The organism is Bradyrhizobium sp. CCBAU 45384 (assembly GCF_028128665.1).
Taxonomy (GTDB): Bacteria; Pseudomonadota; Alphaproteobacteria; order Rhizobiales; family Xanthobacteraceae; genus Bradyrhizobium; species Bradyrhizobium manausense.
In genome coordinates this window covers 57672-115342 of the sequence record NZ_LBIZ01000097.1, presented here as the reverse complement: position 1 = coordinate 115342, position 57671 = coordinate 57672, and the positions used below count along the sequence as shown (strand labels likewise).

40 protein-coding genes, 6 pseudogenes and 2 riboswitches (1 of these 48 only partly in view) are annotated in these 57671 nt (G+C 58.2%); of the genes and pseudogenes, 30 read left to right on the top strand and 16 right to left on the bottom strand.

Going from position 1 to position 57671, the window contains the following annotated elements; translation table 11 throughout:
- Positions 1 to 139 carry the end of a DUF2285 domain-containing protein gene (locus XH80_RS10400; RefSeq protein WP_271598509.1) on the top strand. Its footprint begins 401 nt before the window's first position, so only the last 139 of its 540 coding nucleotides appear in the window; its start codon lies off the left edge, out of view; the stop codon is at positions 137 to 139.
- Positions 140 to 1446: 1307 nt separating this feature from the next.
- Here XH80_RS10400 and XH80_RS10395 read toward each other — a convergent pair.
- Positions 1447 to 1728, bottom strand: a complete 282-nt coding sequence (locus XH80_RS10395) for a helix-turn-helix domain-containing protein (protein WP_271598508.1) — start codon at positions 1726 to 1728, stop codon at positions 1447 to 1449.
- Positions 1729 to 3051: 1323 nt separating this feature from the next.
- Here XH80_RS10395 and XH80_RS10390 point away from each other — a divergent pair.
- The 3 genes from XH80_RS10390 to XH80_RS10380 all read left to right on the top strand — a co-directional run bounded on the left by XH80_RS10390 (position 3052) and on the right by XH80_RS10380 (position 4662).
- Entirely contained in the window at positions 3052 to 3255 is a 204-nt protein-coding gene (locus tag XH80_RS10390) for a hypothetical protein (protein WP_271598507.1), read from the top strand.
- Positions 3256 to 3684: 429 nt separating this feature from the next.
- Entirely contained in the window at positions 3685 to 4044 is a 360-nt protein-coding gene (locus XH80_RS10385; RefSeq protein ID WP_271598506.1) for a hypothetical protein, read from the top strand.
- Between the two features lie 297 nt (positions 4045 to 4341).
- Positions 4342 to 4662 (top strand): hypothetical protein, encoded by a 321-nt coding sequence (locus XH80_RS10380; protein WP_271598505.1) that lies wholly within the window; start codon positions 4342 to 4344, stop codon positions 4660 to 4662.
- Between the two features lie 421 nt (positions 4663 to 5083).
- Here the strand turns inward: XH80_RS10380 and XH80_RS10375 are convergent.
- Positions 5084 to 5287: pseudogene (locus XH80_RS10375) on the bottom strand (IS481 family transposase); the annotation flags it as partial.
- A 391-nt stretch (positions 5288 to 5678) separates the two neighbouring features.
- A pseudogene (locus XH80_RS10370) lies at positions 5679 to 6003 on the bottom strand (DUF736 domain-containing protein).
- 558 nt (positions 6004 to 6561) lie between these two features.
- Between XH80_RS10370 and XH80_RS43965 the strand changes: the two are divergent.
- From XH80_RS43965 to XH80_RS10350, 4 genes and pseudogenes are all read left to right on the top strand, one after another.
- Positions 6562 to 7082: pseudogene (locus XH80_RS43965) on the top strand (integrase core domain-containing protein); the annotation flags it as partial.
- Positions 7083 to 7564: 482 nt separating this feature from the next.
- Positions 7565 to 8706 (top strand): annotated as a pseudogene (locus tag XH80_RS10360) (TlpA disulfide reductase family protein).
- A gap of 540 nt (positions 8707 to 9246) precedes the next feature.
- A complete protein-coding gene (locus XH80_RS10355) occupies positions 9247 to 11079 on the top strand; it encodes an ABC transporter ATP-binding protein (RefSeq protein WP_271598504.1) in 1833 nt (610 codons plus the stop codon).
- A gap of 233 nt (positions 11080 to 11312) precedes the next feature.
- Positions 11313 to 11888, top strand: coding sequence for an MATE family efflux transporter (locus XH80_RS10350; RefSeq protein ID WP_271598503.1), 576 nt, complete (start codon positions 11313 to 11315; stop codon positions 11886 to 11888).
- A 509-nt stretch (positions 11889 to 12397) separates the two neighbouring features.
- Here XH80_RS10350 and XH80_RS10345 read toward each other — a convergent pair.
- The 9 genes from XH80_RS10345 to XH80_RS10305 form a co-directional block, all read right to left on the bottom strand.
- Positions 12398 to 13627 (bottom strand): diaminopropionate ammonia-lyase, encoded by a 1230-nt coding sequence (locus XH80_RS10345; RefSeq protein ID WP_271598502.1) that lies wholly within the window; start codon positions 13625 to 13627, stop codon positions 12398 to 12400.
- A 210-nt stretch (positions 13628 to 13837) separates the two neighbouring features.
- Positions 13838 to 14161 carry a plasmid pRiA4b ORF-3 family protein gene (locus XH80_RS10340; protein ID WP_442869139.1) on the bottom strand — a complete coding sequence of 108 codons (324 nt, stop codon included), beginning with the start codon at positions 14159 to 14161 and terminating at the stop codon, positions 13838 to 13840.
- Positions 14119 to 14478, bottom strand: a complete 360-nt coding sequence (locus XH80_RS10335; RefSeq protein WP_271598516.1) for an IS1096 element passenger TnpR family protein — start codon at positions 14476 to 14478, stop codon at positions 14119 to 14121. The genes XH80_RS10340 and XH80_RS10335 overlap by 43 nt, the downstream gene beginning before the upstream one ends.
- A 59-nt stretch (positions 14479 to 14537) precedes the next feature.
- The gene (gene tnpC / locus XH80_RS10330; protein WP_271598500.1) at positions 14538 to 16103 is read right to left on the bottom strand and encodes an IS66 family transposase; all 1566 of its coding nucleotides are present in this window, start codon (positions 16101 to 16103) and stop codon (positions 14538 to 14540) included.
- A gap of 51 nt (positions 16104 to 16154) precedes the next feature.
- The gene (gene tnpB, locus XH80_RS10325; protein WP_271598499.1) at positions 16155 to 16508 is read right to left on the bottom strand and encodes an IS66 family insertion sequence element accessory protein TnpB; all 354 of its coding nucleotides are present in this window, start codon (positions 16506 to 16508) and stop codon (positions 16155 to 16157) included.
- Positions 16502 to 16924 carry an IS66-like element accessory protein TnpA gene (tnpA, locus tag XH80_RS10320; RefSeq protein WP_271598498.1) on the bottom strand — a complete coding sequence of 141 codons (423 nt, stop codon included), beginning with the start codon at positions 16922 to 16924 and terminating at the stop codon, positions 16502 to 16504. Before tnpA ends, tnpB (XH80_RS10325) begins: the two co-directional genes overlap by 7 nt.
- Before the next feature lie 796 nt (positions 16925 to 17720).
- The gene (locus XH80_RS10315) at positions 17721 to 19400 is read right to left on the bottom strand and encodes an MFS transporter (protein ID WP_271598497.1); all 1680 of its coding nucleotides are present in this window, start codon (positions 19398 to 19400) and stop codon (positions 17721 to 17723) included.
- A 794-nt stretch (positions 19401 to 20194) separates the two neighbouring features.
- A complete protein-coding gene (locus XH80_RS10310) occupies positions 20195 to 20671 on the bottom strand; it encodes an Lrp/AsnC family transcriptional regulator (protein WP_194389602.1) in 477 nt (158 codons plus the stop codon).
- A 698-nt stretch (positions 20672 to 21369) separates the two neighbouring features.
- Positions 21370 to 22617, bottom strand: coding sequence for a D-amino acid dehydrogenase (locus tag XH80_RS10305; RefSeq protein ID WP_271598496.1), 1248 nt, complete (start codon positions 22615 to 22617; stop codon positions 21370 to 21372).
- Positions 22618 to 22678: 61 nt separating this feature from the next.
- A riboswitch (glycine riboswitch) is annotated at positions 22679 to 22766 on the bottom strand.
- Positions 22767 to 22769: 3 nt separating this feature from the next.
- Positions 22770 to 22869: riboswitch (glycine riboswitch) on the bottom strand.
- Between the two features lie 751 nt (positions 22870 to 23620).
- On the opposite strand from XH80_RS10305, the gene XH80_RS10300 reads away from it, so the two are divergent.
- The 3 genes from XH80_RS10300 (at position 23621) to XH80_RS10290 (ending at position 27416) form a co-directional block, all read left to right on the top strand.
- The gene (locus XH80_RS10300) at positions 23621 to 24559 is read left to right on the top strand and encodes a D-aminoacyl-tRNA deacylase (RefSeq protein WP_271598495.1); all 939 of its coding nucleotides are present in this window, start codon (positions 23621 to 23623) and stop codon (positions 24557 to 24559) included.
- A gap of 85 nt (positions 24560 to 24644) precedes the next feature.
- Positions 24645 to 25868, top strand: a complete 1224-nt coding sequence (locus XH80_RS10295; protein ID WP_271598494.1) for a M24 family metallopeptidase — start codon at positions 24645 to 24647, stop codon at positions 25866 to 25868.
- Between the two features lie 378 nt (positions 25869 to 26246).
- On the top strand, positions 26247 to 27416 hold the full coding sequence (locus XH80_RS10290) for a M20 aminoacylase family protein (RefSeq protein WP_271598493.1): 1170 nt from the start codon (positions 26247 to 26249) through the stop codon (positions 27414 to 27416).
- A gap of 266 nt (positions 27417 to 27682) precedes the next feature.
- On the opposite strand, the gene XH80_RS10285 is transcribed toward XH80_RS10290, so the two are convergent.
- Together XH80_RS10285 and XH80_RS10280 are read right to left on the bottom strand one after the other, a co-directional pair.
- Complete coding sequence (locus XH80_RS10285; protein ID WP_271598492.1) at positions 27683 to 28894, bottom strand: glycine C-acetyltransferase; 1212 nt, start codon at positions 28892 to 28894, stop codon at positions 27683 to 27685.
- 13 nt (positions 28895 to 28907) lie between these two features.
- Positions 28908 to 29774 carry an aminotransferase class IV gene (locus XH80_RS10280; protein WP_442869135.1) on the bottom strand — a complete coding sequence of 289 codons (867 nt, stop codon included), beginning with the start codon at positions 29772 to 29774 and terminating at the stop codon, positions 28908 to 28910.
- 1557 nt (positions 29775 to 31331) lie between these two features.
- On the opposite strand from XH80_RS10280, the gene XH80_RS10275 reads away from it, so the two are divergent.
- From XH80_RS10275 to XH80_RS10265, 4 genes are all read left to right on the top strand, one after another.
- The gene (locus XH80_RS10275; protein ID WP_333968706.1) at positions 31332 to 32348 is read left to right on the top strand and encodes a 3-hydroxyacyl-CoA dehydrogenase NAD-binding domain-containing protein; all 1017 of its coding nucleotides are present in this window, start codon (positions 31332 to 31334) and stop codon (positions 32346 to 32348) included.
- A 364-nt stretch (positions 32349 to 32712) separates the two neighbouring features.
- A complete protein-coding gene (locus tag XH80_RS10270; protein WP_271598490.1) occupies positions 32713 to 33438 on the top strand; it encodes a hypothetical protein in 726 nt (241 codons plus the stop codon).
- A gap of 145 nt (positions 33439 to 33583) precedes the next feature.
- Positions 33584 to 33961, top strand: coding sequence for a thioesterase family protein (locus XH80_RS43960; protein ID WP_442869138.1), 378 nt, complete (start codon positions 33584 to 33586; stop codon positions 33959 to 33961).
- A 14-nt stretch (positions 33962 to 33975) separates the two neighbouring features.
- On the top strand, positions 33976 to 34857 hold the full coding sequence (locus XH80_RS10265; RefSeq protein ID WP_271598489.1) for a 3-keto-5-aminohexanoate cleavage protein: 882 nt from the start codon (positions 33976 to 33978) through the stop codon (positions 34855 to 34857).
- A 1492-nt stretch (positions 34858 to 36349) separates the two neighbouring features.
- Here the strand turns inward: XH80_RS10265 and tnpB (XH80_RS43955) are convergent.
- Complete coding sequence (gene tnpB / locus XH80_RS43955; protein WP_442869134.1) at positions 36350 to 36508, bottom strand: IS66 family insertion sequence element accessory protein TnpB; 159 nt, start codon at positions 36506 to 36508, stop codon at positions 36350 to 36352.
- A gap of 246 nt (positions 36509 to 36754) precedes the next feature.
- Here tnpB (XH80_RS43955) and XH80_RS10260 point away from each other — a divergent pair, with 246 nt between their 5' ends.
- From XH80_RS10260 to XH80_RS10235, 6 genes are all read left to right on the top strand, one after another.
- Positions 36755 to 37135: a hypothetical protein gene (locus tag XH80_RS10260; RefSeq protein ID WP_271598517.1), complete on the top strand. Its 381-nt coding sequence runs from the start codon at positions 36755 to 36757 to the stop codon at positions 37133 to 37135.
- On the top strand, positions 37080 to 37430 hold the full coding sequence (locus XH80_RS10255) for a tyrosine-type recombinase/integrase (RefSeq protein ID WP_271598488.1): 351 nt from the start codon (positions 37080 to 37082) through the stop codon (positions 37428 to 37430). Before XH80_RS10260 ends, XH80_RS10255 begins: the two co-directional genes overlap by 56 nt.
- Positions 37427 to 38359, top strand: coding sequence for a tyrosine-type recombinase/integrase (locus tag XH80_RS10250; protein ID WP_128935422.1), 933 nt, complete (start codon positions 37427 to 37429; stop codon positions 38357 to 38359). Before XH80_RS10255 ends, XH80_RS10250 begins: the two co-directional genes overlap by 4 nt.
- Positions 38356 to 39363: a tyrosine-type recombinase/integrase gene (locus XH80_RS10245; protein WP_271598487.1), complete on the top strand. Its 1008-nt coding sequence runs from the start codon at positions 38356 to 38358 to the stop codon at positions 39361 to 39363. Before XH80_RS10250 ends, XH80_RS10245 begins: the two co-directional genes overlap by 4 nt.
- Before the next feature lie 305 nt (positions 39364 to 39668).
- On the top strand, positions 39669 to 39827 hold the full coding sequence (locus XH80_RS10240; RefSeq protein WP_271598486.1) for a hypothetical protein: 159 nt from the start codon (positions 39669 to 39671) through the stop codon (positions 39825 to 39827).
- A 906-nt stretch (positions 39828 to 40733) separates the two neighbouring features.
- On the top strand, positions 40734 to 41516 hold the full coding sequence (locus XH80_RS10235) for a carnitinyl-CoA dehydratase (RefSeq protein ID WP_271598485.1): 783 nt from the start codon (positions 40734 to 40736) through the stop codon (positions 41514 to 41516).
- Positions 41517 to 42674: 1158 nt separating this feature from the next.
- Here XH80_RS10235 and XH80_RS10230 read toward each other — a convergent pair.
- Positions 42675 to 43130, bottom strand: coding sequence for an acyl-CoA thioesterase (locus tag XH80_RS10230; RefSeq protein WP_271598484.1), 456 nt, complete (start codon positions 43128 to 43130; stop codon positions 42675 to 42677).
- 996 nt (positions 43131 to 44126) lie between these two features.
- Here XH80_RS10230 and XH80_RS10225 point away from each other — a divergent pair.
- From XH80_RS10225 to XH80_RS10185, 9 genes and pseudogenes are all read left to right on the top strand, one after another.
- A complete protein-coding gene (locus XH80_RS10225; RefSeq protein ID WP_271598514.1) occupies positions 44127 to 44957 on the top strand; it encodes an amino acid ABC transporter permease in 831 nt (276 codons plus the stop codon).
- A gap of 14 nt (positions 44958 to 44971) precedes the next feature.
- Positions 44972 to 45736 (top strand): amino acid ABC transporter ATP-binding protein, encoded by a 765-nt coding sequence (locus XH80_RS10220; protein ID WP_271598483.1) that lies wholly within the window; start codon positions 44972 to 44974, stop codon positions 45734 to 45736.
- Positions 45737 to 46643: 907 nt separating this feature from the next.
- Positions 46644 to 47089 (top strand): annotated as a pseudogene (locus tag XH80_RS10215) (CoA transferase subunit A); the annotation flags it as partial.
- Between the two features lie 165 nt (positions 47090 to 47254).
- Positions 47255 to 47464: pseudogene (locus XH80_RS10210) on the top strand (CoA-transferase); the annotation flags it as partial.
- Between the two features lie 24 nt (positions 47465 to 47488).
- Positions 47489 to 48133, top strand: a complete 645-nt coding sequence (locus tag XH80_RS10205) for a 3-oxoacid CoA-transferase subunit B (protein WP_271598482.1) — start codon at positions 47489 to 47491, stop codon at positions 48131 to 48133.
- A gap of 1225 nt (positions 48134 to 49358) precedes the next feature.
- Positions 49359 to 50198 carry a transporter substrate-binding domain-containing protein gene (locus XH80_RS10200; protein WP_271598481.1) on the top strand — a complete coding sequence of 280 codons (840 nt, stop codon included), beginning with the start codon at positions 49359 to 49361 and terminating at the stop codon, positions 50196 to 50198.
- A 2717-nt stretch (positions 50199 to 52915) separates the two neighbouring features.
- Complete coding sequence (locus XH80_RS10195) at positions 52916 to 53782, top strand: Crp/Fnr family transcriptional regulator (protein ID WP_271598480.1); 867 nt, start codon at positions 52916 to 52918, stop codon at positions 53780 to 53782.
- 833 nt (positions 53783 to 54615) lie between these two features.
- Positions 54616 to 54795: a hypothetical protein gene (locus XH80_RS10190; protein WP_271598479.1), complete on the top strand. Its 180-nt coding sequence runs from the start codon at positions 54616 to 54618 to the stop codon at positions 54793 to 54795.
- A 937-nt stretch (positions 54796 to 55732) separates the two neighbouring features.
- Complete coding sequence (locus XH80_RS10185) at positions 55733 to 57244, top strand: porin (protein WP_271598478.1); 1512 nt, start codon at positions 55733 to 55735, stop codon at positions 57242 to 57244.
- Positions 57245 to 57671 lie beyond the last annotated feature (427 nt).

Sequence of the window (57671 nt, the reverse complement as noted above, 5' to 3'; positions counted from 1 at the left end):
TCGTATCGCCGAGCGCGGCTGGAAGACCGACGATCTGCGCAGCCGAACCATTCGACTTGTTAAGCTCGGGCGGCGACTCATGCGCCTTCGCTGCCGAGCATGGTTCGACAAAGGCATCAGCAGGAATGACAGTTCATGAGCTGAGGCGTGAGAAAAGGCATTGTCGCTGTTCTGTGCAGGAATTCTTCTTCTGGCCTCGCTCGATCGGCTGTAGAATAAGGTATCTGCGTTTCGATCTATCACTCCGTCCTCTGTCGTCGGGCTCCCTGCACCAGAGACATTATCTTCGCTGGAAGAATCTGACCGGTTTGTCGGATCACCCCTCAGGTTGTTGAGTGCTCGTGACTTGAATTGAGGCGGCACAAGGAAGTCTGGTAAGACCGATTGAGACCTCCGGAAAGCCATTTCAGGCAGGCTGCGCTAGCACCGCTTTCTCGCAAACGCGGGCGACCCACCAGCAAAGAGAACGAGCGATTGGGCATGCTCGCTGCGATGCATCGCGTAGGCCTGATACTGCATGCCACTTTGAGCGCGCCAGCGGGTACGATCTGCAAAGCGCACCCTCGCACCAGATCGTGACGATGATTTCCGGTGCGACAAAGAAGGCATTTCCCTGCCAGGAGTGCCGGCAGAGCGAGATAGTTGTGATCGTACAGCGGGCGCGCTCGTAGGTCACTTGTGGACAGATTGATGGCCCTCAGCTGCGCAGGATGTCGGGGCGAGATGTGATGTTCAGCATCGGCGTTGGCCGAACAACCGAGAGCTCTCTGCCTGCGACAAGATGACGGGCCCACGCACACCAGCTCTCCATTCTAGATCTCCCAACTGTCGGCGGGCTCGATGACGGAAAGATCGCTGGTAATCACAATATCAAACCATCCGAACATGTCGGCGCCGAAAGCGAGCTCACGACGTCCATGATCACGTCGCCCACTTCAGAGGAGAACGCCTGCAGATTTGGAATCGGAGATGAGGAAGCAAAGGTCGATCGTGACGTTCGGGAGACAATCCGCTTGGTTCCTGCACCCGCACGTCGTCGCATTGAAGGCGACCGTTTCGAGCGGATCAGACACTTCACTTGCGAATAGCCTCCCGAACTCGGTTAAATCGCTGTGCCGTCCACGCCGCTTGATCAGTTCAGCACCCAGGTCGTCCCGCAGTACCGACAAATAGCGGCTGAACCGAGCTTCCTGCTGCTCCCGAAGTAGCGGCCGCGCGTGACGCTGCCTTCGCGTGCGACGGTCACAAAAGGCCGGATGGCAAGGAACTTCAACATCTTAAGTCCCCACTGTGTGCTTCGGCGCCAGAATGAATATCCATCACATTTTTCGACGTCCGTAGGCGGATTGCCGCGTATAAGGGGCGGCTGCGCACAAGGAGAGCCACTGATATTGGTCTGGTACCGCACAACGATCTGCGTCAACAACTCGGTGCCGTAACGGGAGGCTATGTCTTCTTGCGGGATGCCGGCTTCGGCTTGCGACCTTTAGGTAAGGTCGCAGGTGGCGGCGCACCCTTGGATGGCCGAACAAACAGCTCGGAGACAGCAACCCCAAGCGTCTCGGCGAGCCGATCGAGAAGATCGATTGTCGGGTTCGCCTGTTGGCGCTCCAGTCCGCTCAGATAGGATCGATCAACACCTGCATCGTAGGCCAATTGCTCTTGCGGAATGCCGCGCTCGACGCGGATCCGGCGCACATTGTAAGCCACAAGCGCACGAGCTCTCATGCGCGAAGGCAGCCATTTCGCTGGTCATCAAACCACTGGCTATAACCGACATAAAAGCATCACAAAAATTGGAAGTTGTTCGTCGGACTATTCGCTACGTGTCATCAAATCGCTGTTCGCCGGACGGGACTAGGGCTGAGAGACTTCCATCGTTACCCACCTATGCGCCGCGAAACGCGGCGAGGGCGTCAGGAAAGAGTTGTTGCAGAAGAGGGGCCGCAGCCCGGACGCGATTGCCGCCATGGGATGCAATCCGATGCTGATCCTGCTAGCCCGCAACAAGGGTAGTAGCTCGGCGCGCCCGCGCAGTGAACCCGCTGAAAGCGCAGCTACTGGCAAATGCCGAAAGCATTTGTTGTCAACGAAACCTGCCCCCGTTTGCTCTCGTGAGAGGCAAGCCCCACATGGTGCTACCAACTGGTATCGTTGAGAGGTACGCAAGGCACTTACCTGGACTGGGGGCAAACCTTCAAAGACGAGGCGGTCCTTACCGGGCCAGCGACGTCAAAGGTTAGCGGCGCCGTGTCTCGGCGCTCAGTCTCTGGAAAGCGCTGTCTCCGCGACGTCGCTAACTTTAGTGTTAGCCTTTCCCATCGGGTATCAACACTGACACGTCACCTCCTTCTAGAGCGCTGCCAATTTCCAGGCCCAGAACGAGCGCCAATCACCTAGCTGAATTGGTCGGATCGTTTGCTACTTTCTAAGTGGGGCCGCTGCCTTGTGAAGAAAATGGAGATGCGCGGCTTCCTAAACCGCTCCGCTACATGAAAAAAGCTCATACGCTGCCGCTCATGAGAGAGCTGAAAATATTGGCGGGGTAAGACCGGAGGCATGGAAGCGATCGCTTGAAGGACCACCCGCACCGCAAACCTTAATATCGTCGGCCCCCTCGGCACAAGCCGACCGGGTGTCCATGCCGGAAAGAGCGTGACAGTGCTGACAGCAGCAATCGCGTCTCCGCCACTGGAAGCAGCGCGGGAGCGACCAGGCGCCAGTCGATTGGGACTGGATCGGCGCTGTCCCTGCTGCGCCTGCGCTGCAGATTGAGGTTAGCAGGAACGTGACTCGGTGCTGTTCCATTCTGGTAAGGCGCGGTCTGTCAATGCGTCGCTAACCCTAGTGGGTTTGTACTCAGCTAGCTTTCCACAAGCTGACGAAGCCGGTACGGCAATGCACAAACGAAAGTAGCTCTTGCGCCGCTTGCTGACGATGCTTACTGACGCCGCTGAACCGCCTCATCAGCGACTATCCCCGCAAATCAAAAATGGAACGATCGCTCCAGAGCCTGGCACAAGGACTTTCTCTGCAGCATAGGCGCGGCAATTGAAGATGTCGCTGAACGAGATCATGGCGAACAAAACAATCGTAGACCATGAATATGCGCGCAACACGCTAATCTGTTCCGCTGAAGGCATCGATTTCGGAAAGTGGGTGGTGCGCAACGGATCGGTATTCATTGTCATCAATCTTCGTGACGGCCACACCAGGCTGCGTAACGCGCTGCCGGCCGTCCCGGACCAGTGTTAGGCGCGGACAGCTTTGCCGTACCTTGCCCGATCGCGTGTACATCCGGTTCGGTGGTGGGCTACTTAGGTTGTTCGGGTGAGGCATGCACGTCGTTGAGGCGCTTGCCACCGCGGTGAATTGTCGCGGAGCATCAATGCGTGCTCACAATAGGCCCGTCACGAAGAGCGAGACTGACCACGGAGCGAACGAAGCTCAGGATGTCGACCACCTGCGATCCGTGCGTCGAAGCCGACATAGCGTGGCTCTGGGCTCGCATCGTCAGAGCCCAAGCCGTTTTCCGATGGCAGCCAACGCCATGGGGCCGGCCTTTTCATTGGCGCAGCATGGGCCGGCCAGCTGTCGCATGTCGATGCGTACTTGTCGGGCAAGTTGTCGCGCCCAGATCTGGCAGTTGCGAAACGGTACATCGTAAGGTTACGGACAGGTCGGATGCACATAAACGTGCTCTCATGGCAGCTTCTCCAGCTTCGAAACGCGCAAAAAAATGCTATTGCAAACATGAATCCAGCTCCCAATCTGTTGTCTTTTGCCGATGCGCGCGTGCGACAGCGGGCCGTCACCGACCGAAAATTCTCCAAATGGAGAGCGCTGGCTCCAAGGCGTCCATGTTTTCAGATAAGACGTGGCATGAAGCCGATAGCGCGGGCGGCTGCAGCAATGAAGCGAGCGCGCGCACTGTCCGATCTCGACCGGTGCTGCGCAATCTGGTGGCTCTATCGCCTCCATTTCGGAATCACGGGCAGCGTGATGCTGGGCCTTACCGCGGTCAAGCTGTCCAGCTCCCGCTGAAGCAATAAGGCGTCGTGACAACGACCGCCTTCCATACGACCGGAGCGCAGTCCCATCGAGGCCACCACAGGTCGCCGGTTTGGCTGGCGAGCAAAAGTGTTGGCTCAACGCCAATGGTCTCAAGTTTCCACCAGCCCACAAAGGTCGAATCCCATCCAGCCCCGATGACCTGTCGAGGGGCCGGACTCCGGCAAAGTCAGCGAGCAAACCGCAAGGCGTGCTCCCGTTCCGGTATCAGAAACCTGAAATTGACGGCGCGGATGATGCTCTATGGAGGTCGGCTAGCAGTGTTAAACGATGGGTAGGCCAGCTGAGAGCGGCGAGCGCCAAATTCGGACCGCTTGGGCGGTAAAATCTGGCGATCGGGACAAGGGCGCCGACGCTCAAGTTGCACTGGAGATGTTTGCGGCAAATGAAAAAGGGATATGCCGCGCCCGACGCGAAGCGATGGAAACGCAACTCAAGCAGCTCATAACGCGTCGTGAACTCGGTGACATCTTTGTCCTGTATCCCAGTCAGCTCGCGCTGACCACGACACCGAAATATGTTGGCCTGCCTGCCGACGTTCACGCGGACGTTCTGACACGCAGCAGCTACCCAGATTGGGAATCCACCTGAGCACGATGATCCAACCCGGGTATCGAGGCTGCTTCCCTATCGAGCGGTTTAACGAGAGCAACAACCCTGTTGAGCTGATCGTCGGTAGCTTTGCTTTTCAGGCGTGGCGGTTCAAAGTCCTCCCTTTCAAAGAAGATTATCTCGCGGTCTCTAGAAATTATTTCGGCAACGTGCAACCCATGCATCACGTGCCGCGGGACGAGATTTGGAGCGGCTAGTCCTTATCCGGGAAAAGCACGCTCCTTATGATGTCGGACTGCGGTCACGCTCCGAAGGGCCTGTGTTCGGCGAAGGCGCTGAGGCAGGCCTTACCCCCAGCAGCTACCGGTCCTACTAGTCCGAGAATCCGCATTGCACGACTTTTTGGTCCCGATATTTGCTGCAGCGGATTGAGTTTGAATCGTTCTGGCCCTGAAGTTCAGCATTTGCAGACATACTCGTAAGGCGTGAGACCCTTCGGGGTCTTGGGCCGCCGAGCGAATTTAGCGTTGATTAAGTCAGCAACGTGTGCTTCGAGCTCATCGTTCCGGTCATGATGATAGCGTTGGACGGTCGCTTCCTTGATCGTGCGGTTCATGCGTTCGACCTGGCCATTGGTCGAGGGATGCTTGATCTTGGTGAGCCGACGGAGACTGAACCCGCCGCTGAGCATTGGCGTCCACTTCAACAATGAACCGGCATAGTGACGGCAATCTTGGAACACTTTCAACCTGACAGTTCGTTGGTCGAATGTTTGGGGTTGATGAGCATTAGCTTCAACGACCGATGGCGCGGTCAGGCGCTCGGGCAGATCGCGCGATCCCACCGTGCTGATTCAGTTGGTCGCAATTTGCCCCGACTGGGAGGACATTGTCGAAACCGTATTGGAGACCAATCAAAGACGGCCGATCAAGGCCGGTCAGGTTCGCCGTCGCTGATCGGAATCGATCCGCACCGACTCACCGAGCTCTGCGGGCCAGCTCTTGTGCTTAGCGATGCCCCGCCCCGGGCCCGCCGGGCGAGGCTTGCGGTTTGGCTCAGTCGTCGTTCCGACGGTTAGGACGAGACCAGATCAAGCTGAAGCCCTCGCCCTCTTCATCGGCGAAGAGGCTCGCGAAGATCGGTGCGGTGAAGCTTGGGTCGTCGGGCTTGAGGCCGAGATAGTCGCGGCCTCGTTGGAGCGCTCGGACTAGGCGGTCCCGATCTTAACTCGGCCGACATAGATCCGGTGGCTCGGGGCGTTGTCGCCCGAGGGGCTGGTTTCGGGGACGATGCGGACGTTCCTCGCCTGCAGCGAGAGGGTGACAATTTCGCCGTTGAAATCGTTGTTGCCGGTCCTCTTGAGGTGCTGATGGTCGCCATGGTGGTTCTCCTTGATCTGAAGTTTTCCGAGCCCGCACCTTGCAGCCTCCATGGTGATCGACAGACCGGAGGCGATCGACGGCGCACCCCGAAGGGGCCGAAGCGTCGGCGGAGGTTGGCAGCCAGGCGAATTTCTTGTTTCGCGAGGAATGACGGCATAGCCGGCAGGGGAAGAAAGCCGATCGGCGCCGTTGCGCCATAGGCGGTCGAGGCGTTAGCCGTCCTTCGGTCAGATCAATCCATCGAAGAGGCCGTTTGGCGCGCTCGGTCCGAACGGAGCTGACATCATGGAGAACGTGGCGATCTGCGAGTCCACTGAAAGAGTTGGCGCAACCGAATCCAATGGTGATGAGCTCTCCTATTGCAGTAAACGGATCTCCACCTCCGCGATCGCTGACCGGCTGGACGCCTCCGTTGACGAGAGTTGCTGGCCGTATCTCTGATCCGTCGCTATTTGATCGACGCCGCCCAAGGACTGGCACGAAACTGCCGCTCTGCGATAATCGGTCGAGCCTCGACGCTTGGGCCGCTCTGAGTGTAGCTCAAAGACAAGAATCGCGAGCACTGAAGTTCGCCTACACAGAGTTGCACGAGAAAGCCATCAGGCGCGTCGCCGTCGAGTCTTGCAGAATCTCATCAAGGTCGTGCCTTACAAGGTTCACACCGTCCTCACGGGGGCACTCACTTCACCGATCCGGCCGACGACAGTTGGACCGCGGCTAACATCAAGGAGAAAATCGAGCGGAAGGAGCTCTTCTGGGCGCTTGCCTTTGTCGCGGCCTGCGCCGTAACGATATCGAACATCGCCTCACCTAGCCCAAACATCTCCGGACCAACGGTTAGGTCGAGCGCATGAACCGAACGATCAAGGATCGCCACGGTCAAGCGTTTCCACTATGAGGCTCGCGCCGAGCTCCGCAGCCACCTCTCAGACTTCGTTAACGCCTACAACTTCGCCAAGCGACTCAAAACTCACAAAGGCCTCACACCGTTCGAGTTCATCTGCAGTGCGTAGATAAAAAAGCCAGAACGATTCACCCTCAATTCCGCTCCAGGAGATGCCGGGACTAAACATTTAGGGGACAGGGATTACCAAGTTTCCCTTCGGCGGCTCAAAACTTCAAATCAGTTTTCTGGCGACGCGAAGGGCGCAATTCTTGTTCAAATTCCGACAGCGGTACAAAGCCCGTCGGGTTCGAAACACTGGTCGCGTGAAGTGCCATGGAGCTATTTATGCGCAATTAGGCACTTAATGCGCGCAGACGGTGCTGGCACGGACGTTGCTACTAAGGTGAAGTACTGAAAGTGCTTAGCGCACCCAGACGCGAGTCGAGCGATGCTCTCTTTCCTTGAAACGATGTGGCGCGCTTGTCAGAGGACGAGCTTGTTCCTTGTGACTTTGTGTGTCGTCGCGCTTAGCGCGGCGACACAGACATTGGCTACGGATCTCGCTAGGCAGCCCGTCTACACCAAGGCACAACCCCTCTCGGTCGCGGTCGCGATCGGAGATCAGCTAGCACAAAACGTCGCGCGGCCTCTGACAATAACTTCGGAGAGTAACATGGCGCTGGGTTTAGAATCTCCGGCTCCCCCGATCAAAGTGGAGAACTGGCTCCGTGGTCAGCCCCTCACGAGCTTCCAGCCCGGGAAAGTGTACATCGTCGAATTTTGGGCAACTTGGTGCGCACCGTGTGTGGCGGCGCTGTCCGATCTGGTACAGCTGCAAGAGAAATACAGGGATAGCGGAGTTGAGGTCCTCGGAATAGCAGCTCGTGAGCGTGCTGAAACCGCGGAAGAGGCCGAAGCAAGTTGGACGCATGGTTGACCGGAAAGTTGTCGAATCTAAACTATCGGGTCGGGATCGACTACACACGCGAAATGGACAAGCTTTGGATGGATTCTAGCTTTTCCGTCGGGATTCCCACCTCGTTCGTCGTCGACCGTGACGGCCACATCGCCTTTATCGGTTCCCCGACGCAACTCGAAGAGGTTTTGCCGAAGATTCTGACCGGCAGCTGGCGCATCAGCGATGAAGCGAAAGCCGCCGATGCAGAGCGGATCGCCAAGGGCGAACGCACAATGCCGATCTTTGCCAAACTGACGCCGGCGCTGAAGGGGCAGGATTGGGCGAAGGCGCTTTCGGTGGTCGAAGAAGCCGTCGCTGTTCTGCCGGATGACGTGAACTTCCGCGTACTCCAGGCGGATCTGTTGCTTCACAGATTGCGCGACTTGCAGGCCGGCCTGCCGGTGATGCGCCAATTGGTTCGTGACGCGACCAACAAAAAATCCGCGCTGTGGATGGCTGAGGCGATGCGCCAACTCTTTGATCCGGCCAATGACAACTCTCATTTGCCGCAGGCCGAGCGCTTTGCGATGGGCAATGAGTTATCCGAACACATTCTGGCAATAAATCCCCCTCAACCCGGCGAGGCCCCTAAGTTCGTGTCCTATCCGACGGTCGCTCAGTACTATTACGAGAGCGGCAACAAGGATCGTGCGATCGAGTTGATCGAGGTGACGCTGAAGTCGCTGGATGGCGCCGCACATATTCCGGACAATCTGAAACAGCAGGTTGTGTCGGAATTGGTCCAAACGCTGGCAAACTATAAGGGTCAGAAGGCTTGCTATGGGTCTGTTTGTGCGACTCCGCAACCCGGAGTCTCGCAAAGTACCAAAGCGCAAGCGCCGGAGGAGAGAAGGTGAAAAAGGGTTATGATCTGAGCACCTCGCTGGTCAATTCGGCCATTTGTCGGATGGGCCTTTGGCAGTTAACGATCAGCGGGCACGGCGGTGGATCGTTTGTGGCACTTGGAAGTTCGGATTGCTATGACCTCCATCCGCATCGATGTGGAGGTGATCTTCCAGGTGAAGTCGCGCCGAGATTCCATAACGCAAAGTCTCCGGCGGTCATATGCTGAACACTTCCTTCATCAAATGCACCTTTGCGTACAGCCATGGCCGAGGCCGGAGCTACGTATCCGCCTACTTGGCTCACACAAGCTCGGATCGGGCAAGGCCGGCGGATGTCTAAGATCGATGCTCTCAGCCCGAGGAGCTCGCAAAGCGTGAGGCGCTTCAGCTAAGCGCTTACGCGAAGAGAGAGCGTAATGGGTAGAAGAGTTCGGCCGCAGCCCCCAGACCCCGTGCATTTATCGCATTCCTCGGACGGCGCGCCAAGCATTGGGCACGTCGGATCTGAATCGAACGTGTTTTAGACCGCGTGTGCCACAAACCCATAGCGCCATGACCAGTCGAGATGACAAACGACCCGCCGCAATCGGCTTGGTTCTGCCGTTTGCGTTGGAGCATTGGCTGAAGCAGCCAGTCCGTGCTACGATTATCCTCGTCGGATTTTTAGGGGCGACGGTTACCGACCTGTTCATGCCGGTTTATTCCGGCCGTCTGGTGGATGCATTGACGTCGGTCCCCTCCGACGAAGCGGCACGACATGCGGCACTGATTGCGTTCGCTGGTACCCTCGCGCTTGGTCTGCTCTCGATCATATTGCGGCTTACGGGCTTGCAGGCGATCGTGCCGTTCACGCTGAAGACCATGTCGGATGTGGCCCGTGGGGCCTTCATGCGCGTGCAGCGCTTCTCAACCGACTGGCACGCTAACTCGTTCGCCGGCTCGACCGTGCGCAAGATCACCCGCGGCATGTGGGCGCTCGACCTGCTTAACTATACGATCCTAATGGCATTGTTGCCGTCGCTCGCGGTGCTCGTGGGCTCGACGATCCTGCTCGGCCTGCATTGGCCCGAGCTCGGCGCCGTGATCGGCCTCGGCGCAGTGATTTATGTCGCCATCACGACGGCATTCACGATCGGCTACATCGCGCCGGCGGCGCGCGTCTCCAACGCCTGGGACAGCAAAGTCAGCGGCACGCTAGCGGACGCGCTCACTTGCAATACTGTGGTGAAATCCTTCGGTGCTGAGGCGCGTGAGGATGCGCGGCTTGACGGTGTCGTCAGACGCTGGCGGGCGCGGGTGCAGCGCACCTGGCTGCGGTCCAACGGCACGAGCGCGGTGCAGCTGGTGATGCTCTTGTGCTTTCGTGCTTCGGTGATCGGCGGCGCTATCCTGCTGTGGATAGCGGGGCGCGCCTCTCCGGGCGACGTCACCTATGTGTTGACAAGCTATTACATCATCCACGCCTATTTGCGTGATGTCGGGATGCACATCAACAATTTGCAGCGCTCGGTAAACGACATGGAAGAACTGGTTACCATCTATGGCGAGCCGATCGGCATTGTCGATGCCCCCGACGCCAAGCCGATCGACATTCACGGGGGGAGGATCACGTTCGAGGACGTCACCTTCCTCTATGACGGCGATCGCGTGCCGCTCTACGACGGATTGTCGATCAACATCGGCGCCGGCGAGCGGATCGGTCTGGTCGGGCGCTCCGGCTCCGGCAAGACCACGTTCGTCAAGCTGCTTCAGCGGTTCTACGACGTCTCCGGCGGCCGGATCCTGATCGACGGGCAGGACATCGCGCTGGCCACGCAACAATCGTTGCGCAGCCAGATCGCGATCGTGGAGCAGGAACCGATCCTGTTTCACCGCTCACTGGCTGAAAACATCGCCTATGGCCGACCCGGCGCCAGCATGGCGGCGGTCAAACAGGCGGCGAGGCTCGCCAATGCGCATGACTTCATCATTCGATCGCCGAAGGGCTACGGCACGCTGGTGGGTGAGCGCGGCGTAAATCTGTCAGGCGGCGAGCGGCAGCGCGTTGCGCTGGCGCGCGCGTTCCTTGCCGATGCGCCAGTATTGATCCTGGACGAGGCGACGTCGAGCCTGGATTCGGAATCGGAAGCGCTGATCCAAGAGGCGATGGAACGGCTGATGAAGGACCGCACCTCGATCGTAATCGCGCACCGCCTGTCGACGGTGCGCGGCCTCGACTGCATCCTGGTGTTCGATCGCGGCGAGATCGTCGAGCGGGGCGCGCATCCGGAACTGATCGTGCAACCCGGCGGCATCTATCGCAGTTTGTTCGAGCAGCAGGCCATCGAGTTCGGTCCGCTCTCGGCGGAAGGCCAGCCTAAAACATCGCTGGCCCCGTCTCCGTAGGCCTGGTGCTATTTGGCCGTACTGGAGGGACATGAGCATGGCCTGATAGTCCCACATCCCTTTTGCAATCCGGTGACGGAGGCGCGCGTGAGCGTTGATGCAAAGGGGGATGAAGAGGTCTTCTGGAGGTGGTTCGCAGATATGGTTGAGCCGGGCCGGCCGTTCGGCTTAAGCGAGGTCCGCGGCGACGGCAGCGGGATCACGGAGGCACGGCGCACGCCGCGCTTGCCGGTATGTTCTCGTACCGAGCTGCTGCGCGGTTCGGTGACGATTTCATCGCGACGGTGGGAATAGCTGTAAGAATCTTGACAATCGGTGCGCCGCCTATCACCGGATTCTGTATCGGCTCTCAAGCCGTCCTGGGGTTCGGTTGGGGCGTGCGCGACTTTGCTCGTGTAATGAAGGTTGCGAAGTCTATGCTCTCTATCACCGTTGCACTTTCCTTTGCGTATTCCGCAGCCGTCATGCTTTTTGTCTGGCCTTTGGTCAAGTTATTTAGCGATAGCGACAAGGTTACCGAAATTGCCGTCTCGAGCTGCATCGTCTTTCACCTGTTTTTTGGGCTTTACGGTATTCAGAGTTTCGTGACGACAATGCTTCAGTCACAGGGGAGAGCCCGCCTTAGTGCGGTGGTGTCTTTCGCTGGGCAGGGGTATCTTTTCATACCGGCGGTACTTCTATTCCCTCTCATATCAGGCTTCAGTGGAGTTTTAGCCAGCCAAGCCATCGCTGAGCTGGGCGCTGGAATGATTGCGCTGTTCGTCATCTTGCGCCAGTTCGTCGAGCTCAGGCAAGGTGGACCGGCATAGTCAGCCAGGAATCGAGAGGGGTTCCTTGACGTGATTAGGCATCATCAGGGCAATGATGCATTCCTCGCGGGCAGCCAGCCGTCATCCGTTCCGAGCTAGTTGCCGAAGTCATTCCCCTCGGAGGAGGGAACGAGGTTGGCTAGTTACATGGATGATTAAGCATGGAGTCCCGTCGAGTGCGCCGGATCGTCGAAACATTGTTCAGCATAGGAGTTCGATGGGCACTGCGCCTATCACTCTCCAGGCACGGCCTCGCCTACCTGCACAATCAGAGCGCCGAGCGCTCGTTCCCAAGAGGCCGGGCACGGTGGCCGGACGAACACGCCGCTCTTGCGGGAATGAATGCGGTGCATCGTGGTCCGGTAGGATAGTCTTCTCCTGGCCGACATCTTCGGAAGACCTTGAACAGGTTTAAAGGAGCAGGCTGCGGGCTGCGAATTCGAGACGAAAGAGCAGGCCGCCTTGATCGCGGCGAAGCCGGTCCGGGGCCTGAATTGCGCCCCGGAGGCTCACGCCACCGACGTCTTCTCGTCCCAAGTCGGTACAATACTTCTCCCAGTCACTTGCGCCGGCGTTACACCAACAAGTTCTTCATACAGACGAGGATCAGTCGCGCCTTCGGTGTTGATCAGGAAGACCCGTGCATTCTGTCCAAGTCCGGTCATGGACCGCGATGTCTGGTTGGAGGCAACTTTCAGCAGTCCTGCCAGACCTGCGCCGCCACTTTCCCCAGCAACGACAGCGGGATCGCCATCCACAGGGTTTGCCAAGAGCTTCATTACGCTGATGGCGTCCTCGTCGTCGACCATCATGAAGGCATCGGCAGCGCGCGAAAGGATGCGCCATGCGACGAGGGACGGATCGTAGCATTCAAGCATCGCCATCACTGTTGACGCCCCATGCTTCACCTTGACGGGATGGCCAGCTCGAGCGCTTTCAAGCAGGCACGCCGCGCGCGAAGGCTCGACAACGGTGAAGAATGGCCTGTTGGCACCTGCCAGAACCCAGAAATGTCCTGCAATTGCAGCAGCGACCCCACCCACGCCGGCTTGAACGAACACGTGGGTCGGAGGCTCGGATAACTGACGCAGCGCTTCGCTCACGAGAGCCGTGTATCCCTGCATCACTATGCCCGGAATACGCTCGTAGCCCGGCCAGGACGTGTCAGATACCGTGATCCACCCCTTATCTGCGGCAACTCGGGACGCTTCGGCGACGGAGTCATCATAGTTGCCGCTGACGCGGATCGTCCGCGCGCCAAAGCGAGCGATAGCCGCGATCCGCTCGTCGCTGACGCCCGAGTGAACGAATATGACGCACTTCGCGCCAGCCAGCTGGGCACCATGCGCGACTGATCGGCCGTGATTGCCATCGGTGGCGCACGATACCGTCATCCCCCGCGCTACGGCATTCACTTCGGGCAATTGGAGCTCGGACACGTCAAGAACCCGGCCGAGCCTCCGACCTGCTTCCTCCAGCACAAGGCGGATTACGGCATAGGCACCACCCAAACCTTTGAAGCTACCAAGTCCGAGCCGATGGCCTTCGTCCTTCAGGTGGATCGAGGCAACGCCGATCTCACGAGCAAGGCCCGGCAGCGAGACGAGCGGCGTTGCCTTGTAATCGTCTCGATGCGAAAGGAAGCGCTCTACTCCGCGCGCTCCTTCGACACTGAGCATCTTGGCATCCGAAGCTTCCAGTGGCGCGCGGTAATCGGTGTGCCGGTTGAGAAGCAACATGGTCCGACTCTCTTGCGTCTCTGCTGACGCTTATCAGAAAAATCATTTACGACAATAACATCCATGCATTCTGCGGCCACTTATGCAAGAGTGGATCGCTGCGGCTCGAAACAGGGGTAGGACCGCCAGGAAGACTCAGCGGAACACTGGCGAACCTGATCGTTTGATCGTAAGCGTAGCTCTGCGGCCCTTTTGAACGGCGCTTGACGGCTATTTTGAGCGCGTGGTGCGTCGCCGAGGCTTCCATATTTCCGACAATGCATTGACGGCGGCCTCGAGCGCCTTCCGGTCGACGACGTTGGGATCGAACTGCTCGGGGCCCCAGAGGCGCATTTGTTCGTGCTCCGGATGGGTGGGGTCGCTGATGGCGTCGAGGTATTCGGCATAGCCTGACGCACCGCCGACATCTTCCGGAGGACAACGGCCGGCGGCGTCGAGCAAGAGGGGAAGTCCCTCCGTTGTCGTGTTGTCGAACCACTTTTCAATCTTGATCACGTGATCCCAGCTGTCGCCGAAGTCGTAGAGATAATGGATACCCCCCCCCCCCCCCCCCCCCCCCCCCCCCCCCCCCCCCCCCCCCCCCCCCCCCCCCCCCCCCCCCCCCCCCCCCCCCCCCCCCCCCCCCCCCCCCCCCCCCCCCCCCCCCCCCCCCCCTGAACGATATTGGAGAGCCGCGTCTTGCGGGCATCGATGGGCTGAGGGTCAAAATCTCCATCGGGATCAGGGATACCCCAACGACCGTCGCCGGCCAGGAACTCGAAGAGATGGCTATTCGTCCAGCCAAACGCCGCCTGAAGCGTCAGATGCAGCCGATCAAGGCGCAGGGTGATGGGTACGACAAGACACCGCATCACCTCCGGTTTCACGTCCTTGAGGGTTACCCTGATCCGGACGGCGGTCGTGTTAAGGCTCATGCTGCCAGTCTCGGATCGAGCGCATGCATCGTGTAGGTCGATGCCCAGGGAAGCAGTTCGTCCAGTCGCGCCGCAGGCCAGCCATTAACGAGCTTCGCGAGGACATCGGAGAACCAATGCTCGGCGCTGACGCTATTGAGCTTACAGGTCTCGATTAACGAAGCTAGTACAGCCCAACTCTCGGCACCCTCGTCGCAGCCGGCAAAAAGGGAGTTCTTGGCGTTAAGCTTGATCGGCCGCATCGCACGCTCGACCGCGTTGGTATCCATCTCGATGCGACCGTCATCAAGGTAGAGCGTCAGGCCGTCCCAATGACGCAGCGCGTAACGCAAGGCCTTTGCCGTGTCGCTCTTCTGTGCAAGGTGATCAAGCTTGGCCTCAAACCACTGCTTCAAGGCTGTAGCCAGAGGTCTGGCATGCACCTGCCTGCCAGCACGGCGCTCCGCATCCGATCGGCCGCGGAGCGCTTTCTCGACCGCGTAAAGCTGGGCGATGCGCTCAAGAGCCTCGCGGGCAACCGGAGCTGGCGCCGGAGCCGCCTCGCGCTCGATCTTCACAAACTGCCGCCGCAGATGCGACCAGCAGAAGGCGAGCGTCCCGGACAGGGCGTCCGCACGCGTCTCTCGGGTCATGGTCTTGTAGGCCTGATAGCCATCGCAGTGGATGATGCCGCGATAGCCCTCAAGCAGCCGCAAGCCATGAACGGCGCCGCGGCCCGGTGCATAGGCATAGACCACCCCAGGCGGATCAGGCCCGGCCCAGGGCCTGTCATCGCGCGATAGCGCCCAGAAGTAGCCGGTTTTCGTCCTGCCGCGACCCGGATCCAACACAGGCGCCGGCGTCTCATCGACACAGAGCTTCGAGGAGGCGAGCAGAAGCTGGCGCAGCCGATGCCACAAGGGCTTCAATTCCTGGGCGGCATAGCCAACCCAGAAGGCGAGCGTGGAACGGTCGATGCCGATACCGTGCGTCGCCAGCATCTGCGCCTGGCGGTAAAGCGGCAGATGCCAATGATACTTCGCGTCGATCACATGAGCGACCAGCCGCTCGGTGGGCAATCCACCCCTGATCAGTCGCTCGGGAGCAGCGTGCTGGAGGACGACGCCATGACAGGCGCGGCAGGCGAGCTTGGGCCGGCGAGTGACGATGACGCGATAGTGCGCCGGAACGACGTCGAGCCTCTGGCTCTCATCGTGACCGATCTCAAAGAGATCGCCCTTACAACACGGACAACAGCTCTCAGCCGGCATTAGGGTTTCGACGATGCGTGGCAAATGCTCCGGGAGCTGACCACGATTGGCCCGGCGTGCGGCAGTTCTCTTCTCGCAAATTCCGAGATTGGCGCGATCCTCGGCTGCTTCGAGAGCTGCGACGGCCTCTTCGATGTCCTCCAGAACAAGCTGTAGCTGATCAGCGTCCAGCTTTTCCGAGGACCGGCCAAACTGCGCATCCTTTGCAAGCTTGAGCAACCGCTCGAGCCTGGCGCAGCGATCCAGCAGAGCCGCGGCAAAGACACGCAACTCGGCTGGATCGCTTGGCAGCTCATTGGGCAAATCACTCATTGGCCCGAGCTTGCCATGCTTCGCGCCGTGATGCAGCGAAGATTTGTATTTTTACGCAAGCGCTTTCGGCTGCGGGATTCGAGGCGCGTGCATGCGTGTCCAATCCATGCCGGCCAGAAGCGCTGACAACTGGGCGGCATTCATCCGCATCACGCCGGCTACGATGGGTGGCCATTTGAAGCCGCTGCCATCGAGCCGCTTCCAGTACATCGCAAGGCCGGTGCCATCCCAGACGACAATCTTCACTCGATCGGGGCGCTTCGCACGGAAGACCACCGCTACGCCCTTCATCGGGTCATGGCCCAGCGTCTCTTTCGCCAACAGCGCCAAGCCCTCCGCACCCTTCCTGAAGTCCACAGGTTGCGTCGCCACGTAAATCATGAGGCTCGCGGGCATTGTCAGCATGAACGTGTCCGTCGGAGCGCTAGGAACACATCACTCAGCACAGCAAGGCCAGGCGTCCCGCGCACCTCTACGCGCGCCCCTTGGAACTCGACCGTCACAACGGCGGCTTCCGGCGACCCGGAGGGTTCTACGGTCGCCGGCAACGCGGATTCCGATACCACCGGCACGAACGACAGCGTGTCCGCCGACGCCGGCAACACCAACTGGCCCAACCGCGCACGGCGCCGCCAGTCATGCACCTGCTGGGGCCGGCAGCCATGACGACGGGCGACATCCGTGACAACCGCACCCGGCTCGAGGCTTTCGGCGGCAATCTGCGCCTTCAAATCGTCCGGCCAGCGCTTGCGACCTGCACCAGCATACACTTCGATACGTGGTGACAACGGTCGTCTTATGTCGTCAGAATGGTCGTCCATTATGAGCACCCTTCCAGAAGATGACTCTTCTAGCGGTGGTCTCAAGACTCCGCACAAACAATCCAAAGGGCCTCGGCGCTACGCTTACGTTTGATCTGACAATTCTCGACTTCCTGTAGCAGGAGAACCTCAGCCGGAACTAGTCGAATCTGTCGGCTCCGGCGTTGGCCGTTCAGCGGCGCATCAAGTAAATTGAGGAAACTGGAACGATCGTCCGAAATATAGCGCGATAGTTGATTCAGCCAGCGTGAAGGCGGAAGATCACTTGTTTGCCGAAGTCGAGATGGACTGGGAGCTTGCACACATGCACGACCAAACGAAGTGCACCTTCAGCGAAGCCTCTACAGGCTACTCTTCGGGAATAGGAATATTTAGGCGTCTCAAAGCTTCATGACGATGGATCGCGTCAAAACAGGCACTGAGCTGAATTCGATGCTTAAGTGTCATAAATCCAGGGTGGGTGGGCCGAAAGCCGCAAAGAAGGATTTACGCGATACTCAATCTAGTAGATCGGGTTTGATATCCGCCCTCCGTTTGCTCCTATCCTCCAACACCTTGTGACGAAGCGGAAGTTCGTTTGCCACAAGCGACCTGCTCCATATGTTGGGTCGGCCAAGCGGGGCGCGGCTGAGTACACCCGGCGTGCCGACGAGCAGCCTCGACGCAAACAAGGTACCTGCAGCAGGTGCCGTCATCGGAACCGCTCTCGGTCCAGTGCTTGCGCTCCGTTTCTGCTGTCGGAGAGCCTGCGCGATACTGCGTCTGCGACATCAAGCTGGGCGATTCTTGACAGTCACTACGTTCGATTCCGGTTATAGTCACCGAGCAATGCCTCGCTGGCGGTATGGTCGGGTACATCGTCCTTCCACCGAACGGAGCCAAACGGACGCTCTAGCATGCGCCGGATACGCACGGGCTCCGGACCCACGTGAAAGGACGCTGCTTGACGATCTAGCGCGCGTTCTGAATGCGTCGAGCGATTGCGTTGACGCAGATAATCAAGCCACGTGGGGCAATGGTAGCGTTCTGTCCACAGTTCAGGATCAGCGATATCGCGAGCAATCGACCAACCATACGCACCATTCCGCTTTCGGAACAGCTGCACATCTTGCATGATATTATGAAAGGCCCGCGCATTCTCTTGTGCCACGCGGTATTCGATTTCGATCACAACCGGTCCACTGCGGTGGGTTAGCGCGAGCCTAACCTCAGGATGCGCGAGCGCCTCAGCATCTTCGCTTTGCAGGTTTATGCGAGGCATACGCAGCCAAAGCCCCAATAGTGGAGAAATTAACATCAGCCCTGATGATATCAAAAGCGCCGTGTCGACACCGGCGGCATCGGTCAAATGACCCCAGCCCCAGCTACCGACAGCAATGCCTCCCGAGCTTGCTGCTTGGTAGGCTGCGAGGGAGCGTCCTGCCACCCAGCGCGGCGCCGACAGCTGCACGCCAATGTTGAAGAGAGCCCAGGAGATCATCCACACGGCCCCGGCAAGGACAAGTGCGGCCGATGTGAGAACCAGCTCGTGGCTCAACGCCACTGCCAGAAGCGCCCCACTCATTGACAGTGCGCAGGCGCGAATTGCTGCTTCACCGCTCAGCCGCTTTCGTACTTCGGGTACATAGAGCGCTCCAATTACCGCGCCAAGTCCGAACGCGCTGAGAGCTATCCCGTAGATCTGAGCACCGCCTCCAAGGAGATCACGGGCGACCAGCGGCATTAGCGCGATGATGGCACCTCCGATCACGCCGGTGATCATGGAACGAATCAGCACGATTTTGATCGAGGGCGAGTTAGCGATGTAGCGGAGCCCCGAAACGATGGCGCGGCTTAGCTTTTCGGGCGGAAGATATGACGGTTCGGAAATTCGCTTCCACAAGAACAGTGCAACAAGCAATGGCAGATATAGCAATGCATTTAGGGCAAACGAAGCGACTGCGCCGGCTGCCGCAACCACCATGCCGCCGATCGCCGGTCCCACGCTGCGCGCGATGTTGTAGCTGATACTGTTCAGCGCGACCGCAGCGGGAAGTGCTTCCGCGGGTACTTGCTCGCTAACTGAGGATTGCCAGGCAGGATCCATCAGAGCCACACCGCTGCCGATTACAAAACACAGGATCAGCAAGGAGTCTGGCGTGACCATCCCTAGCCAGGTAAGTGCCGTCAGCGCGGTCGCACCAGCTAGCGACATGCCGAGCGCGACAAGCATCACGATCCGCCGGTCATACATATCCGCAATTGCGCCTGCGGGCATCGAAATCAGCATAACCGGTAGCAAAAGCGCGGTCTGAACGAGCGCAACTTTATCCGCCGACGTTGTCATCTGTGTCATTGCCCACGCTGCGCCGACGCTCCGGATCAGTGCGCCCAGGTTGGTAAGCAGACTCGCGAGCCAGATGCGCCGAAAGGTGAGGTGGCGGAAGGGCGCTGTGATACCTTCAGTGCTAATTGTTCGAGGCTTGAGAGGAGTCATCTAGCTGCTGCCTTACCCCGGATGGTTCGACGAATGAGGATGAAGAGGGGCTGGTGGCAAACGGGTGGTCCGGCGTCATTCGACTTGCGCTGCTTAGATGTAAGAGAAACCTCAAAATAGTCAGCTTCACGCCAAGGGGGCCGCCTCGCACGATCCCGATCCTGACGAGTAAACCTTGCTGTTGCCCTGCAAGTGCGCGCTTTCTCGACACGGCTCATTCCGTAGTCACTCCCTGCGAGATGCCGCCGGCAAAGGCCAGATGCCACTCAACTGAGCCAGAGGCCTTATCCTTTCGGCGCCTTGTATTGATTCAAAAAGTTGATTTCCTCGTGACAGGCGCCGCCGGGCGAGCCGCCGCGCCTTGGCGCGCAACTGAAGCGCAGCCGATCTTCTCAAGTCTGCCCAAAGGCAGCAGCGATGTGAACGCATATAGGTGAGGCCATACTCTGAAGCGGTCTGAATACTTAATCGCGCGTAGCCGCTTAGAGCACAGAATCGAAGGAAACTTGCAGCGTTTACTCGCGCTGCGCGACGAAAAAGGGCGCCAGCGAGGCGTGCTGGCCAAGCCGACATCTCTCGTTAGTGAGATTCATCGGACCGAATCATCCAGCTCGCTCGCGCCACGAAGCGCCCACGATGAGCGAATGGTGTTGATAGCCTGGAGGTGACGCCACTCAGTCGAAAGTTGCGCCGCGCCAATGCGCAAAAACCTGCGCTCGTTCCATAACGGGTACCGCGACACCTCGCCCGGCTTGGTGATGGAGCAGGTAGGTGGGGTCTGGTTGGTGAGGCACTCAATCCTCGGACGGAGCCTCAATTGGAATAGCAAATCCGGCTTTTACCCGGTCCATGACCACCATGGTCTTGAAGCCCTTGATATCGGGGTTCTCACGGAAAAATCGCCGCGTGAACTGCTCATAGTCGTCCATGGTGCGTGCGGTTATGTATAGGACAAAGTCAGCATCGCCTGTGACGTAAAACCCATTGACGACTTCAGAAGATGATTTGATCGCCTTTTTGAACCTGTCGATTATGTCCGAGCGCTCCCGCTCCAATGTCACCAGCACGAGCATCTGAATAGGTCTTCCGACCGCCTTGGCCGAAACGATCGAAACGTCCGCCTCGATAATGCCGTCCGAGCGAAGCCTCTTTAGCCTGCGTTGACAGGCGGTAGCGGAAAGCCCGGCCAGTTCGCCAATCGTCTCGGATGTGAGACGGTTATTCTTTTGCACGATTTCCAGGATGTGAGCGTCGATTCGGTCGTACCTCATAACAGGCTCCAGGCTAAAGAGGAAATTCTGCAAAAGATCGCGTACTTTCGCAGAAAAACATCTCACATCAGTCAAATCTCGTCGAAAAACACTCTTTATGACATCAGTATCGTCGATCTAACGGCAATTACAAGAAATATGCTGCATGGCTTGCAAAATGCCCTTCGAAAGGCCCTCAGTCCGCCATGCAGACTTCACGAAGATGAGCGTCAGCTAGGCGAACAGCGATGCGTCGCTCCGCGGCGGTTGCGCGTGGACAAGATGTTGAGCTTGGCGAATGCATCCCTGTGTCTGAGATGAAGAGCCGTTCAATCGGGCGGCTTTACGCTGGGGTGAGCGCGCGGAACGGCTTTGGTACGCCTCATTCGAGCCGCGCAAAGCCGGCAAGCTGCCCTTAATGCGGCACTTCACTGGGTGTGCGGCGTGAGCCTTGCTAAGAAATGACATTGCTCATGCAGCCCCACTTGTGGCTCGTCAACTCGGGAAAAGTTCCAACAACTGAGTCGTACCGAGGCTTTCGGAAGCAACGAGCCAAGTGGTCCGTCTTACCTAAACAAGGAATTGCGGGAACCAAGTCGCCCGGCACTGAGGGGCGCATCACCCTTCGAAGGCGAGTGCAAATCCGCTTCGGCGCTGTCACAAGCGACATGCTCCCGCCCCGATATCGGCGGGAGTATAGCAGGACCCACTCTACAGGATCAGGGCACGGATGCGCTCAGCCGAGTGTTGCTGCGGTCTGTCATAATGACATCAGCGATCATTTCAGCTGTGACAGCGGATAATGTCCAGCCGAGATGGCCATGGCCGGTGTTGTAGAAAACATTCGGGCGTCTGCCTCGGCCGACCCTCGGCATCATGCTAGGTGTCATTGGACGCAAGCCCGCCCATGGCACCACCCGCGCGGTGGACACATCCGGAAACGATCGCTCTACCCACCGTATCAGGGGCTGAATTCGGTCCCAGCGGATGTCGCGGTTTTCGCCATTAAACTCGGCGGTCCCCGCGACCCGGAAGCGATCTTCTCCTAACCGGCTGGTCACGATCTTGGTGGCCTCGTCCAGCAGGCTGACGCGAGGCGCAGCCTTTTGGCTCGTTTCGTCTCCCAGCTCTACCGTGATGGAGTACCCCTTGACGGGATAAATGTTTATGTTGTCCCCCAGCATTGAAGCAATGCGGCGGCTGCCGACCCCCGCGCAAACCACTGCGCGTTCGCCATTGAGTTCTTCCTTCAACGAACCTCGTTTCCAGTGTACGACCACACCGTCTCGGTCGGACCGCATGCCGCAGATCTCTGCATCAAAGACGAAGCGTACGCCCCCTCGCTCGCAAGCCGCAGCGAGGCCGCGCGTGAATTTGTGAATGTCGCCGGTTGAGTCAGACGGGGTAAAGAAGCCACCATAATAGTAGTCGCGCAGAGCCGGCTCTATTGCGAGCATTTCAGAAGGCGTCACCGGACGGCGATCCAATCCACCCTTGAGCAGCAACTGATTCACGCGAGAGGCCGCATCGAAGTCGGGCTTGCTCGAATAAACGTGCAAAATTCCTCGCCGTTCCAAGTCGAAATCGATGCTCTCCCGATCGGCTAGCTCAAAAAGATGCTTGCGAGCAGCTATCGCTAGCTTCGTCGTTTCGATCGTGTTGTGGCGGTAGTTTCGAATCTGGCTTACGAACTCTGCCAGCCAAGTATATTTGTGAAAACTGGGGCTTGGGTTCAGCAACAATGGTGCGTCTTTGCGCAGCATCCACCTCAGGCCTTTTACGATCGTTGCGACGTTATTCCAGACCTCGGCATTACTTGCCGATAATTGGCCGCCGTTCGCAAACGAAGTGTCCATCGCCGGATAGCGTTGGCGATCAAAGACTGTGACCGAATAGCCGCGGCGGGCTAGGGCATAGGCAGTTGTAACTCCGGTGATACCGGACCCGATTATGATGATCGTGCTCATCGTATGCTCCAGGACAGGATTGAACGAACGGTGAATGGCTTCGCCATGTCTCCGTCCCCAAATCTGTCCGTGCACCTGAGAGCTTTCTCCGCAATCCTCGTGGATCACGGTCCCCTTCGGTGGGTGCTGACCGGCACCTCTCTCCAGATCGTCCTCAGTGTGCGGTCCTGGGCCTGAGAGTTTCCTTGGGGAGTTGCTCCGTCGGCGGTGATACGCCTTTGCAGGCTTATCGCGCTCTCCCGCACACCATCATCAGACACGATAACACTCTCAGACGTACTCACTACCTGTCAAGCCGTGATGAATTGTCTGACCCAAAAATCGGCTGCGTAAGCGACAACTCGATGTTTGCCCTAGCTGCCCACCCAGATTAGCAGGTGGTTTGCTGCCTAGTACTATGCTGATCTCGCTTTTTGACGATTGCATTCGCTGGATGCCAGTGCTTTCCAGCGAGCTATGGGCGGCTGGCGCAGAAATGCTGCGGGATTCCCAAAAGAACGCACAATGTTTGCGTGGCGACGCTCTAATAAATATGCGGTGGTGTAGGACCCTACAAAGCTGTGCCTGGCATGCATCTCTTTCAACGTCGAGCCAAAATGGAGGCCTGCACGCCTGAGGCGGTCGCTCTGTTCGATGAAGGGCTCTTCACACCACTTGTGTCGAAGTGTCTGGCATATGGCGGCAGGATTCGCTCTTGTTCGCCGCGCAGGCCTAAGTTCGCTGCTGGTCCCGCGATCCGCGGCCGTGATTTTCAATTTCCGCGATTTCCGCTGGCTGCTGCGCCAAACAGGCTAGCCCATGACAGAACTCAGTTCGCGAGGGGCGCCGTAACGCTATTCGGGCTAGAGTTAAGCGCCTCCCGCCCGCCCGCTCTCGCCGTGCAAGCTCGGAGTTCCGGGCAAAGAGCAGGGTGTTTTCCGAGAAAGTCGAAAAGACGACGGCGCCAAGTTGAAGATAGACGTCCTACGCTCTCGACCTGCTTTGAACTCGACGGAGGACCTCGATGAGGCATGCCGTCTTTGTCTTCTGCGTCGATCGAGAAAAGGACCCGGTCGCGGGGCACGTTCTGGATGCTCTCAAGGCGGAATGCGCTCTTGTTGCAACGAGTTTCGAATTCGATGGGTACTCTGTCCTCGAAGTCGCTGGCTTGCATGACGCCAGAATTTCGATCGTGGCCACGAACGAGGTCGTAAGTAACGACTATGCGCGCTACGCGCCAATGTTCAATGATCGCTTCGGCGATGCCAACGTTATTGGCATCGTGAATTGGCACGAGGGCACTAATGCGCCAAACGCGATCTTCTCGGTTCAAACGACCGGCGATCTGGGTACGGGGACCTTCAGCGCGGTCGACCCCCGGATTACGCGGGGGCTTCTTTTAGCGGTCGAAGCCGAGCGGGTCAGTTCCGGTCTTGACTCCTTTCGCACTTACCTGGAAGCGACTCATTGGTCGGGCATCAAGGGCGGTGATGCTGGTACCCTTCTCGCTGACCTGCGACCGTCGGCCGTCGATATCGAGATCGGAAGCTCGCCCGAAGAATGGGCAAATCCTCTTGCGGCCCGAGTGCTGGCGCGATCGCTACTGCGAATTTTCGATCGCATTGAGGAACCGGTACACTCCGTGCTCTGTATCGGAGGTGTTCACTTCGAGCCGAGCTTCACGAACGCGGTATTGCAGTCGCACGATCGACCCCCGATCGCGGCAAGTCATGTCCTACCAAACCACTGGCTCGTGTCGGCCGGTTACGATCAGGAAAGTCGGTTGATCGACTTGAGAGCTTGCGTGCATTCGATTGTAGGCGGGATTCAAAGCATCGTGTACCACGACAAGCTAAAAGCGCCTTTCAAGAGGGTTGCTCGCCTGCTCGCAGAGGAGCTTGGTATTCCGATGCTTTCGCATAAAAAACTCCGCGCGACTCTTCCGCAGGATATTATCGAATGAGTGCGCGAAGGCAGCCATCTGCTGTCGGACCAGCATCTAGATTGTCGGTCGTCCTGCGATTGACGTGTTTGTCTGGAGAAGAGCGATGAACGGTATGGCGATGGGTTCGATTAGGACCATTCAGTATGATCCGTTTCCCCTGATCGAATACGAGGGCCGGCTCGAGCGCGCGCGGCGTTTGATGAAGGAGCATGCCATTGACGCGGTTCTCGCGACGTCCGAACACAATCTGCGATATTTTATTGGTGAACCTAGCACGACCCCGCAGCAAACAACCCGGCCGCGATTTCTTCTCATTCTTTCGTCAGGTGACCCGGTTGCGGTCGTCCCAGAGGGAATCGACCAGTTTTATAAAGACACGACCTGGGTAAAAAATTGCCGGAGCTGGCCTAGCCCAAATCCGAAAGACGAGGGTGTGTCCGCACTTGCCAGAGCGTTGCGTGAGCTACTGCCAGAGGACGCAAAAATCGGCGTAGAGCTTGGTGCGGAGAGTAGGCTTGGCTTCCCTGCAGGAGATTTCTTGCGTGTTGCGGATGCGATCAAGCCTCGAACGTTCGTCGACGCATCGGATCCGATTTTCACCCCCTTGCGAATGATCAAGTCTCCGCTAGAAGTCGGCAGAATTCGAACCGTATGCGGCCTTGTGTCGGACGCATTTGAAGAGCTGGCAATAAAGCTGCGCCTTGGAATGACGGAACGCGAGGCCTGTCGCCAGTTCGAATTCGAATGTTTCAGTCGCGGTGTCGAGAAGACAAGCAAGATCGTGGGTGTTTCTGGCCGCGGGGGATATACGCGTCCTTACGGTGTTCCGACCGACAAATTTTTGTCGGATGGAGACGTGCTGTTTATTGATGCCGGCTGCCTGTTCGACTTTTATTGGAGCGATTTCGATCGACACTTTGCTTTCGGCGCACCTGATACGCACACCCAGGATGCCTATCAGGTCGTGTGGGATGCCACCGAAGCGGGAATTGCCGCCGCTAAACCTGGCATTCCGATCTGTGACGTCTGGAGCGCAATGTCGGCCGTACTAAATGGCTCAAACAATCGCGGTAAAGCCACCAACATTGGCCGAATGGGACACTCCATGGGCTTATGGATGCCGGAGTTACCGTCGGTCCAACCGAATGACAAGACAATACTCAAGCCAGGCATGATCATTAATATTGAACCGAGCACCTCATATCCCTCATATTTCGACGGATCACCGAAGCTGATGCTGCATGAAGAGGTGGTTGTCGTAACCGAAACTGGCTCGCAGTTGCTCACTTCTCGTGCTCCGAGAAAAATGCCGGTGGTCGCCAAATAAGAAGACGGAACGTAGCAGAAGGGAAGAGCTGCCGCGCTCTCGCCGTAAGCCTGTAGCGGCCATGACGTCTTATTGGCGTTTTAGGCCTGTGTCTCAGTGGCCGCATGAGAGTGTGAGATATCAGCAAGTCGGCTTAGGAGACTATGGCAAGTTGGAGTTCACGAGCAGAGTGCAGAAGCCAACACGGTCGCGCCAAATAGATGCGACGTCCTGCCATGACATCTCTACCTTTTGCTTACGGCGTACTCCATTGAAAAAAGGTGAGAATGCGAGCGAGTGCTGAAAAAATTGTACGAGGCCGCTTCACGCGTGCCCACCGAGACTCCGCCACACTCGAGCGGTGCTGTGTCGTATTGGATTCATACGTTAAGGTTTGACATGCATAGTGTTGATGAGTTTCATGATTTCCAGGGTGAGGTGACCGCGTGGCGGCGCTATCTTCACGAAAATCCCGAGCTCGGCTTTCAGGTACACAATACGGCGAAGTTCGTCGCCGAGAAGCTCGCCTCATTCGGTATCAATCGCATCGAAACGGGGATAGCTGAAACCGGCATCGTTGCATTGATTCAAGGGAAGGGTGGAGACGGTCCCACCATTGGGTTGAGGGCCGACATGGATGCGCTGCCGATCCTTGAGGCCTCAAACAAGCCGTGGTCCTCGAAAGTGCCGGGTAAAATGCACGCATGCGGGCACGATGGTCATACGGCCATGTTGTTGGGCGCTGCGAAATATCTTGCCAGGACGCGCAATTTCAAGGGCTGCGTCGCTTTGATTTTTCAGCCGGCAGAAGAAGTGGAACTTCCCTCCGGCGGCCTGAAAATGGTCCAGGAAGGAATCATGGACCGTTTCAGCATCTCCAAAGTCTTTGGGATGCACAACGCTCCGGGCACCGAGGTCGGCAAGTTCAGCATTTGCGATGGGCCGATCATGGCCTCGCAGGACGATTTTGACATTGTCGTGAAGGGGCGGGGCGGCCATGCGGCCAAGCCGCATGAGACCATCGATCCGGTCGTAATTGCCGCACAGATCATCGTCGGCTTGCAAACTCTGGTCTCGCGCAACATGAATCCAATCGAGTCGCTCGTCATCTCAGTGACCAAGTTGAATGCTGCCAATGCCTACAACGTCATTGCCGATCAAGTCGAAATGGCCGGCACTGTCAGAACTCATATTTCGGAACTGCGAGACTTCGCCGAACGCCAGATCATGGCGGCAGCCCAGGGTATCGCGCGCGGATTCGGCGCGGATATCGAGTTCAAATACCGTCGATCGGTTCCAGTGACCTTCAACCGCGCCGAGGAGACCAATCTGGCGACCAGGGCGGCACGCAGTCTGGTCGGAGTCGCTTCTGTGGACGAGAACATCAAACCAGGTATGGGGGCCGAGGACTTTGCTTACATGCTCGAGGCCCGGCCGGGCGCAATGATATTCATTGGAAACGGGCCGACCGCCGGTGTGCATAACCCGGCATATGACTTCAATGATGAAGCATTGCCATATGGCATCGGCTATTGGGTGAATTTGGTTGAGACAATGCTGGCTATCTGAATCGCCCGGTTTGTCTCGTTTCATCTCGCCAACCAAAGGCTTGGCGAGCGCCAAAACTACAGCAGCTAAAATGCTAGCTTCGATTAGTGAACTAAGTTGCTCTTTAATGACGGAGCGCAATCCAGGTCGCGCGCTCGATTTCTACGCGTAGCTGACCTTACGGTCCCGCCTCAATGTATTTGGACCATGCCGGAGAAGCGATCTTGCGTCCCCGCCGTGAACTGGTCTCTTACCGATGAACGATGTTGGAACCCTAGCCAAGGAGCTTAGAGCTCGTGTGTGACAGTTGGCTTGTTAAGGTCCGACCTTGCTGATCGGAATGCTGCAATTACTCTTTCGATGTCGTCCGCACTGTGGGCGGCACTTACCTGCATGCGGATCCGCGCAGCGCCTTCCGGGACAACAGGATACGAGAAGGGAACGACGAGAATGCCATGGGCACGCAAGAACTCAGCAATCTGGACCGCCACTGCCGCGTCCCCGGTCATCACGGGCACAATTGGGTGATCGTTGCCCAAAACTTGAAATCCCAGGCCGCTCAATCCTTGTCGTAGCTGACCAGTGCGAGCGGAGAGATTCTGCCTGAGATCGTCTGCGCTTTCTGCCAAGTCGATTGCGGCCAATGAAGCCTCACAGATTGCAGGCATCAGCGAGTTTGAAAAGAGGTATGGGCGCGCACACTGTCGCAACCAGGAAATGATCTCACTACGGCCTGAGACGTACCCGCCAGATGCGCCACCAAGTGCCTTGCCGAGCGTGCCGGTAAGAATATCAATTTGATCTTCCAGCCCATACTGCGCCGGTGTTCCTCGCCCTTCTGGCCCGATAAACCCCACGGCATGAGAGTCATCGACCATGACCAAGGCGCCGTAACGTTTTGCTAGCTCGCAGATGCCTGGAAGATTCGCGGAAGCGCCATCCATGGAAAATACGCCATCGGTCACAACTAGCACTGTTCGGCATTGACTTGCCTCGCTTAGAGCGTGCTCTAGTTCGTTCATATCATTGTTGGCATAGCGAAAGCGCTTCGCCTTGCAGAGCCGAATTCCATCTATGATGCTTGCATGATTTAGGCTATCGCTAATTACGGCATCGTCAGCGTCGAGCATGGCCTCAAACAGCCCGGTGTTCGCATCGAAGCACGAACCGAATAGGATCGTGTCTTCCGTCCGAAGGTAGCTGGAAAGCCTGTTTTCAAGCGATCGATGAACTGTGTGCGTCCCACAAATGAATCGCACGGACGACATTCCAAAGCCATGCCGTTCGAGACCTGCGTGCGCCGCTCGCAACAGGGCTGGGTGATTGGCTAGACCAAGATAGTTGTTGGCGCACATGTTCAGGAGATCGCGCTCACCAAGCGCGCGGAGGTGAACATGCGTCGACTGAGGCGAGGCGACCTCTTGCTCGATTTTCAGTAGTTTTCGCGATGATAGCTCATCGAGATTGTCACGAAGTCGCTGACCAAAGAGCGAGCGCATGGTTCATTTCCGATCAAGCATAAATGACAGCAGTCGACCACGCCGGATCTGCGTGCTTTTGCCAGTAGAGATCCATCAGCCGGCGCGTGACGGAGCCGACCTGCCCCTTGGAAATCTTAGAGTCGTCGATGCGGGTCACGGGCATGATACCGCCGGCTGTGGAGGTAATGAACACCTCATCAGCCTTTTTGATGTCATCACGGCTGATTTCGCCAGCGGTCGCGGGGAGCCCAATCTCAGCGCAAAGATCGAGCACGGTTCGACGCGTGATGCCGGGCAGTACCCCAAAAGCGGGTGTCCTCAACGATCCATCTTTTACAAGGAACACATTGAAGCCTGGCCCTTCAGCGACATGTCCGTTCGTATCTAGGATCAGCGCCGTCTCGGCGCCCTTGTCGTAGGCGTCGAAAAGACCTCTCACCAGATCGAGCCAATGATAGTTCTTGATCGTAGGATCGACTGAATTTGGCGGGATGCGAACGGTCTCGCTAATCGCGACGTGCAAGCCTCTTTCCAATTGTTCCTTGTTCGCGACCGAGCCATACGGAACAGCAAACGCAATGAAGCGGTTCTCTGATTGGCGAGGATCTCGGCTGAATATCGGCGACGAACCACGCGTGCAGATCATCTCAACGTAAGCTGATTTATGGCCGGACAACGCGACACACTGCTCGAGGATCGACGCGATTTTCTCGCGGTCGTGAGGCAGCTTCATTCGAAGGCGTTCAACGCCTGCGAAAAAGCGGTCAAGATGCAAATCCAGTCGGAAAAACCGGCCGTTCCAGACGTGCACGGTGTCGTAGGTCGCGTCCGAGTGCAGGAGACCCCAATCGAGCACAGAGATCTTGGCCTCGGACATCGGCAGGTATTGCCCATCCATGAAAGCGACTCCATGGGGGTAGCGCCGTCGGTCGATGTGATGCTGATCAATTGCGGAAAGCACGGGTGAGAGCTCTGCCATCGGAGTCACTGGAAATAGGAGGGATTGAGACAAGGAACGAATTCTCGCTTTGTGAAAACAAGCATCTCGGACATGGTGCTCCATCAAAGATGTCGAGGATCGGAACGGGCCGGCCCACTGGACCTAGTCACGTTCGATGCTAACAGTCTCACGAGCCGTATTCCCTCGATGTGGTATCTCGTCTGGCCTAAATTCTGCGTCTGAACGTTATAGGTGAAGCTTTCACACGCGCGAGTCGCTGTTTAAGTGGCCACGTTTCATGCCGACTCTCTGCCCGCCGTCTGACGAGAGACATCAAGAGTTTCGTCCTGCGAGGCGTTTTTTTGCGGCGACCAGTTTCGAATTTTGATGCGTCGCACAATGCGAGGCAGATTGACCGCAGCTCGGCAGTACACGAAGTGCGAACCCTCATGCCGCCCGATCGGGCGGCACGAAGGGCTTTGGAGGACTTTTAAGCCCGGACTACCAGGCCGGGAAAAAAACTATCGAGTGTGGCGCGTACTCCACCAAAGAATGGGGTGTCCTCTATGCGGACGCTCGGTAAACTGTCTGTCAACCGCGCTTACGAGGTGGAGGACTCGCACAATATCGAAAGGCGGCGCGAACAGTCGCCATGCCCGACGCATCTCTCGAGTTTTGTCGCTCATGGAAAGAGATGCCGTGAAGCTTTGATTGCCCGAAATGAGATGATCGCTAGCCGATAGGCGATGAGGCAGTAGGAACACCTGAGCAGGAAGTGGGTCCTCAAATTGTGTAAATGTTTAAGACAGGCGCGTTCCGACGGGCGCAAGCGTCGCCTCTCGCACAGGAGTCTGGCGCGATCGTTGTTGTCCCCATTTGAGAGCCGTTCGCTCCGCAGACATACCGTCTAGCGGAGCTACGAGCATCCGCCATCCATCAGGCCAAGCAGCGTCATGCGTCCATTTCAGCTCGCTGACTATCGACCTCGAAAGGCGAAACGCTCTTAAGGCTACATTCGTTTCGTGAAAATTTCGCCACCTTCGCCGCAAAGCTAGCTGCGCCGTCTTGCCTCGGTGCGCCCGTTTTCAAACCCCTGCGTACGAAAATGGATAAAAGAGCACGCTTGCTGCGGCATTTGCGCTATCCCAATCTTCTCGAAATCTAAGTACACCTCGGTTGAGTTCCGCGGTGAGCCTCGGAAATGAATGCGTCAACTTAGGGAGCAAAAACGCAGGAATTCTGCTCGGAGCTGATCATATTAGTGAACCTCAGCCTGGCGGGTGCGATATTGTGGTGCTTAATCGCATTGTCGACGGAGGTGAGAATAACTTCAGGCGGGGCGTCTGTAGATGAGCAGCGCCCAGCAGAGTTTGTCCCGCTCGTTGTGGTGATCTGCGCGTAGCGTCGTCGGATTGCGCTCCGAGTCGGTCCTGCGTAGCCGATAGTCGAAATCTCGATAGGGTTCGGGGTGGGGAGGCGCTTGCATCCATATTTATACCCGAGAGTAGAAGGTCAATGTCAAAGAATTCAAAGTTCATGTCTGGGAAGCCGCTGCGGACAGTTGGATTGTTGGGGGGCGGGACGATCGGTGGCGGGTGGGCCGCACGATTTGCCCTAAACGGAATAAATGTGCGGCTATATGATCCAGCTCCTGGTGCCCTGGAGCAGGTTCAAGATACTTTGAATCATGCGCGCCGGATATACCAACGATTGACGCGGGTGCCTCTGCCGCAGGAAGGCGCTCTGATGCTTGCCAATTCGGTCCCGGACGCAGTGCGCGATGTGGATCTCGTGCAGGAGTCTGCGCCGGAGCGTTTGGGGCTCAAGCAGGAGCTGCTGGCGGCCGCGAGTCGTGCGGCGCCGCCTGAGGCTCTGTTCTGCTCCTCGACGTCGGGTCTACGTCCGACGTTGCTGCAGGCGAAAATAGAGCATCCCGAGCGTCTACTCGTTGCGCACCCTTTCAACCCCCTATATTTACTCCCGCTCGTTGAGCTCTGCGCGGGGCAGCAGACGGCGCCGGATGCCATCGCGCGGGCGGACGAGATTTACCGTATGATCGGTATGCACCCGCTCGTAGTGCGCAAGGAAGTTGATGGATTTATCGCTAACCGGCTGCAGGAAGCGATGTGGCGCGAGGCGCTGTGGCTGGTGCACGATGGCTTGGCGACTGTGCAGGAGGTGGATGACGCAGTCCGCTACTCCTTTGGCTTGCGTCGAGCGGTGGTTGGTCCTTTCCGGATGAGCGGTGGCGCGGCTGGAATTCGCCGCTACCTGGAGCAGTGGGGGCCCATGCTAAAATGGCCATGGACGAAGCTCACTGAAGTGCCGGAACTCACCGCTGACTTTCTAGCCACGCTGGCGGAGCAATCAGACGCGCAGGTGAAAACGGATAATCTTTCAGGCTCTGAGATTTTAGCGAAGCGCGATGAGGCGCTTGTGGCCGTGCTGCAGGGGTTGCGCGATCAGGGATTCGGTGCGGGCGAGACCCTGGCGCGCTGGGAACAGGGGCTGCGAGACCGTGCCGCCGGTTAGAGATATTCGTGGCGGGTAGAACTCCCAGGCTAATAGACACCGCCTTGCTCGAGAGAAGTCGCTCGCGAGCCTCTGCTAGTCGCGGGCCGCTGGGGGCAGGAATGGTTTGCCTGAAGGCGGCCGACGCAAAGTCCAGCTACGCAACACGGGAGCTGGCGCATGTCTGACAAGAGAAGGATAAGCACATTGCTAGGAATGCAGCGGCTTAGAGTCACCAACGAAACGGGCTCAACTATCGCGCAGCCGCGAAACGCCATAGCTCTTCATGAAACACATGCTTCCGCCCGAAACTGTGCTGAATTCGAAGAAATCCAGCTTGCAGGGCTTCTATAGTTAATCGCACACTACCTATTTGGATATCCTCATGGCGTCGAATGGTACAAGCTGTCTTGGAATCCTTGACTTCGAGCGCGAGCCGGGCTGGGTAAGGCCCACGCCGCAGCCTGGTTCGCTAATGAGCGCGGACACTTACGGCTTTCCCGTAGTCATCGAGAGCGTCAAAGGGTCTACGGTGGATCGCACAATGGGCGGCGATCTCACGCTTGTCCCGGCCTATGTCGCCGCCGCACGCAAGCTGGTCGAAGAAGGTGCCGTGGCTATCGGTTCCAACTGCGGTTTCGCGATCCGCTACCAGGCCGCCGTTGCGGCTGCCGTGGACGTCCCTGTGATGCTATCGTCCCTAGTCTTTCTGCCAGCTCTGCTCCGCCAGTTGGCAGCGAGCACCCAGATCGGCGTTGTCACATCCGATTCGAATCTATTCGCCGAAGATCTCCTTGGCATCACCGACCCAGCCGAGCGCGCAAGAATTGTCGTTGTTGGCATCGAAGGCGGCAACATGTCGCGGAATTCGGCGATGAACCGACCGACTGAGCTCGCGGAGATCAGGCAAGACGTCGACACGTGCGTCAAGCGGTTGCTTGACGCAAATCCCAGGGTTGGTGCGCTGCTTTTCACCTGCACACTTTTCCCGCCGATCACACCAGCGATACGTCGCAGGTTCGGTCGGCCGATCTACGACATCTCGACCGCGTGCAGACTTGCTCTCGAATCTGCCGTGTCCGCAGGACTTGTGCACGCGCCGAAAGAGTAGCCCCGCAAACTTTGGTAGGAGCGGACCGCTTGACCTTCATTTATTGCTGCGTCCGTGCTCGGTATCAATGGGAATTATTTGAATGACGTCGCGAAGTCGATATGTTTTTGCAAGGCCTTACTCTAGCGTGCCGAGACCCTAGACTCTGGCTGACCGATTTGAAGTAGGGTCAATCCCTTTCCGCAGGAGATTTCTATGTGAGGTTCGTGCAGGTAGCACCCACGCGGTCAAGACGCGAACCATAGACTTTGACGCGAAGCGTTTCGTGCTCTATCAGGAGATAATCGATGATCGCGATGGTACACTCGCGGCGACAGCGGAGCACATGCAGCTCGACGTTCGACTGGCGAGCCGGCCGCTAGTGCCGAAAGTTCTCGAAACACTGCGCAAAGCCCGCCGGTATCAAGGCGAAAGCATCCTGCGGAACGTCAGTCGTGCCACAGACCCTGAGCCGGCGCACAGGCGCGACGAGGCCAATACGTTTTTCTCAATTCCGTCTCTGGGACGGTCCCAACGGTACTAGTAGAGGAGCCCCTGATGTCCCGAAAGGTCGTTCTGACGTGCGCAATCACCGGCGGGAATGCGGCAGTCGTGGCAAAGCATCCGCACATTCCCAAGACGCCTTCGCAAATTGCAGAAGCGGCTATTGATGCAGCGAAAGCAGGCGCTGCCATCGTTCACGTCCACGTCCGAGAGACGGACGGGACGCCTTCAAACCGTCTAGAGCTTTATGAACAGGTCGTAAAGAAGCTCCGCGACTCGTCCACCGACGTTATCATCAACCTGACTTGCGGAATGGATGGGAGCATCACGCTCGATTCGCTTGACCCACCGTCGCTCGGCAAGGCCACTAACCTCAAGAGCCCGAAAGATCGCGTTCTTCAAGCGATCAACCTCAAGCCGGAGATCGCCACTCTTGATTGCGGCGTTCTGGCGTTCGGCGAGTCGATCTATGTAGCGCGAATGTCCGACCTGCGCGAAATGACGAAGCTTATGCAGAATGCGGGCGTCAAGCCCGAGATCGAATGCTTTGACCTCGGTCACATCGAGAATGCCAAAAAGCTTATTGCGGAAGGCACGCTTATTGGCCCGCCACTGTTCCAATTCTGTCTCAGCACCGGTTACGGCGCCCCAGCGGAGCCGATCGTTATCCAGGCGATGAAAGAGATACTGCCTCCCGGCGCGATATGGGCTGGATTCGGTTGCGGTCAGGACGAAATGCCCACGGTTGCGGCAATCGTGAGACTAGGGGGGCATGTTCGCGTCGGTCTGGAAGACAATATCTACCTGCGGCGCGGTGTGCTGGCATCGAACGCTGAACTCGTCGACAAAGCGGTTGGGATTATTGAGAGGATGGGCGCCAGCATCGCCACGCCAGCCGAAACGCGCCAAATGCTCGGTTTGGTGAAGCGCGGGTAAGAGTTCTTTCCGGCAGGCGCAGGCTGGAGCCTGGCGCCTGTCGTGAACACGTACGCGTACCCGTGTTGGTAGGGCCGGCACCACCAATCGGGGGATTGACCGTTGCAGCCGACGCCAAAAGCCCGTCCCCGAGAACGCAGGGAAGACCCTGACATCGGCCTCCCGACCTGCCGCTCTTTGCTGCCATGACGAGCCGCGCTCTACGAACTCCATGTGATGCTCAGTGCTTCAGAGCGACTCCCACTCGCCCCTACGCGCTCGGGCGCAGCGTGCTCAAAGACGACGCCGTAACAGGCGCTGCAGGCCAGCTTGGGCCGACGAGTGACAATTCCCCTGTATTGCACCGCATGCCGTCGAGCAGACACGAATCATAGTGTATCCCGCCGAAGCCCGCAGCGCCGTTTGACCTAAACGTGCCCGGCCCCGGCAGTCACGCACCCGCTGCGGCCGCCAGCATGGCGGCGTGCCATATCTGCTACAACCGCACCTGGCTCGAGCCTTTCCGCGACAATCTGACCTCAATCATGCAGCCGCCGCTACCGGCATGCGGCAGCATACACTTCGACACGCTGCGTCAATGGTCGTCCACTATGAGTACCCTTGCCGAAGATGAATTCTCTAACGGTGCTCCCAAGGCTACGCACACACAATAGAGGAGGCCCGTCCGGGTCTGCCCCTTGCCAGGACCGACGAGGTGCTGTCGTCGGCGTGGATGCGCTCGGCTACGACGACGTGGCTCCCGGGCTCCCGATCGCATCTACCAGCGGGTCACCGTTGCTGCGGCGCCCGCGCCTCGGCGGGCGCCTACACGTCGAGACCGATGGCGTCAAGCTAGTAGACTTCACTCTGAGGATGAAGCGGCGGGTGCAGCCCGGCAAACAGAACATGGGTCGGTAAGCTGGGCCCTGCACAACCAGCGCAATCGAATGCGAGGGAGCCGCCGGCCGGGTGATCGCTCACAGGCCCCGCAGACGAGCTTCTCGCGGACGTGCTCGATCACCTCCACTGGCGTCGAACGAGCTTCAGCTCTCGGTCACGTCCTCGCCAAACTTGCGCAATCTGCTGTCGCCTCGGCCTGGGCAGGTGCCGGCACCGGATAGACAATGCGCTCCCGCGGCGGATTCTCCCGTAGCGGCCGCGGGCTAGCTTGCGGCGCTCGAGCGATGGCGCCACAATCTTTTCAGATGCCATCTGCGCCGGGGTCTCTGCTTGCATGGCGTTCTCCTCCAGGTCGGCGAGCTGTAGCTTGAGTTGGTCCAATGAAGCGCTCACTCCGAGACTGCCGGGCCTTCTCGATCGTGAGTTTGAGATTCTCGACCAGCCAGCTCCCCTCCTGGGCCTCCAAAGAGGTCGCTCGCTCGGAGCGCAGCATCGCGTGCAGCCTAGCCACACCGCCGGGAAGGGAATCATCGGGGTCCATCGCCACCAGAGAATCTCAAGGTGCAGTCTCGGTTCGAACCGCTGATCGTGCCAATGAATCAAATCCTGATGATCAGCCGGCCGCCCGCGGTAGCCAGGTCTGCTGCGGCATCCTCCCGTTGATGCCTTCCAGTCGGTAGCCAAGTTGGGCTGGGGTGATTGTCACCACGCCATCAGCCGACGATGGCCTCGGAAAGCGACCACGCTCCAGCGTCTTCGCATAAAGCGACATGCCCAGTCCACCGTGTCAAAGGATATTGATCTGCTTCCCGCTTTTGCCACGGAACACATACAGCTCGCCGCCGTGCGGTTATGTTGCGTGCAACATAACCGCACTTATGTGTCGGAGGAGATTATGTGGCGGAGGCGCCCTAACGCCAGCCGGGGCCGGCCACGGCTGGATTCCTCCGCCACATAATATTTTGTGCCCCTCGTGCGGACGCGGGATCCCCCTGCGCCGTAACGCCGGAGGGGCATAATGCTCGAGTTCTATTTTTCGTACCGTGGGGTGCTTAAACGCCTTCGTGACGGAGCGCTCGGCGCCGAGATGGATCGCATCGCGGGGCACTTTTTCTCGCTCGGTTACAAGAAAGCATCCGCTAAGCTTTATCTGAGCCGGATCGCGCGGTTCGGCCGTTTTGCTGCAGCGCATTGCGGTTCACGGCCGATCGGCGAAGCTATCGTCGATAGCTATCTATGCACATTCACCACGGAGTCACCGCGGATTGCGGCAGTGTCTGCGCTCCAACACGCTCGACGGGTGGCGCCCGAACGATTCATTGCCTCGACGCCCATTGTAGTCGATGACCGGCGCCGCGCTCGCCGACTACATCCTGCGGGCTCGACCGAACGTCGATAGTCCGTATCTATTCCTGTCCTTCACGCCGCCCGTGGGGCCGTTCAAATCCGCGTCGCCTGTTTCGAGGATCGTGCGGAAGCGGTTGCGACATGGCGGGATCGAGCTCGGTCGCGTCGCAGGCGCGCATCTCCTGCGCCACAGTTTGGCCACCCAGCTCGTCGGGCGTCGAAGGCCGATCAACGAGGTCGCCGATCTTCTAGGGCACCGAAGCATCAACACAACGGCGCTGTACGTGAAGGTCGCAGCCTCACAGCTCGCTGAGGTCGCGCTCCCCTTTCCGGGAGGCGCCGCATGACCGCCTTCGCCGCATTCCTCGGCGACAAGGTCGAGCGTTACATCGAACTGCGCCGCTCGCTCGGCTACGCCTTCAACAAGCAAGCGGGCACGCTGCGGGCTTTCGTTCGCTACGTCGAGCGATCTCAGCTGGGTGCGCCCGCCACCCGGACGATGGCGCTGGACTTCGTCCTGTCGTTCGGTGGCGCCGCCGACAGCCGCGCGGTCCGTCACGGCGTGCTCCGCCGATTCTACGAGTACCTCGTCGTCTACGACCCCCAGACCGAGGTCTTGGAGCGCAAAGCTTTCCCGCGGTCCAGGGCGATTCCGCCGCCGCGCATCCTAAGTGAGGCTGAGCTGACGTCGCTTATCGACGCATGCAGCTTCATTTCGCCAGGGAACCCTCACAGGGGCCGCACGATGGCGACGCTAATCGGATTGTTGGCCAGCACGGGATTACGATCGGGCGAAGTGGTCAGCCTTGATCGCGGCGACGTCGATCTGATCAACGGGGTCGTCCTCGTCCGTAAAACCAAGTTCCGTAAAGACCGCCTGATTCCTGTTCACCCAACAACCCAGGCAGCCCTTCGTCGATACGCCCGTGAGCGCGACACCGTGTTTCCCAGGCCCAAAGGCGAGGCCTTCTTCCTCAGCTCGCGAGGCTGCCGTCTGTCGGCGACCGGCCTGCAAAGCAACTTCGCTAAGGCCCGCAAGCTCGCGGGTCTTGACAATGGCAAGCCTCTGCGACCGCACGATCTCCGGCACCGGTTCGCGGTGACCAGGCTCAGGCTGTGGCACCAACAGCGCGCAGACGTCCAAGCGCTGCTACCCTTACTCGCCACCTATCTCGGACACGCCAGCTACAGCGACACGGCCTACTACCTCACCGGTTCGTCGGATCTTCTCGCCATCGCGGCTGAACGCGCCTTCCTCGACGGAGGCGCCGCATGAGCGAACACCTCCTTCTGGCGCCGCTCCTGGAGTCGTACTTCCGGTGCCGGTTGACCAAGCAACGCAACGCGACCTCCGCGACCCTGGCCAGCTATCGCGACGCCTTGCGCATGCTGATCCTCTTTGCCGCTGCCCGTTTGCGGAAGAAGCCAGCGGCGCTGGCCCTTGAAGATCTCGATCGGGACCTCGTTCTCGCCTTTCTCGATGAGCTTGAGGAGAAGCGGAACAATTCCGTCGCAACGCGCAACGCCCGACTAGCCGCGATCCGATCCTTCTTCCATCACGTCGCTGCCGCCGATCCCGCCTCGTTCGGCGTCGCCCAACGGGTTCTGACGATTCCCACCAAACGGACCCACATCGAGGTGACGCATCATCTCACCAACGCCGAGGTGGAGGCCATCATCGCAGCCCCTGATCAGACGACGCCCCGCGGCCGGCGCGACCGGGCCTTTCTGCTCTTCTTGGCGAGAACCGGCGCTCGCGTGTCCGAAGCGACCGGCGTCAACGCGAACGACCTTCAGTTGGAGCGAGGACGCCCGCAGGTGCTGCTTCACGGCAAGGGACGCCGAGATCGCGTCGTTCCCATTCCTAAGGATCTGGTGCGATCGCTGACGGACCTATTGAGCGAACGCGGCCTCGCCAATCATGAACCGCGGCCGATCTTCGTCGGGGTCCACAACGAGCGCCTGACGCGTTTCGGCGCGACACACATCGTGCGGCGTGCCGCTTCCCAGGCCGGGTCCACGAGGCCAAGCTTGGAGAGCAAGCCGATATCGCCGCACATCTTCCGGCATTCCCTCGCCATGAACCTTCTCCGGTCAGGCGTGGACCTCCTGACGATCCAGGCCTGGCTTGGCCATGCTCAGGTCGCCACAACCCACCGATACGCCGCTGCGGATGTTGAGATGATGCGCCGGGGCCTCGAGAAGGCGGGCGTCTCAGGCGACCGCAGCGCGCGCTTCCGGCCGAACGACACCATCCTGCAGCTGCTGGCCAACATCTGATTATTATGTGGCGGAGGAATCCAGCTGTGGCCGGCCCTGGCTGGCGTTAGGGCGCCTCCGCCACATAATCTCGTCCGACACATAAGTGCGGGTCTCGTGTCACCGCTTCCCGCACCAGCAAGGCCAGCGAGTTCATGCTGGGGCGTATGGTGTGGCCGGCCGCAATCGAAACGGGCGTCCATCTGCCGACGCCACGACGACCTTCAGCGTCGCCGCATCGGCCATACTCGTCATCCGCATCGAGTCCCGGCCGCAAACTCGATCCCGATTGCCCCGCCCTGCTGGCCAGCACGACAGGATTAGAAATGGGCCGTGAATCCGCGATCACCATCGTCGGCACAAAGCAAGGTCTGACCGGCGGCATCCTTCGGCTAAAGCAGAAACGACCGTCGCCATCGCAGCAGCAAATGAACGCGAAACGCCGTATCGCCGCGTTGTCGTTGCGACCTGGCGCGGACCTGTAAGCCCTCCAGGACGATCTTTTCTCGTCCTCGGACCAGCGCCGCCGCTGGCCGGTGTCCACCGCCCCAAGCCATTCGACTTGGCACTCCGTCTATTGCTGCCCATTAGCGACACTGCTCAATAACCCGCCTCATACGGCAGGGCGTTCCTCATCGGACGGATACGGCAATTTTTGCAAAGCCTTTACGATCCAAGTCACCCGCCTCGAAATGGTGCGAGATACGAAACTTGGGTGGACCGCCCAGTAGAACTGGCAGCAAAAACAAGCAGCTTGTGACGTTGAAGTCGGCGACAGAAGTTGGTTCAACGTCGCCCGAGAGAATCGCACGGTTGCTCAATAAATGCAGTGGCCCTGGGCCGGAGTGATACGTTTCGGGCTCTTGATCGTGCAGGGACGTGGTGTCGTCCCGTATCGCCGATGCGGAAGAGGCCCCGATCGAGCGAGTGGGTATGGAGAGGCAACTCTATTAGTCGGCGGCAAGCTCTTTCGGAAAGCCCGGCGGTCGAGCCCCGTGGCTCCTGTTGGAATCGCTGTCGCGACTGCCGTTTCCTCGGGAAGCGTCGATGCTGCGGCGGGGATCGCGAACAAAGTTGGATATCCAGTCGTCGCAAAATTAGTTCGCCGTAGTTTGGAAGATAGCCGCCATTGTGTGGTACCCTGCGCCGAAGCGTTATAAAGATTTGCTCGTTCCACTTGCCCGCAGTGAAGGATTTAGGCGTGCGTTGCTAGCTCTTTGCACGAAACGTGTGTTGAATAGAAATACACTGCTCCAAAGAGGCTATGGCGAAGAGCTAGACTCAAGTGCGATGCGATTTTAACGGAGGCGTGCAAGCGCGTTGAAGCGAGCCTCACGAGGCAAACAAGCGCGACAGTCTGGTCTCGATGCTCGACAATGGAGAAGGAAAGAATGGCTGAAGTTGTAACCACTTTCCGAGAGGGTGCGATCCTCGAAGTCACACTCGACCGGCCGAAGGCTAACGCCATTGACGCTAAGACGTCTCGGATGATGGGCGAGACCTTCAAGGCCTTTCGCGATGATCCGGGGCTGCGTGTTGCCATTCTAAAAACCGCGGGGGACAGGTTTTTCTGTGCCGGCTGGGACCTGGCCGCTGCGGCGGCTGGAGAGTCTACGAACGCGGATTATGGTGTTGGTGGATTTGGTGGGGTGCAAGGTCTGCGCGACCTCAACAAGCCCGTAATCGCTTGTGTCAATGGTATGGCGGTTGGTGGTGGATTCGAGCTGGCTCTCTCCTGCGACCTGATCTATGCGTCCGATAATTCCTCTTTCATGCTGCCAGAGATTCGCGCTGGCCAGCTCGCCGATGCGGCGTCGGTCAAACTGCCGAAGCGTATTCCCTTTCACATTGCGTTGGATCTTCTGTACACTGGTCGTTGTATGAACGCGGCGGAGGCGCATCGCTGGGGCTTGGTGAACGAAGTACTTCCGAAGCAAAAGCTTGAGGAGCGTGTGTGGGAGATCGCGAGGTTGCTCGCGAGCGGCCCGCCCCTTGTTTTCGCCGCTATTAAGGAGACGGTGCGAGCGGCTGAGCCGCTGAGCTACCAAGATGCGCTGAACCGAGTGAATAGGCGTCAGCTTGCAACGGTCGACATACTCTATGGCTCAGAGGACCGTCTTGAGGGCGCACGTGCATTTGCAGAAAAGCGTGTTCCAGTATGGAAAGGAAGGTAGTCACGGCTCGGGCACGAGAGAGCTAGCGAAGAGGCACAGCGGAGAGACGGGGCAAGGTTGTGGCGGGCTGTTTGACAAATCCGTCCTTTCCGCATTGACCCATGAATTCGATGCAATCGCCAGAGCGCAGAGTAAGGAGCCGAGCACCGGCGGGGAGCGCTCCCCGCCGTTAGAACGGGGTCAGATCAGATTGATGTCCCGCCAGATTCCGTGAGGCTCAGATTGCCGCTCTGGCTCTGCGCTCGTTAAGACGGGTTTTGTGACCATAGGAGAAGGTTGGGATGGTCTCGGTGTTAGGCACTTGTGTGTAGCGGCAGCTCTCCGAGAAGTCCGCAGTTGCCGCTAGTCGCGGATCAGATCGCCGGTTCGGCGATAGAGGCGGGCGACAGGAAGCGGCAGTCGTTGGACATCCATGTACGCAATGCCTGAGCCCGACTTGGCTCGCGGGATTTGGCACTGTACTCGCGAAGTCCGGCATCCTATCGGGCCGTCGGAAAGTCGGATGTGGATTCAGCTATAAACTCAACTTAGCGATCGGCGCCGATCTCGTGCTCGGCTGGCCCGACGCGCCTTTACATCCTGAGCGCCTCGCCACGAGGGTGGTGAGAGACCGTTGCACGTAGAACGACTGCGTCCGGAGCGGGTTCTTCGCAGCACCTCCTGCACCACCAAAGCATACGACGTAGTTCGTCTCCATCGTCGCCATCGACCCGCATGCGGCGCGCTACCAAGCAATCTGCTCTTCCGTCGACGCGCGACCATCGTGGTTAACGGCACTTCGGTCACTTGCCGCGGCGGCACACACGACCCAACCCAACCGCCACGAACGGCACCATACTCGCTTCGGCCTGCTTGCAACGCTCCTTGCACAACCTGAATAGTTGGCTCACATGAAGCCAACCATGAGAGCCACCTCGGAAACTCTGGCACCGAGCTCCTGCGATCACCGACACCTCCACCCTCGAAATGGTCCTTGTCCTCCTCCTAGGATTGCCCTTTGGCCCTGCAGCCATCACGTGCGTCAAACAAGCGGACCATTGACGGAGGAATCCCTCCTCCAATAGAACCTGCTTTTGCGGAACCTTTACCAGACAAAGCTCAAATGGGGCAGTCGAGCGGGGCTATCAAGGGCCGAGAGAATATGGCGATTTGAACAATTCAGCTACGAGATGGTCTTCGGCTAATTGACAATTGCGGCTGGGCATCGGCCGGAGGGCTGCCCCATGCTGCGAAGTAACCGCTGATCGGCGCGGTGAAAATGGCAACCCTCCGGCTTGTTGGGTCGAAGCAGAGGTTAAGTGTTTCGACTGTGCAAGCGAGTTCGCCGCCGCTCTCGATCCGATGAAAAAGATGAAACCGCTTCGTGTCGGAGGCAATCAGGGTTGTATAGATGGCAACCGTTGCTCCCAAGCGCAGCTCGCGAACATAGCGAACGTTGGTTTCGGTCAGGACGAACTGAAGATCCGACCCAGGCGCAAAGTCATGCTTCGCACGGCGCCACACTTCCATACTCGCAAGATCGGCAATGCGCTGGTAGGTCAAGAAATTGACGTGGTCAAGCTTATCCAACCAGTCATTTTCGACGACGCCTTCCCAGGTCTTAATCCAAGCCATATTCTACCCCACAAAGTTTGACCGACTGGCGTGCCGCAGGGCCGCTTGCCCTCGCTGCTCCTAGTTCGCGCCGCTATCAGCTCTGCCCACTTGCTAGTCAGATCCGTATATCGGCTACCCAGTGGGCCACGACAGATTTCCGACGAGTAAGGAGCGCGCTAAGACTCCGATTCGAACCCGCAAGCAAAGCTTAGCCCCAGCGGGGGTCTTGTTTTCTCCGGTCCAGGCGCAACTAACGCCGAAATTCTGCTCGCAATAATAAAATGAAGAACTTTTGTGCCGAATGCTCAACTCGGCGTAGGATCGGATCAATCCGGAAACTGACCTCATCGCTCAAAATATAAAGCTTCACTGGACCACTCTCGCGGAACAGCAGACGCGATCGACATGGATCCGCCTTCGTAAGTGGCCCGCTAGGCAAAGACTCAGCCGCGTGCACAAATCAAGTGGCGATCGCGCGAACCTCGACAGTAGATCAATGTGCGGAATTCCCAGCCGAGAACTGGCTCCGGTGAAAGGACGCGGTGAGAGCAGTAGGACGCCTGATCTTAGACGCCAAGAACGATCACCATAGTCAGGGAGGAGAGCAGCGCTCTTCCAGGGCGCAACCTGGTGAAATTCGCGCGAGCCGTCAGGTACCCAGATTTTCGCAGCGTTGTCATTGTATGTGCAGGCAACGCAAGGTCGCGCCCGAGTGCGCTGTTTCAAGCATGCCGAATAGAAAAGGTGCTTGCTTGCAGGAAAATGCGGGAATTCGCTACGATGCCACGGAATGGTGGTGATTTTATGCAGAGTTATGGCTAACATTGATCGAAATCCGCAGATAGGGGGCGTAGCTTCTTCCAGCTTGATGCCGAGGCGCGCAGCGAACATGCGCCAGTGCAGAAATGACGATCCTCAGAAGTCGGGCGGTTGATGTCGAAGGCGAGGCGGGAGACAATCTACGTGTCAAATGCATTGGTCGGGAAATTAGCCGGCAGCGGGCAGGACCAACTCGTGGAGAACATCTCTCAAATAGAGCACGTGCGGCGCAAGCATGTAGGGCGCTATCTTAGTGCTGTCGCAGTCGCGGCCCTAGCCACTTGGATTGTGCTGGCCTTCGTCCACGGTCAGATCGACTGGACTATTGTTGGTCATTACCTGACAGCGCGCACCATCCTCCTCGGCCTGGGCAACACTGTTCTGATGGCCGCCTTGGCGATGCTACTAGGAGTTCTGATTGGAGTGACGGTCGCGATCATGCGACTTTCCGCCAATCCTGTGGCCAACTGGGCGGCGGCTAGCTACGTCTGGTTCTTTCGCGGCACGCCGTTGCTACTGCAGTTGCTGCTTTGGTTCAATCTTGCGCTGGTGTTTCCCAAGCTCGGCATTCCGGGCCTCTTCGAGCTGCGCACGGTAGACGTGATGACGCCGTTTATTGCAGCGTTGCTCGGCTTGGGCATCAATCAGGGAGCCTATACCTCGGAAGTGGTGCGCGCCGGATTATTATCTGTCGATCAAGGACAGTATGAGGCGGCGAGTGCGATCGGAATGCCCCGTCTTCAGGCGCTGCGCCGAATCATCCTACCCCAGGCGATGCGCGTCATTGTGCCCCCGATTGGCAATGAGCTCATCGGCATGGTCAAGCTGACATCACTCGCCAGCGTGATCCAGTTTTCGGAAATTGTTCACAACGCAGAGAACATCTATTACGTGAACAACTACGTAATTGAACTGCTGATAGTTGCTGCATTCTGGTACTTGATCGTGGTTACCGTGCTTACGTTCCTTCAAACGCGATTAGAGCGGCATTACGCACGCGGCGCCCGCAATACAAAACCACGCTAGCCTGGGAAGAACACATGAATCCCATCGTTAAAGCCAGCGGCGTGCGCAAGTCCTATGGTGCATTCGAAGCGCTTAAGGGGGTCAACCTGGAGGTGGAGCGTGGCGAAGTGCTCTGCATTATTGGTCCATCGGGCTCGGGAAAGAGCACTTTGCTCCGGTGCATGAACCAGTTGGAAGTCGTTGATAGCGGCGCTCTGTGGGTGAACGGCGAATTAGTCGGCCACCGTCAGGTCGGCCAAAAATTGTATGAACTTTCCGAGCGTGATATCGCGCGACAACGCCTTGCGACGGGCATGGTGTTCCAGCGCTTCAATCTCTTCCCCCATAAGACGGCGCTGGAAAACATCACCGAAGGTCCGGTGCAAGTACTCAAACAAGAGCGCAAGCAGGCCGAGGTCGCCGCCCGTGAGTTGCTCGCGCGGGTCGGACTGTCTCATAAGTGCGATGCTTATCCGGTTGAGCTATCGGGTGGTCAGCAGCAGCGCGTCGCAATTGCTCGCGCTCTCGCGATGAAACCAGCGTTGATGCTGTTCGATGAGCCGACCTCCGCACTGGATCCTGAACTAGTCGGCGAAGTGCTTGTCGTGATGCGCGATCTCGCGCGAACTGGAATGACAATGATCGTTGTTACTCACGAACTCGGTTTCGCGCGGGAAGCGGCAAGTCGAGTGATTTTCATGGATCAAGGCCAAGTCATAGAAAGCGGCCCCCCGGCCCAGGTCCTCAGCAGCCCCACGCATGCTCGAACCTTGAATTTTATTTCAGCCGTCCGCAATTGATGGTGTCGTCAGCCGATCGCAAACACATTGAAATTGTCTTACGATCTGCCGTCCACTTAAGGCGAACGCGTTCGGCGGTGACCTATCCCATAGCTGACGCGGACGACGGAAGCCGCTTATCACCGCGATGAAGACGCGCGCGCATTCTCTCCTCATGGCGCCGGAACAGTACGCCGAATTCGAGTGAAGCGCTGGCGGATCTAGTAAACACTTGAGTCGCCGGCACGAGCGCATTCATCCAGTTCTTAGATGAGACTCATCCCACGCCCTAGTCAGCGAGTTATAAGTCCAGACACGGCGCTGAAAATGTGGGCAAAAGTGTCCAGCTCGATCTATTCCGAACACTTCGCACGGTTCGGTCCTCTTTCAATTATGCAGCTTCTTTGATTTTTATGGATCGAGGCTCTCCTGATGAACTCCTGCGCTCAGCAGGAAAATGCGCCTAATTTCTGCACGCATAGCTAAAGAGCCGACCGACTTCCTCCTCAATCTGCGGTAAAACATCGCCTTCGCGGGGCGAGCGAGGAGGGGCTTTCAAGCCGAATGTTTGCGCGCAGCGACCACATCTTACCCGGTCGGGAGCCAAAGCGGGCGGTGCAATGAAAGAGCCCAATTCAAGCGATGCACCGGGAGTCTCGAGCTTTCCGAGCCCGCAGGGGAGGCGCAGGAGCGCATCTCCGGCGTAGACCCCTCCGTGCTGAAGGGCGCCAAAATGTTCTATGATACAAGCCAATATATCGACCTCGCGGCGGGGGGCAAAGGCGGTCAAGTGCGATGCGCGTCACCGTCGATGCGCTGAGAAATGCACGGCGAGGATCCGCCGTTGCGCTCGCCTAACCGTAAGTTCGGCCCCAGCGAACAAGGGTGCTTCCGAGCTACCAAACCTTTCCATAAAGTCAGGTAATTCATGAACAAGGTCTATCCCGACGCCAAGTCGGCTCTTGAGGGCGTTCTCAAGGACAACATGATGATCATGTCGGGCGGCTTCGGCCTCTGCGGCATCGCCGAGTCGCTGTCGGACGCGATCCGCGATTCCGGCGTCAAGGGCCTGACGGTCGTTTCGAACAATGCCGGCGTCGACGGCATCGGACTCTCTCGCCTCCTGGAGACCCGCCAGATCAAGAAGATGATCTCGTCCTATGTCGGCGAGAACAAGCTGTTCGCCCAGCAATTCCTCGCCGGCGAGCTGGAACTCGAATTCAACCCGCAGGGCACGCTGGCCGAGCGCATCCGCGCCGGCGGCGCCGGCATCCCGGCCTTCTACACCAAGACCGGCGTCGGCACCCTGATCGCCGAAGGCAAGGAAGTAAAGGAGTTCGACGGCGAGAAGTATCTGATGGAGCGTCCCCCCCCCCCCCCCCCCCCCCCCCCCCCCCCCCCCCCCCCCCCCCCCCCCCCCCCCCCCCCCCCCCCCCCCCCCCCCCCCCCCCCCCCCCCCCCCCCCCCCCCCCCCCCCCCCCCCCCCCCCCCCCCCCCCCCCCCCCCCCCCCCCCCCCCCCCCCCCCCCCCCCCCCCCCCCCCTATCGCAAGACCGCGCGCAATTTTAACCCGATGATGGCGACCGCCGCGAAGATCACCGTGGCCGAGGTCGAGCACCTGGTTCCGGCCGGTGAACTCAACCCCGATCACATCCACACGCCCGGCATTTTCGTGAAGCGCATCGTCGCGGTCGGCACGGCCAAGAAGCGCATCGAATTCCGCAACACCCGTCCGCGGCCCGCGGCTTAACTCGCAACCCCTTAGGAGAGTCATATGGCCTGGACCCGTGAACAGATGGCCGCTCGTGCCGCCAAGGAGTTGCGCGACGGTTATTACGTCAATCTCGGCATCGGTATCCCGACGCTGGTCTCGAACTACATTCCTGATGGCGTCGACGTCAGCCTCCAGAGCGAGAACGGCATGCTCGGCATGGGCCCGTTCCCCTATGAGGACGAAGTCGACGCCGACCTCATCAACGCCGGCAAGCAGACCGTCAGCGAGCTGCCCTCGACCTCGTATTTCTCGAGCGCCGATTCCTTCGGCATGATCCGCGGCGGCCACATGGATTTGTCGATCCTCGGCGCCATGCAGGTGGCCCAGAACGGCGATCTCGCCAACTGGATGATCCCGGGCAAGATGGTCAAGGGCATGGGCGGCGCGATGGACCTCGTTGCCGGCGTCAAGCGCGTCGTGGTGGTGATGGAGCATTCGGCCAAGGACGGCCCCAAGCTGCTCAAGAAGTGCAACCTGCCGCTGACCGGCGAGCGCGTCGTCGACATGGTCGTCACGGATCTTGCCGTCTTCACCATCGACAAGCACGGTGACGGCAGCATGGCCCTGATGGAGCTCGCCGACGGCGTCACGCTCGACGAGGTCAAGGCCAAGACCGAAGCCGAATTCCGCGTCGCGCTGAAGTAACCAGCCACGAGGCGCGCATGACGATAAAAGTCTGCGCGGCCGACGCCAGGTTATTGCACTATCCGTCCTGTCCCGGCTGTGCGGCCACCGGCCTGCGCGGTGGCGATATGCCCCGCTTGGTTGAACCGAGACGGAACTGTTAGGCAGTCTGGGTAGAAAAGCTCTCTGAGTTCGTGCGCGCCGCCGAGTGTGGCACCTAATTCCGCCAACAAGTCGCCCTCGCCAGATCTGAATTGCCTCCGCACGAAGCTGTTCTTTTCTACTCAGGTAGACAGCTCGCTTCGCCAGTATCGGAGCGAACAAGCCGATTTTTTTGGCTCTTACAATCATTGGTCAGCCAACGAGTTCGCTTCACGCGCCGACATGTTCTTGCGCAAAGTCGGATTCTTCGCGGCCGGGTGCGCTGGCGTCAAACCGACCGACTTCTCGTAAAGGCGAGGATCGGCCGTACCCAGGGATAACAGTGCATCCGCATCAAGACATTTTGGTGCGCACGTCTGGATCGCAAGCAGCCTTCAATAACGCTGCTACACCAACACCACGGCTTTTGGCGTGCGACACTATCCAAGCGTGATTGTCTGAGGGATTTGGTAAAAGTCAGCCAAAAACTACGCACCTGCGTAATTGCTCCACAAGTTTTACACGGTAAAATCAATCGAAAAATTTAGATTCTCGCAGAATTTAGGCGCAAACGCAGCGAGTTGCGCGTTTATTCTTCTCTATAAGCCGCTATAATACAGATTAAGCGTGATCTTTTCTTACCCGTTAAGCCGGGTTTAGCCATCTCCAGGTGGCGGATTGGCGCAGGAGTAGAATATGGTCAGCCATTTCGTATGGGCGCGTGTGCTGAGATATTGTTTCGGAGAAGCAAGTGCGACCTGCCGCAAAGACTCTGGCTGCCGTATTACGTTGTGCAGCTAGGGTGTGAGCTAGCCAATCGAAGCACCGGCCTAGCGCCGCGGAACCGCAAATCCGGAGCGGACGCGAGGGAGAGGTGTTTAGGGCCGGATCCAGAACTGGTCGGACAGGTGTCTGCCGGAATGCGTGATTTCGCGCATACCGGCAATGACTAGAACCGGGCTTAGTAGGCCGTGCTTCCGTGCCCGGGTCGATGATCATGGCCTACCCGAACAGCTTCCAGCACTTGCCCGCATTCGAGAGCTAATCGCATCTGCTTCATTGCGAAAGCACATGTTTTCAAAGTAGCCATAGAAGGAGGTTCGAGATGTTCTCAAATGGTATCCGCTGTCTAACCGTGAGCGCTGTTGCAGCCCTATTTGCGTTGATCAGCGCTGATTCCTACGCGCAAGGCGCAAAGAGAGTTATCAACGCAATGGCGCTGACTACCTATCCTCCCTTCGAGTTCAAGGATGAAAAGGCTAGCAAGGTGGCCGGTTTCAACATTGATGTTCTAGAAGCGATGGCAAAGAAGATGGAAGCGGAGGTCAGCTGGACCGAGACAAGCTACTCACTGATGATCAGCTTTGCACCGCTGAATACAAAGCGCGCCGATATCCTTTTGGGCACAATGGGGGATACGCCCGAGCGCCGAGCCAATGCGAACTTTCTTGATTACGTATATTCAAACCAGATATTTTACACCTTAAGTGCCAAAGCTGAGCGCTTCGCGAACCCAGAGGCTTTGTGCGGTAAGCGCGTGGCCGCAACACGCTCGAGCCTTATCGAGATCCAGGGGATCGAGAAATGGAGCGAAGAGAATTGCGTCAAAGCCGGAAAGCCAGCGATCGAGGTCGCAGCCAGCGAGAATACGGCGCAAAGCCGACTCCTTGTACAGCAGGACCGTGCCGACGCCGCTATCACCGGCGAAGGCGTCATCGCATATCAAAACAAATTGGAGGGGAACCAGTACGCCGTGATTAGCAAGCCTGTGGTCAAGTTGATGACCGGTTTCGCTTTCGCGAAGGATAATCTTCAGTTCGGACAAGATCTAAAGAAAGCCCTTGGCGGAATTATCGCCGATGGCACCTATAGCCAGCTTCTGCACAAGTGGGGCTTAACCGACCAGGCCAGCATTGGGCAGCCAATGATCAATGGTCAGCCCTAATCGGCAGTTTGATTCGCTGCGCGGCAACAGTGCCGAGGCAGACGCTCGATACCGGTTCGACACTCACGGTCAGTAATCCTAGAACTGACCGTGGCGCACATACCCGAGTCACGTAGTGATCGGTGCGCGATGGTAGCTTTCCTTGGGCTTGTGTAATGTCAGTTACAACGGGTGGCTATCCTCTCCTTCATAAATGCGTCATTAGATTTAAGATCAAGCGTGACCCGGTCTCGCCTTGCATTATGCGAGCGTTGTCGAAGATGAGTAGAACGACAGCAACAAAGTCAAACTTCGATATCTCATCATTGGCGAAAGGAGTCCTGGAATCGCGGCAGGTTGCTGGCGACTTCCTTCGCAAGCACGGCGAAATGTGGAGGCCATGAGCGGCAACTCCCCGAATTGAGTGGTTTAGAAGAAGTTGTCTCGACGGTGCCGGATGATGACCCGTTAGAATAGGCAGGCCGTTTAAGGCCAGTCCTCGATCTCGATGCGACTCGCTTTCGCAATGTGGTCGCAGCGTAACGCAACGTCCGCTTCAACGAAGACGATGGAGTTCAGGGCAAGCTACGCAAGGCCGTTGCAGAGTTGAACCAGCCACACCTCACGATTTTAATGCTGATGATCCGCCGGCATGACAGAGAGTTTCATTTTGCGCGGCGAGGAGAAATACGGCGATCAACTGGCCGACCCAAGAAGCGGAGTTCGAGGCCACGCTAGCTCAGTCGAGCCACGAGGCCGAAGTTAAATCCCAAATTCTTGAACTGATCCGCCATTACAAGTCAAATTTCGTGTCGTTCATGGTGACGATGCAGACGCTAATTGACCAGGTGGATGATCTCGGACAGATTTACGATAGCATTCGCCCGGTTCTCGTCAGGGCCATGGCTGGCGCTGTTGCCCATTCGCAGGCTGCGGAAAGACGGACTGAAGAAATTCAACGCAAGCTTGTCTAGCTGATTCGGCTTGCAACGTTGCTCGCTAGCTTATTCGCCTTATGGAGCGGTCAACGTATCGCCAGAACCGTCGCCTTGATGACGGCGGCCATGCGTCAGCTTGGCGAAGGTCGGTTCGATGGCGTTCTGGCCGAAGAGACGACGGGCTTGGCGAGATGGCAGAAGCGGTCCAAATGTTCAAGAAAAAGCCTCGGAGAAGACACAGGCCGAACTCGATGCAAAGATCGAACAAGATCACACAGCCGCCGAGCGGTGGAGTGCGGATATTGTCAGACTAGCCAGCGAATTTGAAGCTGCTGACGAAGTAGTTGAGAGCGTCTCGTCTGCTTCCCCCGAACTTGAAGTATCCGCACGTGGTCTCACCTGCTCGGCTGATCACAACCGGAAACTTCGGTCGAGGTGGCTGCCTCGTCGGACGAGGCGTCAGCCCACGTTCAGCGTGTCTCGGACGCTACGGGCGAGATGGCAGAGACAGTCGCGAAAATCGGCAGGCAAGTGGAAAAAAACCGCCAATATGGCTAGGGAAGCCGTTCGCAAAGTCGAACTCAGCGATAATCGCATGGTAGGGCTGGCAACCGCGGCTGAGCGGATCGGAAGCGTGATCGCCGGGATTGCGCGGGAAATCAACTTGCTGGCCCTTAATGCCAGCTGCGCGTGCGGGCGAATTCGGCAAAGGCTGTGCGGTCGTAGCCCGTGAAGTGAAGATCTCTCCAGGCAAGCTGCGCATACGACGCGTGAAATCGGCGTGCACATTGAAGGCATTCGACAACTGGGTCGGTTTGCGCCGTTGGCGAAATTGGCATGATCATTGTTCGCATCCCGGAATTCGCCAAGGCCGTGGGCGATTCTCGTCGAAAACAAGAGGCACGAGCAAGGATATTGCTTTGAACGTGCTGGGCGCTGGTCCAGAACCTCCGAGGTGGCGGTCAGGGCGCGTGAAGTCACGAAGGGGACAGACGAAGCCCGGGGGCTCGCTCCAGGTGCTAACGTCCGCCGAACTGCTATCCGAGGAAAGCTCGTGATTGAAGTGCAAGCTAAAGACGTTTTGGAAGGGATCCGGGCGGCTTGACTGGCGCCGAGAAAGCAGCGTGCGCGTATGGCAAGTAACATACCTGAGCGCCGATCCTCCACTGTCGAGAAGGCAACAAACCTCAACTCCCGGATTGGCGGCCATTTGAGCCAGGAAAGTGTGCCTGGCGGAGGCCGAGATCTAGCCGGAAACGTTGATCGAGGTCGCGGTTGGTGATCGTCAGCTCACCTGTCGCAAGCAGTCCATCGACCTCCACGATGTTTAGTCAAAACGGGACGCAGGGCGGCTATCGCGCGGTTTCCTCCGGGAGTAGCACCGGCGCGCCAGTTGCGTAAGGTCCGGACTGATGACCGGCGGCAAGGCGACTGGCAGGCAGGTGACGCGTGCTATCAAGCTTTTTCGGTCCTGATGAGACGCGCCGCGAGAGCGCCTTTCATGATCATGCGGAGGAGAAGGGCCAGCATTCGATCCCGCCCCAATCTGAGCTGAGTCAAGCCGAATCGCGAGCCTCTCCATAGCGGCGTTAGGCCACTAGGTGCAACGTAAGATGCTGATATGCGTAAAAACATCGCGCGGTGGAATACGTCATGGATTCGAATTTATCGCAGGATTCGTTCGTCAATAAGCCCTCGAGTGCATGGATCGGAGGCTGCTTACTGCTAAAAATATCGATCAAACCGAAGGTCAAAAGGGGTTGACCGCTAGAATTTCACTCACCAGAGACGGACCGCAGTATGACCGACCAATTCCTGTCCGTTCTCGGCGGGCGCGATAGCTCCGAATCTGCAGCTTTTACACGAGCATCCGATAGACCTCGGATGCTTCATCGGCCAGGTGCTGTGCGTTCCAGCACGCGGCCCTTTGTCAAAAACGGGATCCTTGCAGGCATTTCTCTTCAAGAACTCGCGGCAATAGGAGAATACTTCGAGCCGGTCGTTTTGAGAGAACGCATGATACTTCAAGAGCCAAAAAAGCAACTTGAACACATTTACTTCATAGAATCGGGCCTCGTCTCGCTGAGAATCGTCGCAGCAGGAAGTATTCTTGAAACAGCGGTAATCGGGCATCGGGGGGCGGTCGGCGCTTCGCTTTTAGCCGGAGGACATCTTGCTACGCGTCAATCTGTTGTGCTCGTTGCCGGAAGTGCGCACAGAATTCTTGCTGAAGACTTGCGACGAGTCCTGCCGGGGTGCTCCGAAGTCCGAGAGCATCTTGTCAGGTATACCCAAGCGCAGAATGTGCACTGCGCCCAGACGGGATTCTGTGGCGTTCGGCACGATCTGGAGAAACGCCTCGCGTGCTGGCTGTGTTTGGCGAGTGATGCTCTCGATGCTGATGTGCTTCCCATTACACATGATTACCTCTCTTCGATGTTAGGATTGCGTCGTCCTGGGGTAACGGAAACGCTGATCCGATTCGAGCAGCAAGGATTGATTCGAAAAGCGCGTGGCGTGTTGCAGATCGAAGATCGGCACTCACTCGAGCAGAAGGCATGCAGCTGTTACAGGCTCATTGCCGGTGCATATTTTGCGACTGATTCCGGTCCGTCAGCCACGGATGGCGCCTACAGCAGCTTTGAGTCCCACATCAGCTCATTTTAGCGGGCGATCACATAGTAGCCTACTATACTCCACGAACTCGCCATCGCAGGTGTGCCCCCGGACTGCTATTACTAGATTTGTTTGTCGGCCGACTTCTGCAAGTCTTTCGAGGCAGCGAACGGGGCCGCATTAGAGCGGATGCACGCCACAGCTCAAGCGAATATTCAGCGGCTTGGTCGAGCCAGGTGAGTGCGCTCAGCTCAAAAAGACCTGGGAGCTGGACAAGTACAACCGTGATGACCCAGGGCTGCGTGAAACACGGGGCTGCGGTTATCGTAGTGTGTTTCAGGATTCTGATGAGGTACTTCGTTGAAGAGGAGATCGCAGGAAACGGAGGCGGCGGCTTGAATGCCTCGATGATTTCATTGACGAGAACAACTCTGTTCCCTCGATTTCTTCGATGCGCTTGATCTGGCCAAGATGTGCTTCGCTGATGTTGTGCCGCTAGCGACTGCCGGCGATCATATCGCCCCTCCGCTCTGCTGAAATCTATGGCTATCTAAACTGGCTGCCAGCGGCTGGGACGAGAGGCGGACGTAACATCCAGATTATGTGGCTGTTGGGTCGCCTTGCTCCCGATCACAAAACGACCGCGGACCTCCGCAAAGACGACAGCGTTTGCTGCGCAAGGTCTGTGCGCGCGTTGTCGAGCTATGCCGCGGGATGGGCCTTCTGGCGACGACGAGCGCCGCTATTGAACGGAGCAAGTTCAAGGCTTTGAACACGCAGGAACTTTGCGCCCGCGAAGGTGGTGCGGAAGCCTCATTCCGTTTCCACCTTTTCGCGCACATGGGGTGGACGACGTTCACAAATCTCTTCGAAGGGATCGGCTTGTGTCTAGGCTTGACCATACGCTTAAGTCGGACGTCACCGTGCGCCGACTGAAGTTATCACGAAGACAAGACGCCGATTGGTTCGCCAAGGACGACAAGGCCCAGATCGTCGAGGAGACGCTGGCAGCAGGCGCCGTCGCTTCGCAGATTGCCCGGCGACACCGGCTGTCGGCGGCTTAATTGTCCGCGCTGCTCGAAGGACTTGATTGGCGGCGCGTCCACATGCGCAGGCGAGACTGTCGCCCGACGCAAGCCGGATAATTGTGGGCCGCGCTGCGGCGAAGTGAATCGGGGGGATTGGGCGCGTCGTGATCCAAACCGCAGCATCTAGCTATTGCCCTGGGCGTACCGCGCTCAAGCCAAAGCCGTGCTTGAGGACGACGCTTACGGTGGGCCGGCCCGGCGTGCTCAGCTAAACATCGCTGCTAGTTCGCGTCCCTTTGTCGTGGGTTGAGGAGACTTGCGATCGATCAGAATAGCCGATCTGGTTTCGCCATGCGGTGAGCTGCAGCCAAGACGATGAAGGCATCGTTTCGTTCATCGATCGCGTCGAGTTTTTTGTCAGGCTCGAGAAGGTTGCGTTCGGGCGACGCTCACAGGTTTCCCTCTGTGCGCGCCCTCCGAACTTGCGTTCGCTTGCGCACGACAGAGAAGGACCCAACCATCGTTGGAAGAGGAGAGGTCTACATCCGGCCTTGTCTCAGTACGTGCAGCTCTCGCATCGAGCATGGGCGTACTGGGCACCCACAGATGACCCATAGAACGTAGATGCAATGGCAATTCATCACGCAAGACGATGCCTAGAAGCGTACAAAGCGTACGGATCTTTCCAATCACGGTACCAAGCGTACGCTTGTGAAGCGCTTAGAACACGCCATCAGGGGGAGGCATATGCGTTCGTTCGTTTCGTACGAAGTTTTCACGCCGCTAAGTTACGCAATCTGTCAACGTAATCACGCGAGCGGCGGAATGGTCCGCGCCGCGACGTCACTGGTTCAATTCATCAGTGGCGTTCGAGGAAGGCCCTGTAGGTCGAGAATGATTGGGGGCGAAGAGGGCTAATCTCCTTGAAGTGAGACTAGCCGATCTTGAGGTTAAGCAACTGGAGGGTTTCTTTATGAAGATGGCGAAGAGCCTCTTTCTTGGTTCGGCGGCGGGTCTGATCGCTATCGGCGGAGCGCAGGCAGCCGATCTTCCTGTAAAGGCGAAGGCGATCGAGTACGTCAAGATCTGCTCGTTGTATGGCGCCGGATATTACTACATCCCAGGCACTGACACCTGCATCAAATTGGGCGGGTATCTGCGCGTTGAAACGACATTCGGCACGAGCTACCATTATGATGCGCCGACCAGTTTTGTTGGTGGTGCACATAATCGCCTGAGCGATTATTACAGCTGGCGCGCTCGTCAGGACCTGACCGTCGATACGCGCACCGCGACGGAATACGGTGTGCTCCGTACGTTCGCTGAGTTCGCCTGGACCTATACCGGCGGAGCCTATAGCGGAGCCGGCACAGGTGGTACGTCGTATTCGACATCCATTGGTAGTCAGATCGCTCAGGGTACTCCTGGTCTCTACTACGCGTTCATACAGTTCGCAGGCTTTACATTCGGCAAAGCGTCGTCCCAGTTTAGCACCCCGTGGGCGCAATATCCGGGCAACTCAATTGAGCTGCCTGGCGCCGGTGGTTGGGATCCCACACTCCAGGCCGCTTACACTTTTGATTTTGGTCAGGGCATCTCGGCAGCCATCTCCGCCGAGGATCCGGTTTCCCGTAGCCAACTTGCGATATGGAACGTGAGCGCCGCGACGGCCGCAGGACTTGCGGCCGGTGCGTACGGGGCCAACGACTTCGGCAGTTCGAGGGCTCCAGACCTGATCGGCTCAGTTACCGTTGACCAGACATGGGGCTACTTCAAAGCCTCTGCCGCGGCTCATAATAACCACGCTGCCTACTACGGCGCGACGGAGGTCACAGGTCACCCGGCTGACAAGTGGGGCTGGGCCGGTCAGCTGGCGTTGTCGATCAAGAATATCCCGACTGGTGCGGGGGACTCGATCAGCGTGACGGGCGTTTATACTAATGGCGCAAGCCGATACAACTTCCATGACTATACGGGAGCCCCGAGCTACGCGATGTATGGAGGTGCCGGCATTGCGGGTGCATACCAGAGCCTAGGCATCGCTGGTGTATCCGACGCGGTTTTCGTGGCTGGCTCCGGTCAGGAGCTAACCACAACCTACGGCATCTCAGGTGGTTACAACCACAACTGGAGCCCGCAATGGGTCTCTAGCATCTTCGGTGCGTATGCTGCTGTGCGCTACAACACGATCGCTAAGGGCTATATCTGCGGCGCGTTTGTCGCCACTCTAGCGCTCTCGAGTGGTCCTGGAGGCTGCAATCCCGATTTCAACTACGCGGTTGTTGGCACGAGGACGGGATGGACTCCGGTTAAGGGCCTGACCTTCTCGGCCGAGCTCGCATACACGATGCTCGACCAGAAGTATGCGAGCGGAAGCACGGTGACGCTGCCTGTGCAGACATCGATCGCCAAGCCTGCTGCCACTTACGAGCTCAACGATCAGAACGCCCTTACGCTTCTGCTCAGAGCCCAGCGCACTTTCTGATTTCTCTATCAACCTAGCGGAAGGAGAAAAGCCGGTTCTATTCATCTAAGTGTTACCTCCAAGAAGGCCTCCGGCATGCCCGCCGGAGGCCTTTCATATTAGGTCAAGCCCACGATCGGATCTGGACTTCGTGAGGCGGTTCGCAGAGCTTCGTAGCTCCGCATGCCGGCGGCTGCGAGAATCCTCGGTAGTGCTCGATACGATGCATGATTTCGGCGATGTGGGCGCAGAGATTGATGAAAAGTAGCTCTGCGGTTCGATATCTTTCGTAAGCTGCTCGCCAAAATGCAGGTGAGGAAAGCAGTGGGTCTATCGAGGGCGCCTCGTGCACGTGTGTCCTTTCAGTCTCGAAGGCGCAGAGCTGTTGCAATGCCTCAGCAAGCTATCATGGTCTGGTCGTCGGCGGCGGCGCGGTGACGAGTGCGCC

Excerpts from the sequence above, each read along its gene's own strand:
- XH80_RS10395 (WP_271598508.1), bottom strand. The coding sequence starts at position 1,728 with ATGAGAGCTCGTGCGCTTGTGGCTTACAATGTGCGCCGGATCCGCGTC.
- XH80_RS10385 (WP_271598506.1), top strand. The coding sequence starts at position 3,685 with ATGCACATAAACGTGCTCTCATGGCAGCTTCTCCAGCTTCGAAACGCG.
- XH80_RS10380 (WP_271598505.1), top strand. The coding sequence starts at position 4,342 with ATGGGTAGGCCAGCTGAGAGCGGCGAGCGCCAAATTCGGACCGCTTGG.
- XH80_RS10355 (WP_271598504.1), top strand. The coding sequence starts at position 9,247 with ATGACCAGTCGAGATGACAAACGACCCGCCGCAATCGGCTTGGTTCTG.
- XH80_RS10350 (WP_271598503.1), top strand. The coding sequence starts at position 11,313 with ATGTTCTCGTACCGAGCTGCTGCGCGGTTCGGTGACGATTTCATCGCG.
- XH80_RS10345 (WP_271598502.1), bottom strand. The coding sequence starts at position 13,627 with ATGTTGCTTCTCAACCGGCACACCGATTACCGCGCGCCACTGGAAGCT.
- XH80_RS10335 (WP_271598516.1), bottom strand. The coding sequence starts at position 14,478 with ATGCGGTGTCTTGTCGTACCCATCACCCTGCGCCTTGATCGGCTGCAT.
- tnpC (WP_271598500.1), bottom strand. The coding sequence starts at position 16,103 with ATGAGTGATTTGCCCAATGAGCTGCCAAGCGATCCAGCCGAGTTGCGT.
- tnpB (WP_271598499.1), bottom strand. The coding sequence starts at position 16,508 with ATGCTGACAATGCCCGCGAGCCTCATGATTTACGTGGCGACGCAACCT.
- tnpA (WP_271598498.1), bottom strand. The coding sequence starts at position 16,924 with ATGGACGACCATTCTGACGACATAAGACGACCGTTGTCACCACGTATC.
- XH80_RS10315 (WP_271598497.1), bottom strand. The coding sequence starts at position 19,400 with ATGACTCCTCTCAAGCCTCGAACAATTAGCACTGAAGGTATCACAGCG.
- XH80_RS10310 (WP_194389602.1), bottom strand. The coding sequence starts at position 20,671 with ATGAGGTACGACCGAATCGACGCTCACATCCTGGAAATCGTGCAAAAG.
- XH80_RS10305 (WP_271598496.1), bottom strand. The coding sequence starts at position 22,617 with ATGAGCACGATCATCATAATCGGGTCCGGTATCACCGGAGTTACAACT.
- XH80_RS10300 (WP_271598495.1), top strand. The coding sequence starts at position 23,621 with ATGAGGCATGCCGTCTTTGTCTTCTGCGTCGATCGAGAAAAGGACCCG.
- XH80_RS10295 (WP_271598494.1), top strand. The coding sequence starts at position 24,645 with ATGAACGGTATGGCGATGGGTTCGATTAGGACCATTCAGTATGATCCG.
- XH80_RS10290 (WP_271598493.1), top strand. The coding sequence starts at position 26,247 with ATGCATAGTGTTGATGAGTTTCATGATTTCCAGGGTGAGGTGACCGCG.
- XH80_RS10285 (WP_271598492.1), bottom strand. The coding sequence starts at position 28,894 with ATGCGCTCGCTCTTTGGTCAGCGACTTCGTGACAATCTCGATGAGCTA.
- XH80_RS10280 (WP_442869135.1), bottom strand. The coding sequence starts at position 29,774 with ATGGATGGGCAATACCTGCCGATGTCCGAGGCCAAGATCTCTGTGCTC.
- XH80_RS10275 (WP_333968706.1), top strand. The coding sequence starts at position 31,332 with ATGTCAAAGAATTCAAAGTTCATGTCTGGGAAGCCGCTGCGGACAGTT.
- XH80_RS10270 (WP_271598490.1), top strand. The coding sequence starts at position 32,713 with ATGGCGTCGAATGGTACAAGCTGTCTTGGAATCCTTGACTTCGAGCGC.
- XH80_RS10265 (WP_271598489.1), top strand. The coding sequence starts at position 33,976 with ATGTCCCGAAAGGTCGTTCTGACGTGCGCAATCACCGGCGGGAATGCG.
- tnpB (WP_442869134.1), bottom strand. The coding sequence starts at position 36,508 with ATGTCGCTTTATGCGAAGACGCTGGAGCGTGGTCGCTTTCCGAGGCCA.
- XH80_RS10260 (WP_271598517.1), top strand. The coding sequence starts at position 36,755 with ATGCTCGAGTTCTATTTTTCGTACCGTGGGGTGCTTAAACGCCTTCGT.
- XH80_RS10255 (WP_271598488.1), top strand. The coding sequence starts at position 37,080 with ATGACCGGCGCCGCGCTCGCCGACTACATCCTGCGGGCTCGACCGAAC.
- XH80_RS10250 (WP_128935422.1), top strand. The coding sequence starts at position 37,427 with ATGACCGCCTTCGCCGCATTCCTCGGCGACAAGGTCGAGCGTTACATC.
- XH80_RS10245 (WP_271598487.1), top strand. The coding sequence starts at position 38,356 with ATGAGCGAACACCTCCTTCTGGCGCCGCTCCTGGAGTCGTACTTCCGG.
- XH80_RS10240 (WP_271598486.1), top strand. The coding sequence starts at position 39,669 with ATGGGCCGTGAATCCGCGATCACCATCGTCGGCACAAAGCAAGGTCTG.
- XH80_RS10235 (WP_271598485.1), top strand. The coding sequence starts at position 40,734 with ATGGCTGAAGTTGTAACCACTTTCCGAGAGGGTGCGATCCTCGAAGTC.
- XH80_RS10230 (WP_271598484.1), bottom strand. The coding sequence starts at position 43,130 with ATGGCTTGGATTAAGACCTGGGAAGGCGTCGTCGAAAATGACTGGTTG.
- XH80_RS10220 (WP_271598483.1), top strand. The coding sequence starts at position 44,972 with ATGAATCCCATCGTTAAAGCCAGCGGCGTGCGCAAGTCCTATGGTGCA.
- XH80_RS10205 (WP_271598482.1), top strand. The coding sequence starts at position 47,489 with ATGGCCTGGACCCGTGAACAGATGGCCGCTCGTGCCGCCAAGGAGTTG.
- XH80_RS10200 (WP_271598481.1), top strand. The coding sequence starts at position 49,359 with ATGTTCTCAAATGGTATCCGCTGTCTAACCGTGAGCGCTGTTGCAGCC.
- XH80_RS10195 (WP_271598480.1), top strand. The coding sequence starts at position 52,916 with ATGACCGACCAATTCCTGTCCGTTCTCGGCGGGCGCGATAGCTCCGAA.
- XH80_RS10185 (WP_271598478.1), top strand. The coding sequence starts at position 55,733 with ATGAAGATGGCGAAGAGCCTCTTTCTTGGTTCGGCGGCGGGTCTGATC.